The organism is Camelimonas lactis, from assembly GCF_004342915.1.
GTDB lineage: Bacteria > Pseudomonadota > Alphaproteobacteria > Rhizobiales > Beijerinckiaceae > Camelimonas > Camelimonas lactis.
The window spans coordinates 457687-515357 of sequence record NZ_SLWL01000001.1 but is presented as its reverse complement, the minus strand read 5'-3'; the positions used below and the strand labels follow the sequence as shown (position 1 = coordinate 515357).

50 protein-coding genes, 1 pseudogene and 1 riboswitch (2 of these 52 only partly in view) are annotated in these 57671 nt (G+C 67.2%); of the genes and pseudogenes, 30 read left to right on the top strand and 21 right to left on the bottom strand.

Annotation, left to right across the window (positions count from 1 at the left end; all coding sequences use genetic code 11):
• The 3 genes from EV666_RS02210 to EV666_RS02200 form a co-directional block, all read left to right on the top strand.
• A protein-coding gene (locus tag EV666_RS02210) for a hypothetical protein (RefSeq protein ID WP_132002281.1) crosses the window boundary here: on the top strand, positions 1-306 show its 3' portion. Its footprint begins 213 nt before the window's first position; only the last 306 of its 519 coding nucleotides appear in the window; the start codon falls outside the window, past its left edge; the stop codon is at positions 304-306.
• A gap of 405 nt (positions 307-711) precedes the next feature.
• Entirely contained in the window at positions 712-3384 is a 2673-nt protein-coding gene (ppdK, locus tag EV666_RS02205) for a pyruvate, phosphate dikinase (RefSeq protein ID WP_132002278.1), read from the top strand.
• A gap of 284 nt (positions 3385-3668) precedes the next feature.
• Entirely contained in the window at positions 3669-4982 is a 1314-nt protein-coding gene (locus EV666_RS02200; protein WP_245514155.1) for a cell wall hydrolase, read from the top strand.
• Between the two features lie 295 nt (positions 4983-5277).
• On the opposite strand, the gene EV666_RS02195 is transcribed toward EV666_RS02200, so the two are convergent.
• On the bottom strand, positions 5278-5739 hold the full coding sequence (locus tag EV666_RS02195) for a Ros/MucR family transcriptional regulator (protein ID WP_132002275.1): 462 nt from the start codon (positions 5737-5739) through the stop codon (positions 5278-5280).
• 645 nt (positions 5740-6384) lie between these two features.
• Between EV666_RS02195 and acuI the strand changes: the two genes are divergently transcribed.
• On the top strand, positions 6385-7389 hold the full coding sequence (gene acuI, locus EV666_RS02190; protein WP_132002272.1) for an acrylyl-CoA reductase (NADPH): 1005 nt from the start codon (positions 6385-6387) through the stop codon (positions 7387-7389).
• 149 nt (positions 7390-7538) lie between these two features.
• Here the strand turns inward: acuI and EV666_RS02185 are convergent, their stop codons facing one another.
• The gene (locus EV666_RS02185) at positions 7539-8507 is read right to left on the bottom strand and encodes a LysR family transcriptional regulator (RefSeq protein ID WP_132002269.1); all 969 of its coding nucleotides are present in this window, start codon (positions 8505-8507) and stop codon (positions 7539-7541) included.
• Positions 8508-8734: 227 nt separating this feature from the next.
• On the opposite strand from EV666_RS02185, the gene wrbA reads away from it, so the two are divergent.
• Positions 8735-9334 carry an NAD(P)H:quinone oxidoreductase gene (gene wrbA, locus EV666_RS02180; RefSeq protein ID WP_132002266.1) on the top strand — a complete coding sequence of 200 codons (600 nt, stop codon included), beginning with the start codon at positions 8735-8737 and terminating at the stop codon, positions 9332-9334.
• 98 nt (positions 9335-9432) lie between these two features.
• Here the strand turns inward: wrbA and EV666_RS02175 are convergent, their stop codons facing one another.
• Positions 9433-10413 carry an L-threonylcarbamoyladenylate synthase gene (locus tag EV666_RS02175; RefSeq protein WP_132002263.1) on the bottom strand — a complete coding sequence of 327 codons (981 nt, stop codon included), beginning with the start codon at positions 10411-10413 and terminating at the stop codon, positions 9433-9435.
• Positions 10414-10696: 283 nt separating this feature from the next.
• On the opposite strand from EV666_RS02175, the gene EV666_RS02170 reads away from it, so the two are divergent.
• From EV666_RS02170 to EV666_RS02155, 4 genes are all read left to right on the top strand, one after another.
• Entirely contained in the window at positions 10697-12493 is a 1797-nt protein-coding gene (locus EV666_RS02170) for an acyl-CoA dehydrogenase family protein (RefSeq protein ID WP_132002260.1), read from the top strand.
• A 153-nt stretch (positions 12494-12646) separates the two neighbouring features.
• Complete coding sequence (locus EV666_RS02165; protein ID WP_207906319.1) at positions 12647-13144, top strand: GNAT family N-acetyltransferase; 498 nt, start codon at positions 12647-12649, stop codon at positions 13142-13144.
• Positions 13145-13582: 438 nt separating this feature from the next.
• Positions 13583-14572: a magnesium transporter CorA family protein gene (locus tag EV666_RS02160; RefSeq protein ID WP_132002254.1), complete on the top strand. Its 990-nt coding sequence runs from the start codon at positions 13583-13585 to the stop codon at positions 14570-14572.
• A gap of 27 nt (positions 14573-14599) precedes the next feature.
• Positions 14600-15157: an AAA family ATPase gene (locus EV666_RS02155; RefSeq protein ID WP_132002252.1), complete on the top strand. Its 558-nt coding sequence runs from the start codon at positions 14600-14602 to the stop codon at positions 15155-15157.
• Between the two features lie 326 nt (positions 15158-15483).
• On the opposite strand, the gene glyS is transcribed toward EV666_RS02155, so the two are convergent.
• The 4 genes from glyS to EV666_RS02135 form a co-directional block, all read right to left on the bottom strand.
• A complete protein-coding gene (gene glyS, locus EV666_RS02150; RefSeq protein WP_132002249.1) occupies positions 15484-17676 on the bottom strand; it encodes a glycine--tRNA ligase subunit beta in 2193 nt (730 codons plus the stop codon).
• 71 nt (positions 17677-17747) lie between these two features.
• Positions 17748-18674 carry a glycine--tRNA ligase subunit alpha gene (locus EV666_RS02145; RefSeq protein WP_132002246.1) on the bottom strand — a complete coding sequence of 309 codons (927 nt, stop codon included), beginning with the start codon at positions 18672-18674 and terminating at the stop codon, positions 17748-17750.
• A gap of 122 nt (positions 18675-18796) precedes the next feature.
• The gene (locus EV666_RS02140; RefSeq protein WP_245514154.1) at positions 18797-19621 is read right to left on the bottom strand and encodes a tRNA1(Val) (adenine(37)-N6)-methyltransferase; all 825 of its coding nucleotides are present in this window, start codon (positions 19619-19621) and stop codon (positions 18797-18799) included.
• Between the two features lie 3 nt (positions 19622-19624).
• Positions 19625-19855: a putative signal transducing protein gene (locus EV666_RS02135; RefSeq protein WP_132002243.1), complete on the bottom strand. Its 231-nt coding sequence runs from the start codon at positions 19853-19855 to the stop codon at positions 19625-19627.
• A gap of 250 nt (positions 19856-20105) precedes the next feature.
• Here EV666_RS02135 and EV666_RS02130 point away from each other — a divergent pair, with 250 nt between their 5' ends.
• Complete coding sequence (locus EV666_RS02130) at positions 20106-21122, top strand: polyprenyl synthetase family protein (RefSeq protein WP_165909866.1); 1017 nt, start codon at positions 20106-20108, stop codon at positions 21120-21122.
• 179 nt (positions 21123-21301) lie between these two features.
• On the opposite strand, the gene EV666_RS02125 is transcribed toward EV666_RS02130, so the two are convergent.
• From EV666_RS02125 to EV666_RS02115, 3 genes are all read right to left on the bottom strand, one after another.
• Positions 21302-22243: a 4-(cytidine 5'-diphospho)-2-C-methyl-D-erythritol kinase gene (locus tag EV666_RS02125; RefSeq protein ID WP_132002240.1), complete on the bottom strand. Its 942-nt coding sequence runs from the start codon at positions 22241-22243 to the stop codon at positions 21302-21304.
• Between the two features lie 255 nt (positions 22244-22498).
• Positions 22499-24658: a tetratricopeptide repeat protein gene (locus tag EV666_RS02120; RefSeq protein WP_132002237.1), complete on the bottom strand. Its 2160-nt coding sequence runs from the start codon at positions 24656-24658 to the stop codon at positions 22499-22501.
• A gap of 376 nt (positions 24659-25034) precedes the next feature.
• Entirely contained in the window at positions 25035-26711 is a 1677-nt protein-coding gene (locus tag EV666_RS02115) for an electron transfer flavoprotein-ubiquinone oxidoreductase (protein ID WP_245514153.1), read from the bottom strand.
• A 474-nt stretch (positions 26712-27185) separates the two neighbouring features.
• Between EV666_RS02115 and EV666_RS02110 the strand changes: the two genes are divergently transcribed.
• The gene (locus EV666_RS02110) at positions 27186-28151 is read left to right on the top strand and encodes a uracil-DNA glycosylase (RefSeq protein ID WP_132002234.1); all 966 of its coding nucleotides are present in this window, start codon (positions 27186-27188) and stop codon (positions 28149-28151) included.
• A gap of 74 nt (positions 28152-28225) precedes the next feature.
• On the opposite strand, the gene ypfJ is transcribed toward EV666_RS02110, so the two are convergent.
• Positions 28226-29134 carry a KPN_02809 family neutral zinc metallopeptidase gene (ypfJ, locus tag EV666_RS02105; RefSeq protein ID WP_132002231.1) on the bottom strand — a complete coding sequence of 303 codons (909 nt, stop codon included), beginning with the start codon at positions 29132-29134 and terminating at the stop codon, positions 28226-28228.
• A 290-nt stretch (positions 29135-29424) separates the two neighbouring features.
• Between ypfJ and EV666_RS02100 the strand changes: the two are divergent.
• Together EV666_RS02100 and EV666_RS02095 are read left to right on the top strand one after the other, a co-directional pair.
• A pseudogene (locus EV666_RS02100) lies at positions 29425-30534 on the top strand (PA0069 family radical SAM protein); the annotation flags it as partial.
• A 185-nt stretch (positions 30535-30719) separates the two neighbouring features.
• Positions 30720-31427, top strand: a complete 708-nt coding sequence (locus tag EV666_RS02095; RefSeq protein WP_132002228.1) for a ribonuclease HII — start codon at positions 30720-30722, stop codon at positions 31425-31427.
• Between the two features lie 457 nt (positions 31428-31884).
• Here the strand turns inward: EV666_RS02095 and EV666_RS02090 are convergent, their stop codons facing one another.
• Positions 31885-32661 (bottom strand): hypothetical protein, encoded by a 777-nt coding sequence (locus tag EV666_RS02090; RefSeq protein ID WP_132002225.1) that lies wholly within the window; start codon positions 32659-32661, stop codon positions 31885-31887.
• A gap of 179 nt (positions 32662-32840) precedes the next feature.
• Between EV666_RS02090 and EV666_RS02085 the strand changes: the two genes are divergently transcribed.
• Complete coding sequence (locus tag EV666_RS02085; protein WP_132002222.1) at positions 32841-34052, top strand: site-specific DNA-methyltransferase; 1212 nt, start codon at positions 32841-32843, stop codon at positions 34050-34052.
• Positions 34053-34121: 69 nt separating this feature from the next.
• Here the strand turns inward: EV666_RS02085 and mutY are convergent, their stop codons facing one another.
• Positions 34122-35246 carry an A/G-specific adenine glycosylase gene (gene mutY / locus EV666_RS02080; RefSeq protein WP_245514152.1) on the bottom strand — a complete coding sequence of 375 codons (1125 nt, stop codon included), beginning with the start codon at positions 35244-35246 and terminating at the stop codon, positions 34122-34124.
• Positions 35247-35627: 381 nt separating this feature from the next.
• Here mutY and EV666_RS02075 point away from each other — a divergent pair, with 381 nt between their 5' ends.
• The 7 genes from EV666_RS02075 to EV666_RS02045 all read left to right on the top strand — a co-directional run bounded on the left by EV666_RS02075 (position 35628) and on the right by EV666_RS02045 (position 40548).
• A complete protein-coding gene (locus EV666_RS02075) occupies positions 35628-36128 on the top strand; it encodes a DUF721 domain-containing protein (protein ID WP_132002219.1) in 501 nt (166 codons plus the stop codon).
• Positions 36129-36424: 296 nt separating this feature from the next.
• Positions 36425-37066 (top strand): DsbA family protein, encoded by a 642-nt coding sequence (locus EV666_RS02070; RefSeq protein WP_132002216.1) that lies wholly within the window; start codon positions 36425-36427, stop codon positions 37064-37066.
• A gap of 483 nt (positions 37067-37549) precedes the next feature.
• Positions 37550-37939 carry an AtpZ/AtpI family protein gene (locus tag EV666_RS02065; RefSeq protein ID WP_132002213.1) on the top strand — a complete coding sequence of 130 codons (390 nt, stop codon included), beginning with the start codon at positions 37550-37552 and terminating at the stop codon, positions 37937-37939.
• Positions 37940-38084: 145 nt separating this feature from the next.
• Positions 38085-38834: a F0F1 ATP synthase subunit A gene (locus tag EV666_RS02060; protein ID WP_132002210.1), complete on the top strand. Its 750-nt coding sequence runs from the start codon at positions 38085-38087 to the stop codon at positions 38832-38834.
• A 38-nt stretch (positions 38835-38872) separates the two neighbouring features.
• Positions 38873-39100 carry a F0F1 ATP synthase subunit C gene (locus EV666_RS02055; protein WP_132002207.1) on the top strand — a complete coding sequence of 76 codons (228 nt, stop codon included), beginning with the start codon at positions 38873-38875 and terminating at the stop codon, positions 39098-39100.
• A 298-nt stretch (positions 39101-39398) separates the two neighbouring features.
• A complete protein-coding gene (locus tag EV666_RS02050; protein WP_132002204.1) occupies positions 39399-39944 on the top strand; it encodes a F0F1 ATP synthase subunit B family protein in 546 nt (181 codons plus the stop codon).
• Between the two features lie 115 nt (positions 39945-40059).
• The gene (locus tag EV666_RS02045; RefSeq protein WP_132002201.1) at positions 40060-40548 is read left to right on the top strand and encodes a F0F1 ATP synthase subunit B family protein; all 489 of its coding nucleotides are present in this window, start codon (positions 40060-40062) and stop codon (positions 40546-40548) included.
• 721 nt (positions 40549-41269) lie between these two features.
• Here the strand turns inward: EV666_RS02045 and EV666_RS02040 are convergent.
• Positions 41270-41560, bottom strand: a complete 291-nt coding sequence (locus EV666_RS02040; RefSeq protein WP_132002198.1) for a hypothetical protein — start codon at positions 41558-41560, stop codon at positions 41270-41272.
• A 409-nt stretch (positions 41561-41969) separates the two neighbouring features.
• Here EV666_RS02040 and EV666_RS02035 point away from each other — a divergent pair, with 409 nt between their 5' ends.
• Positions 41970-42407, top strand: a complete 438-nt coding sequence (locus EV666_RS02035) for a hypothetical protein (RefSeq protein WP_132002195.1) — start codon at positions 41970-41972, stop codon at positions 42405-42407.
• Between the two features lie 241 nt (positions 42408-42648).
• Here the strand turns inward: EV666_RS02035 and EV666_RS02030 are convergent, their stop codons facing one another.
• The 7 genes from EV666_RS02030 to EV666_RS02000 all read right to left on the bottom strand — a co-directional run bounded on the left by EV666_RS02030 (position 42649) and on the right by EV666_RS02000 (position 50972).
• Positions 42649-44214: a class I adenylate-forming enzyme family protein gene (locus tag EV666_RS02030; RefSeq protein ID WP_132002192.1), complete on the bottom strand. Its 1566-nt coding sequence runs from the start codon at positions 44212-44214 to the stop codon at positions 42649-42651.
• A 216-nt stretch (positions 44215-44430) separates the two neighbouring features.
• A complete protein-coding gene (gene gcvPB / locus EV666_RS02025; protein ID WP_132002189.1) occupies positions 44431-46008 on the bottom strand; it encodes an aminomethyl-transferring glycine dehydrogenase subunit GcvPB in 1578 nt (525 codons plus the stop codon).
• A complete protein-coding gene (gcvPA, locus tag EV666_RS02020) occupies positions 46002-47363 on the bottom strand; it encodes an aminomethyl-transferring glycine dehydrogenase subunit GcvPA (RefSeq protein WP_132002814.1) in 1362 nt (453 codons plus the stop codon). Before gcvPA ends, gcvPB begins: the two co-directional genes overlap by 7 nt.
• 54 nt (positions 47364-47417) lie before the next feature.
• The gene (gene gcvH, locus EV666_RS02015) at positions 47418-47795 is read right to left on the bottom strand and encodes a glycine cleavage system protein GcvH (protein WP_132002186.1); all 378 of its coding nucleotides are present in this window, start codon (positions 47793-47795) and stop codon (positions 47418-47420) included.
• Positions 47796-47995: 200 nt separating this feature from the next.
• On the bottom strand, positions 47996-49168 hold the full coding sequence (gene gcvT, locus EV666_RS02010; RefSeq protein WP_132002183.1) for a glycine cleavage system aminomethyltransferase GcvT: 1173 nt from the start codon (positions 49166-49168) through the stop codon (positions 47996-47998).
• Positions 49169-49395: 227 nt separating this feature from the next.
• Positions 49396-49520: riboswitch (glycine riboswitch) on the bottom strand.
• A gap of 238 nt (positions 49521-49758) precedes the next feature.
• A complete protein-coding gene (locus EV666_RS02005) occupies positions 49759-50391 on the bottom strand; it encodes a hypothetical protein (protein WP_132002180.1) in 633 nt (210 codons plus the stop codon).
• 8 nt (positions 50392-50399) lie between these two features.
• On the bottom strand, positions 50400-50972 hold the full coding sequence (locus EV666_RS02000; protein WP_376886005.1) for an invasion associated locus B family protein: 573 nt from the start codon (positions 50970-50972) through the stop codon (positions 50400-50402).
• 492 nt (positions 50973-51464) lie between these two features.
• Here EV666_RS02000 and coxB point away from each other — a divergent pair, with 492 nt between their 5' ends.
• From coxB to EV666_RS01965, 8 genes are all read left to right on the top strand, one after another.
• Complete coding sequence (coxB, locus tag EV666_RS01995; RefSeq protein WP_245514151.1) at positions 51465-52313, top strand: cytochrome c oxidase subunit II; 849 nt, start codon at positions 51465-51467, stop codon at positions 52311-52313.
• A gap of 114 nt (positions 52314-52427) precedes the next feature.
• A complete protein-coding gene (ctaD, locus tag EV666_RS01990; protein WP_132002174.1) occupies positions 52428-54047 on the top strand; it encodes a cytochrome c oxidase subunit I in 1620 nt (539 codons plus the stop codon).
• Positions 54048-54432: 385 nt separating this feature from the next.
• The gene (locus tag EV666_RS01985; protein WP_132002171.1) at positions 54433-55422 is read left to right on the top strand and encodes a heme o synthase; all 990 of its coding nucleotides are present in this window, start codon (positions 54433-54435) and stop codon (positions 55420-55422) included.
• 1 nt (position 55423) lies between these two features.
• On the top strand, positions 55424-55594 hold the full coding sequence (locus EV666_RS18145; RefSeq protein ID WP_165909865.1) for a hypothetical protein: 171 nt from the start codon (positions 55424-55426) through the stop codon (positions 55592-55594).
• A gap of 7 nt (positions 55595-55601) precedes the next feature.
• Positions 55602-56225, top strand: a complete 624-nt coding sequence (locus EV666_RS01980) for a cytochrome c oxidase assembly protein (RefSeq protein WP_245514149.1) — start codon at positions 55602-55604, stop codon at positions 56223-56225.
• A 39-nt stretch (positions 56226-56264) separates the two neighbouring features.
• The gene (locus EV666_RS01975) at positions 56265-57125 is read left to right on the top strand and encodes a cytochrome c oxidase subunit 3 (RefSeq protein ID WP_132002168.1); all 861 of its coding nucleotides are present in this window, start codon (positions 56265-56267) and stop codon (positions 57123-57125) included.
• A 113-nt stretch (positions 57126-57238) separates the two neighbouring features.
• On the top strand, positions 57239-57628 hold the full coding sequence (locus EV666_RS01970) for a DUF983 domain-containing protein (protein WP_132002165.1): 390 nt from the start codon (positions 57239-57241) through the stop codon (positions 57626-57628).
• Positions 57625-57671 carry the 5' end (the start) of an SURF1 family protein gene (locus tag EV666_RS01965; RefSeq protein WP_132002162.1) on the top strand. Its footprint extends 739 nt past the window's final position, so 47 of the gene's 786 nt are visible here — the first part of the coding sequence; its start codon is at positions 57625-57627; the stop codon falls past the right edge of the window. Before EV666_RS01970 ends, EV666_RS01965 begins: the two co-directional genes overlap by 4 nt.

Below are 57671 nucleotides of genomic sequence, written 5' to 3'. Positions count from 1 at the left end.
ATCGCCCTGATCTACGCTTTCGCCCGCCCGCGTCGCAAACCGGCGCCGCTTCCGGCGGTCAACGCAGCCACCCTCGGCGCGGCCGCCGTTGACGCCGCTGCCGGCGTGGGGGCGAAAGCCGCTGGCGCCGCAACGACCCAGGCCTTCGAGGCCGCCCGTTCCGCCGGTGAAAGAATCAGGTCGATCGGCGAGGCGCTCTCCGCCGATCTGACCGGCGAACGCAAACAGCCGGTGTCCCGCAAGACGATCATCAACGCCACGCTCACCGCCGTTCTCGTGGGGCTGCTGATCGGTCGCAAGATGTAAGGCCGCCGCGGCCAGCTCCGGCAAGTTCTTCCCGCAAGTGACCATCATGTCCGCGACTGTCGCGGGCATGATGCGATTTGACGCGAAAAGCGGCGAGGATGGGCAGCCCAGCCGCGTCCAGCGGCCCCATGACACAAAAAAGTGCCGCCAAAATACAGCCAGCGGCTGCAAATCTGGCTGTCCTGGGCTCAAGCAGCATTGCCTTTTGCGATTCTATCCGTACACCCTCCCCGAACCTGGCAGGCTGGCGCGCGAGGCGTCCATCCGGGACCTTCAGGGTTCCCGACAAATGGGCGGCTCACGCTCCGGCTCCATGAAAGGGACAGTCCGATGGTCCTTGGGGAAACGCCCTCGCGCTTCCTCAAGGAGACGGGCTGCCTCTAACTCAAGAGAGTGGCGCCAATCATGACGAAGTGGGTCTACACCTTTGGCGACGGACGCGCCGAAGGCGAAGCGGGCATGAAGAACCTCCTGGGCGGCAAGGGCGCGAACCTTGCCGAAATGGCCAATCTCGGCCTTCCCGTGCCCCCCGGTTTTACCGTGACCACCGAGGTCTGCACCTGGTATTACGCCAACGGCAAGACATATCCCGCCGACCTGGAGGCGCAGGTGAACGCCGCGCTGGACCACGTCGGCACCATCACCGGCAAGACCTTCGGCGACCGGGAAAACCCGCTGCTGGTTTCGGTGCGCTCCGGCGCCCGCGCCTCGATGCCGGGTATGATGGACACGGTTCTCAATCTCGGCCTCAATGACGAAACCGTCGAGACCATCGCCCGCCTGTCCGGCGACCCGCGTTTTGCCTGGGACAGCTACCGCCGCTTCATCACCATGTATTCCGACGTGGTGCTGGGCGTTGAGCACCACCATTTCGAGGACGCCCTTGACCAGGTGAAGAACCGCAAGGGTTATGGCCTCGACACCGACCTGTCGGCCGACGACTGGAAGGGTCTGGTTGGCGTCTACAAGGATATCGTCAGCCGCGAGCTCGGCCGCCCCTTCCCCCAGGACGCGAGGGAGCAGCTCTGGGGCGCCATGGGCGCCGTGTTCGGCTCGTGGATGAACGCACGCGCCAACAAATACCGTGAACTGCACGGCATTCCGGCCAGCTGGGGCACGGCGGTCAACATCCAGGCCATGGTGTTCGGCAATCGCGGCGCCACCTCCGCCACCGGCGTCGCCTTCACCCGTAATCCCTCCACGGGCGAGCAGGAGCTGTACGGCGAATACCTCATCAACGCCCAGGGCGAGGATGTGGTGGCCGGCATCCGCACGCCGCAGGACATCACCGAGAAAGCCCGCATCGCGGCCGGCTCCGACCGGCCCTCGCTCGAGCGGGAAATGCCGGCGGTCTACGCTGAACTCGTCCGCATCTATGGCCTGCTGGAAAAGCACTATCGCGACATGCAGGACATGGAGTTCACGGTCGAGGAAGGCAAGCTGTGGATGCTGCAGACCCGCAACGGCAAGCGCACGGCGCGCGCCGCCCTGCGCATCGCCGTTGATCTGGCCAGCGAAGGTCTGCTGACGAAGGAAGAAGCGGTGCTGCGCGTCGAGCCCCAGGCGCTCGACCAGCTGCTGCACCCGACGCTTGACCCCAGGGCCGCCCGCACCCTTGTCGCCAGCGGCCTGCCGGCCTCCCCCGGCGCCGCCTGCGGCGAGATCGTGTTCTCGTCCGATGAGGCCGAGGACGCACGCAAGGCCGGCCGCCGCGTCATCCTGGTGCGCATTGAAACCAGCCCGGAAGACATCCACGGCATGCACGCCGCCGAAGGCATCCTGACGACGCGCGGCGGCATGACCTCGCACGCCGCCGTGGTGGCCCGCGGCATGGGCAAACCCTGCGTCTCCGGCGCCGGCTCCATCCGCGTCGACTACAAGGCCCAGACCATGACGGTCGGCGGCCATGTCTTCAATCGCGGCGATGTCATCACCCTCGATGGCGGCACGGGCGAGGTGTTCGCCGGCGCGGTGCCGACGGTCGAGCCGGAACTGTCGGGCGAGTTCGCCACCCTGATGGGCTGGGCCGACGCCGGCCGCCGCCTCAAGGTGCGCGCCAACGCCGACACGCCGCGCGACGCCACCACCGCGCGCAATTTCGGCGCCGAAGGCATCGGCCTGTGCCGCACCGAGCACATGTTCTTCGACGCCGACCGCATCATGACCATGCGCGAGATGATTCTCGCCGAGGATGCGGATGGTCGCCGCGCCGCGCTGGCCCGCCTGCTGCCCATGCAGCGTTCGGACTTCGCCGAGCTGTTCACCCTGATGGCCGGCCTGCCGGTCACCATCCGCCTGCTCGACCCGCCGCTGCATGAGTTCCTGCCGCACACCGAGGCAGATATCGAAGAGGTGGCGAAAGCTATCGGCGCCTCGCCGGAGAAGGTGCGCCGGCGCGCCCAGGAGCTGCACGAGTTCAACCCGATGCTCGGCTTCCGTGGCTGCCGCCTGGCGGTCGCCTATCCGGAAATCGCCGAAATGCAGGCCCGGGCCATCTTCGAGGCCGCCGTTGAGGCGTCGAAGAAGACCGGCCAGCCGGTGATCCCGGAAGTGATGGCGCCGCTGGTCATGACCCGCGCCGAGCTGGACCTGGTCAAGGCCCGCATCGACGCCATGGCCGCCGCCGTGCAGCAGGAAACCGGCGCCAGCTTCACGTATCAGGTCGGCACCATGATCGAGCTGCCGCGCGCCGCCCTGCGCGCTGGCGAGATCGCCGAATCGGCGGAGTTCTTCTCCTTCGGCACCAACGACCTGACCCAGACCACCCTCGGCATCAGCCGCGACGACGCCGGCTCGTTCCTCGGAACCTACACGGCCGCCGGCCTGCTGCCGGCTGATCCGTTCGTCACCATTGATCAGGAAGGGGTGGGCGAACTGGTGCGCATCGGCGTCGAGCGCGGCCGCAAGACGCGCGCCGGCCTGAAGGTCGGCATCTGCGGCGAGCACGGCGGTGACCCGGCCTCGGTCGCCTTCTGCGAGGAAACCGGCCTCGATTACGTCTCCTGCTCGCCCTACCGCGTGCCGATCGCCCGCCTCGCCGCCGCCCAGGCCGCCATCCGCGCAAAGGGCGTGCGGTAAGGCGCGCCTTTCATACGGCAAATCCTCAGACAGGCCGGCGCCCGCGCCGGCCTGTTTCGTTTGCGCCGCGGCCGCGCCCTTTGTTCCACACCGGAACATCCAGGCCGCCGGCTTTACCGTTTCTAAACGCTGTTGCGTGATTCTTTCGTTGTCGCCGGATCAGATTCCCCGGCCCCGGCTCCCGGCCTCACGACCGGATATATGGCAGCGAAACCATGCGTTTGCGTCGCAACAGAATGAAATGGCTTTGCGCCACGACCGCGCCTTGGGCCCTCGGGGTCGGCATGCTCGTGTCATTCACGGCCAGCGCCGGGCAGGATCTCAGCGTCGGCGTCAGCACTGGCCCGGCTCCGGTAAAATATGCCATTCTCGATCAGGGCGATCTGGTGCCGCAGGCGCCGGGCCTTGTCGCGGCGACGCTTGGTCTTTCCGGCGCCAGCCTGGGCGCGCCGCGACAGGCGGCGGGGATCCATCTTGCCTCATACACAAACGACGCGGACCTGCGGCTGTTCCCCGGCCCTGACGAGGTTGGTCAGGCCCCGCGCGACGATCTGAAACAGCATGTGCGTCGCCTTTCCGACCCGCGTTTCCCGGAGGTGCAGCGCCAGCGCAAGGGCGACCCGCAGACGGCGCTGCGCTCCACCCTGAGCCGCACCGGACGCGACGCCGCCTGGATACGGCCCGCCACCCACGCCGGCCGGCTCCTGTTTGCCCGCGACGACCGGCTGTTGCCGCGCACCATCCTGATGGAAGGCCCGGTGGAAGTGCCGGCGCTCGAGGACGTATTGCGCTTCGAAGCCATGGATGACGAGAACGACGGCGCCACCGCGCAGCAGAGCGCCGAGTCGTCACCGGTCGCCCCCTCGGCCATCGCCACCGGCCCGACCGACGGGCCGGACGCATCCGGCCTCGCGGACGGCCCCACGCCGGAGGAGGCGCGCAAGCTGTTTGGCAGCGCCCGTCGCGCCGCCACCTTCTCCTGGCGCCGCCCCAGCGACGCCCGCGACGGCGGCACGCCGGCGACGCCGCGCGCCATGGCGCTCGCCTCCGCCACGCCGGCGCCGCCGGAAGCCACGCCCATGGAAATCGCCGCGGCTCCGGTCATCGTCGCGCCGGGCCAGGGGGCCTCGATCGTGGCCAGGCTCAATCCGGGCCGGCAAAGCTACGCCGGCCTCATCAGCCCCGACCACATGGCGCGCGAACAGCGCTGCCTCGCCGAGGCGGTTTATTTCGAGGCGCGGAGCGAGCCGGCCGCGGGCCAGGCCGCGGTGGCCCAGGTGGTGCTGAACCGGGTCAAGAGCGGCCTGTATCCCACCACCGTCTGCGGCGTGGTCTACCAGAACCGTCACCGCCACAACGCCTGTCAGTTCTCGTTCGCCTGCGAGGGCAAGCGCCTGGTCACCAACGAAACCGTCGCCTGGCGCCAGGCCGTGCAGATCGCCCGCGCGGTTTACGAAGGCCAGACCTATGTCGCAGAGGTCGGAGGCGCCACGCACTATCACGCTGATTATGTGCGGCCGCGCTGGGCGCGAAAGCTCAAGAAGAACGACGTCATCGGCCGCCATATCTTTTATCAGCTGCGTCCCGGCCAGACCTGAGCTTCGCGCGGCCTGGCCGCGCACGACGGGATTTCATGCGGGGAATCGCCTGCCCGATCCGCCCTGACGGACGGCAGGCGCCAGACAGGCGCGTTTTCCGGCGAAACGGCCGCGACGTCGCTGAACGCCTTGCGGAAAGCCCCCCGTGGGATCAGCGAAGTACAACCGCCTGTATTTTATCCCAGGGGCTCACTTTGCTTCAGATTTCCCGTTCCTGAAGCAAAAAACCTGACGGCGGGTCCCCGCCGTCAGGAAGCGTCAGGTCAACGCGGCCATGGGGAGCCACAGGCGGATCTCAGGAGCGCGCCTGCCGTCGCCCGCCAGCGCTGGCGCTGGCTGCCGTCCGCTCCCCGCCTTCTGGGGTGAATACGTCGTTGTACCCATATGGTCCACGCGTGCGCGGCGAAGCATAGTTCGGCGCAATCATGGGATAGGTTGGCGGCAGGTTCCACTTGGCCCGGTATTCGGCCGGCGTCATGCCGAAAGCCGCGCTCAGATGCCGCTTGAGGAACTTGAAGCGCTTACCATCTTCAAGACAGATAATGTATTCAGGCGTAACAGACCGCTTGATGGGCACGGCCGGCTTCAATTTGTTCGCCGACTCTGTTGCGGCGCCACTGAGCCGGGTCAGGGAATTGTGAACTGAATTGATCACATCTGACAGCTGCTCGCTGTCGATCTGGTTATTTTTTACATATGCCGAAACAATACTGGTCGTAAGATTGATAATATTCTCTTCGATGATGTCATCTGACACAGCCGCTCTCCTCTCAAGAAAGCTGACGAAATGTGGCAATTTTTACCGACGCAACAACAGATACAACCCCAATTCGCGGGCATATCCAGAACGCCAGGTCATGTCCATTCACCACGCATGAACCCTGGCGCAGACACACCTGCATCCGGTCAGGCGCCATCAGATCGCACAACAACCTGATGAACAAGAATTACAATAATATAATATTTTTGGCAACAACAAATATACAAAACTCATTACTTAAAATTCGATATAATCCCTGTAGATACTTTAAGGGTGAACGAACCATATCTTCCCGAAATGAAACATCCGCCTGGCGCGCCTGCTGCCAGCCGGCCTCGTCGACGCTGCAGGCGTGCGCCGCCCAGGCGGTCATGCGGTCATGAGGTCAGGCAAAACACGCCATATCGGGCCAAAGACGCCAGTTCCGTCGCATGTGTCCGCCAGCCCGCCTCATCCATGCGGGAACGCGATCCATGTGGGCGGACCGGACGCGGGGCGGCTGCGGCGCCAAAGCCCCTTGGGTTGAAGCTGCGGCCTGAAACATGGCTCCCCTGTTGCCCGGCGGCGCACAATCGGGTTGAACCAGATATCGGACACAATGGCGGCGCCGGGCCGTTCCCGGACCGCCGCAGGGAGAAACCCATGGCGACAGGCAGTTTCCGCGCGCTGGTGGCGCGCAAATCCGGCAATCCTGACGACAAGACCCAGCATGTCAGCCTTGAAACAGTCGATGATTCCATCCTCGGCGAGGGCGACGTTACGGTGCGGGTCACCCATTCCACCGTCAATTTCAAGGATGGCCTCGCCATCACCGGCCGGTCGCCGATCCTGCGCCGCTGGCCGATGATTCCCGGCATCGATTTCGCCGGCGTCGTCGAGCAGTCGGACAGCGCCGCCTTTCCCGTTGGCTCCGAAGTGGTTCTCAACGGCTGGGGCGTTGGCGAAAGCCATCCGGGCGGCTACGCCCAGCGCGCCCGTGTCAAAAGCGACTGGCTCGTGCCCCTGCCAGCTGGCCTGACGGCGGCCCAGGCCATGGCCATCGGCACCGCTGGCTATACGGCGATGCTGTGCCGCATGGCGCTGGAACGTCACGGGGCCACGCCAGACCAGGGGCCGGTGCTGGTCACCGGCGCCTCTGGCGGCGTCGGCTCGGTGGCGGTGGCGCTGATGGCGGCGGCTGGCTGGGAGGTCATCGCCTCCACCGGGCGCCCTGAGGAAGCCGCCTATCTCCAGGGTCTCGGCGCCACCACGATCATGAACCGCGCCGAGCTTTCCGCCCCCGGCAAGCCGCTGGGCAAGGAGCGCTGGGCGGCGGCCATCGATTCGGTCGGCTCCCACACCCTCGCCAATGTGCTGGCCTCGACGAAGTATCGCGGCGCCGTCGCCGCCTGTGGCCTGGCCCAGGGCATGGACCTTCCCGGCTCGGTGGCGCCGTTCATCCTGCGCAACGTGGCCCTGCTCGGCGTCGACAGCGTCATGTGCCCCGCCGCCGACCGCCGTGAGGCGTGGACGCGGCTGGCGAAGGAGCTGGACCTGCGCAAGCTTGGCGACATGACCTCGACCATCAGCCTCGACGATGTGCAGGGCGCCGCCCACGACATCCTCGCCGGCAAGGTGCGCGGCCGCCTGGTGGTGGAGATCGGCTGAAGCAGGCCCGGGCGATCTCGCCAGCGCCATCTCCCGCAAACGCGGCGTCCTTGGTCAGGTGGACGACGCCTTGCGGGAGAACGTGCGCCAGGGCGGCAAGGCTGGGAAAATCCGCCCGTATGAGCGGGTTTTCTCCAGGCTGCTCCGGTTCACTCCTGCGGCGTCCAGGGCGCCTCGCCCTCGATCAGCGGGCGGTGGCGGTTGAGTTCGCCGCCAACGAAATCCATGAAGGCGCGCACGCGCGGCGCGTGGCGCAGGTCCTGATGGGTCAGCAGCCACAGGCTGCTGGAAATGTCGTTGTGCGGTGGCGACAGCCGCACCAGCTCCCTGTTCATGTCCGCCGCCATGCACGGCAACGGGCCGACGCCGAGGCCGGCGATAACCGCGTCGGCCAGTGAGCGCACGGTGTTGACGCGAAACCCCACCTGGTCATGCCCGCCCGCCTGGTCGCGCACAAAGCGCGCGGCGCGAATCTCGCTCAGTTCGCCGCCAAGCCCCACCCAGCTTGCGCGGGCGCAAAGCTCGGGAGCATGCGCGCCGGTGCTGTCGGGAAAATCGGCCCGCCGGCCATAGATCGCCCAGGCGATGCGGCCGATGCGCCGCCCCACAAGGGTTTCGCCAGGCTTGTCCGTCGCCCGTATGGCAATGTCGGCGTCGCGCCGCGACAGGTTGAGCTGGGCGTTGTCCACCACCACGTCCAGGCGTATTTGCGGATGCCGGCGGCGGAATTTGCCAATGATCCGGGTCAGCAGCATGCCCATCAGCCCGTCATTGGTGGTGACGCGCAACTCGCCGGAGGGCGCCAGTTCCTTACCCTCGACCTTGCGCAGGAAACCGCTGGCCGCGTCTTCCATGGCGTCGGCCACGGCGACCATCTCCTCGCCGGCCGCGGTCAGCACATAGCCGCCGCGCCGCCGTTCAAACAACGTGCAGTCCAGCGTCGCCTCAAGCTGCGCCAGGCGGCGGAAAACCGTCGAATTGTTGACGCCGAGCGTCGCGGCAGCCCCGGCCAGGCCCCGCGCGGAAGCGATAGCCCGCACCAGGCGGAAATCATCCAGCGGCACGGCGGCGTTGGTGAGCCGCGTCCGGGCGCGGCTGGCGGCGGTTGCGTCAGTCATGACGACAAACATGGCTGCTGATTGCAATTTTGCAATAAAACAATTGCGTCATCAGCTCTGGTTCTGCGCGAAAAGAATGGGCAACTTGATGGGGCGGCAGGACGGCGCGCTGGCGGGACCAGCGCCGCCCATGCCTTGAGCGCCTGTTTCTGATCCCGGTTTTTTATCCGCGCCATACCGCTGCGAACCCATTCGCCGGGCTGGCGCGCAGGACGCGGAGAATGACAATGACCAAGGTTCTGGTTCTTTACTATTCCAGCTATGGCCACATCGAGAAGATGGCCGAAGCCGTTGCGGAAGGCGCGCGCAGCGCCGGCGCCGACGTGACGGTGAAGCGCGTGCCGGAGACGGTTCCGGAAGACGTGGCGCGCGGCGCCCATTTCAAGCTCGATCAGGCTGCCCCGGTGGCGACCGTCGCCGAGTTGCCGGAATATGACGCCATCATCTTCGGCGCGCCGACCCGCTTCGGCGTCTTCGCCTCGCAGATGCGCGCCTTCCTGGACCAGACCGGCGGCCTGTGGGCCCAGGGCAAGCTCGTTGGCAAGGTCGGCAGCGCCTTCACCTCCAGCGCCACCCAGCATGGCGGCCAGGAATCGACCATCCTCACCTTCCATCCAACGCTGCTGCACCATGGCATGGTGGTGGTCGGCCTGCCTTACGCCTACGCCGGCCAGATGGGCGTGGACGAGATCAAGGGCGGCTCGCCCTACGGCGCCAGCACCATCGCCGATGGCGACGGCAGCCGCCAGCCGTCCGAAGCCGACCTTGCCGGCGCCCGCTACCAGGGCGCGCATGTGGCGAAAATCGCCGCGAAGCTGGCCTCCTGACAGGCGCGCGACCTTCCGGCCCCTGGCGGGCGCTGCCCTTGCCTGAAAAGAACGCCAGGCGCCGGCGCAACTCCGCCCTCACATGAACCCGCCCCGCCCTATTTCGGCGCGGCGGCGCGGCGCAGGCGGTCGTTGATCGCCTCGCCCAGATCCCTGTCCGGCACCGGCGCCACGGCGATCGTCGCCGCGCCGGCGGCGTCGAGCCGGCGCAAGGCGCCAAACAGATTGGCGGCGGCCTCCGCGAGGTCGCCGCTTTCGCTCAGGTCCAGCGTCATGACGGCGCGCTCGCCGCCGGGCGGCCGGGCGCCGCCGAACGTCAGCAGCGCTTCCCCGTCCCCCACCGCATCCACATTCAGCCGCACCCGCGCGTTTGGCGCATAGTGCGAGGCCAGCATGCCTGGCGAGACCGGCCGCGCCGGATCGGCGGCGGCGTTTTCAGCCAGTCTGCCTCCCAGCACGGCCTCCAGGGCGTTGCGGGTGACGCCGCCCGGGCGCAGCAGCGTGGCGACGCCGTCGACCACCGCCACCACCGTCGATTCCACCCCCACCTCAGTCGGTCCACCGTCCACCACCGCGTCGATGCGGCCATCGAGATCAGCCAGCACATGCGCGGCCGTGGTCGGGCTGACATGGCCGGACACGTTGGCGGAAGGCGCCGTCACCGGCCGCCCCACCTGGCGCAGCAGGTCACGCGCCGTCTGCGTCGCCGGCACACGCAAGGCGATGGTTGGCAGCCCCGCCATCGCCAGCTCGCTGACGCCGGATCCGGCCACGGCCGGAACCACCAGGGTCAGCGGGCCAGGCCAGAACCGCTCCGCCAGTCGCAACGCCACCGCGTCGAACACGCCGAACTGGCGGGCCGCGGCGAGGTCCGGCACGTGCGAAATCAGCGGATTGAACGAGGGGCGCCCCTTGGCGGCGTAAATGCCGGCCACCGCCCGCCCGTTGGTCGCGTCGCCGCCCAGGCCGTAAACCGTCTCGGTGGGAAAAGCGACGAGACCGCCGTCGCGCAGCAGTTGCGCGGCGGCCGCGAGGCCATCCGCGCTGGCGTCGAGTCGCAAGGTGCGCCGCGTCATCATCCGTTCCTGTCTCCGGGCGTCCGGCGCCCGCGCCTGTGTATACGGTTTTTGTATCCCCTGTCGCTTTTGTCGTGCGGGCGGCGCCCTGCAAGGTCCGCGTGGCGACGCGGACAAAATGTCCCGCTGAAAGGCTCAGACGCAACAAGTTACGGAAGCTGTTCCATAAATTCGCCGCCGGAGCATAACTGGCCGCTGGCATATTGGCGGCGATGACATTAAACCTTCGTCTGATACGCGCCGGCGTTACGGTCGCCGGGCGATGCGCAGTCCGGAGATAGTAACCATGACCTACGCCGCTCCCGTCAACGACATGGTCGAGACCATCCGCTCGGCCGCCGGCTTCGAACAGGCTGTTGCGGACGGGATTTATGGCGACCTGTCGCTCGATCTGGTGACGTCGGTGCTGGAGGAAGCAGGGCGCTTCGCCAGTGAGCGCATCGCGCCGCTGAACCGCATCGGCGACGAGATCGGCTCCCGCTGGAGCGACGGCGCCGTCACCACCCCGCCTGGCTGGAAGGAAACCTACCGCGACTGGACAGCGGCCGGCTGGAACGCCTTGCCCGCGCCGGAGCAATGGGGCGGCCAGGGCCTGCCCGCAGTGGTACAGGCGGCCTGCGCCGAGATGTGGAACGCCTCGGCCATGTCCTTCGCGCTGGCGCCGCTGCTGAGCGCTGGCGCCGTGGAAGCGTTGATCGCCCACGGCTCCGAAGAGCTGAAACAGACCTATCTGGCGAAACTGGTGGCCGGTGAATGGACCGGCACCATGAACCTGACGGAACCGCAGGCGGGCTCCGACCTGGCGGCGCTGCGCACGAAGGCGGTTCCCAACGGCGACGGCAGCTATCGCATCACCGGCCAGAAAATCTTCATCACCTATGGCGAGCACGACATGACGGACAATATCGTGCATCTCGTGCTGGCCCGCCTGCCGGACGCGCCAGCCGGCACCCGCGGCATCTCGCTGTTTCTCGTGCCCAAGTTCATTCCCGACGCCAACGGCAATCCGGGGCGGCGCAACGATGTGCGCTGCGCCAGCATCGAGCACAAGCTTGGCATCCACGGCTCGCCCACCTGCGTCATGGTCTATGGCGATGAGGGCGGCGCCACGGGCTGGCTGATCGGCGAGGAGAATCGCGGCCTCAACTGCATGTTCACGATGATGAACGCCGCGCGCCTCGCCGTTGGCCTGCAGGGCGTCGCCATCGCCGACCGGGCCTGGCAGCAGGCGCTGGCCTACGCCCATGAGCGCCGCCAGGGCCGCGCCAGCGGCGCGCCCGCCGGCGAGATGAGCCCGATCATCCAGCACCCCAATATCCAGCGCAAACTGCTGACCATGAAGGCGCTGGCCGCCGCCGCCCGCGCCATCTGCTACCGCACCGCCGCCGCCCTCGATCGCGCCCATCTGGCCGCCGATCCGGCCGAGCGGGCGCGCGGCGCGGCGCACGCCTCGCTGCTGACCCCGGTGGCCAAGGCCTGGTCCACCGATATCGGCGTCGAGGCCGCCTCCATTGGCGTGCAGATTCACGGCGGCATGGGCTTCATCGAGGAGACCGGCGCGGCCCAGCACCTGCGCGACGCCCGGATCGCCCCGATCTATGAAGGCACCAACGGCATCCAGGCCATCGACCTGGTCACCCGCAAGCTGCCGATGAACGGCGGCGCGGTGGTGCAGGCCGCCATCGCCGCCATGCGCCAGACGGCGACGAAGGCCGCCAACGCCCAGGCCGACGCCCTTGGCGACGCCGCCGCCCGCCTGCGCGACGCGGCCGAATCGCTGGATCGCGCCACCGCCTTCCTGTTGCAGCAGCAGGCCGGCGCCACCCCCGACGTGGCGCTGGCCGTCGCCGCGCCTTATCTGCGTCTGTTCGGCATCGCCGAGGGTCTCGACGCCCTCGTGAATATCGCGCTCGCGGCCGTGAAGGCTGTCGAGGCCGGCGACGCCAACCCGGCGCACGCCAGCCGCATACACATCGCCCGCTTCTTCGCCGGCAACATTGCCCCGGAAGCCCCGGCGCTGGCGGACATCGTGCTGCGCGGCGCCGACGCCGTGCTCGACGCGCGCGACGCGCTGGTCGCCTGACGTCCAGGCGCCGCGGAGGGGGCTGCGGCGCCGTGGCCCTCCATGGCCGCCAGACCGCTGCGCCGGCAAAGCGGCGCGGCCGGCTGGATGACAAACCGCGCGCGCCCCGTCAGACCATGACTCCCGTCATGGCTTGTGGGACAACAGCGCATGTTGCTTGTCCGGCCTGAAACCCCCGCCGACGCCGCCGCCATCCGCCAGGTGACCGCCGCTGCTTTCGCCAGCGCGCCGCACAGCTCGGGAACGGAAGCGGCCATTGTCGATGCACTGCGCGCCGCTGGCGCGCTGGCCCTGTCCTGCGTTGCGGAAGAGGCCGGCGCCCTTGTCGGCCACGCGGCGTTCTCGCCCGTAACGACCAGCGACGGCGCGCCGGGGTGGTTCGGGCTCGGACCGGTGTCGGTGCGTCCCGACCGTCAGCGCGCCGGCGTCGGTCAGGCGCTGATCCGCGCCGGGCTGGCGACGTTGCGCGATCAGGGCGCCGCCGGATGCGTGGTCCTCGGCGATCCGCGCTATTATGCACGCTTCGGCTTCATCAGCGATCCGGCCCTGCGTTATGGCGATGTCCCTCCTGGATCTTTCCAGCGCATCGTGTTCCGCGGCGCGCCTCCCGCCGGCGAGGTCAATTATCACGCCAGCTTTGACATCGCCTGAAGCGCCGCCAGAACCCGGCGACGCATCGCTGGTTGTCAGCGCCAGCGAAAATCGCTAGAGCATCTACCCGCGGACGCGGTTTATTGCGCCTGTAGCCGCAACAATTCAGACAGACAAAACTCTATTGGCGCCCGCCTGGCCAGAGCCGGGACGGCGGCGCGGAAGCGGTGGACGCGGCCGCGCCTGCGCCCTGCGGCGCATCCCAACCATAACGGGGTTGTTCACGGCCCGGATTCAGGCGTAATCGTTCGGGATCATGCCTGGAGCGCGCGCTCCCGAACACACCGCATACCCATGGCCTGTGAGCGATCCGTCGCCGGCCTGGACCTTGCAGGAGGCCAGGGCCGTCCGCGTCGCCAGCAGCGCAACCGAACACGTCCAGCCGTCACGCCAGTGACATGATCCCGGTGGCAATGCTGCCCGGCGGGAGACCAGACCATGATCATTGTTCACCGGCCAGCGACAACGCCCGAGGGCGGTGCTTTTCTGGAACGGCGCATGCTCGTTCCGGGTGAGCTGTTTCCGGCCGACGCAATCTGGATCGATCTGATCGAGCCGTCGCGCGCCGAGGCGCGCCTGGCGGAGGCCCACTATGGCGTCAGCGTGCCGACGCGCGAGGACACCGACTACATCGAGCCGTCCGAACTGCTCTACACCGAGAACGGCGCCCGCTACATGACCACGCAGCTGCTGTTCAACGTCGCCCACGACGCCCAGCTCGCCAGCGTCAGCTTCATCCTGGCCCGTAACACGCTGATCACCGTGCGCTATGACGAGCCGAAGGCGTTCATCATGTTCGCCCACCGCGCCGGCCGGCCAGGCAGCGGCGGCCTCACCGCCGAGCAGGTGATGGCCGGCCTCATCGAAACCATCATCGACCGCGCCGCCGAGGTGCTCCAGAACATCGGCGAGGACATCAACACCCTCTCCCGCCAGGTGTTCGAAACCAAGCACGACCCCGGCAAGCGCAACGCCGAGTTCCAGGACATCGTCCAGACCCTGGGCCATCACGGCGACCTGATCTCCAAAAGCCGCGAAAGCCTGCTGTCGATCGAGCGGGTCATGCTGTTCCTCACCGTAGCCTACCGCACCGCCCGCGTGCCCATGGAGCTGCGCGAACAGGTGCGCACCAACCTGCGCGACCTGCAATCGCTGGAGGAGCACGCCACGTTCCAGAGCGGCAAGATCCAGTTCCTGCTCGACGCCACCCTCGGCCTCGTCAACATCGAGCAGAACAACATCATCAAGCTGTTTTCGGTTATGGCGGTGGTGTTCATGCCGCCGACCCTCATCGCCTCCATCTACGGCATGAACTTCCGGGCAATGCCGGAGCTGGACTGGAAACTTGGCTACCCGCTCGCCCTGCTCGGCATGATTGTCGCCGCCATCGCGCCCTATTTCTTCTTCCGCTGGAAGAAGTGGCTGTAACCTGCCCGCTCTCCCCGAAAGCAAGTCATGAACTGTTCTCCCCTGCGGATCGTCCTGACCGGCGGCCCCGGTTCGGGAAAGACCACCTTGCTCGAAGCGCTCGCCGGCCAAGGCCACACGACGGCGCCAGAAGCAGGAAGGGCCGTGATCCTGCAACAGCAGGCCAGCGGCGGCGACGCCCTGCCATGGCGCAACCCGGCGCGCTTCGCGGACGCCATGCTGACGCACGCCGTCGCGGCGTTCGATGCGGCGGATGACGCCCCGGGGCCGGTATTCTTCGACCGGGGTATTGGCGACGTGCTGGGCTATCTGGAGCTGGTTGGCCTTGCCCATGACGCGGCGGCGCAACGCTGCCGCGCGGCGGCGCAGGGGCGTCGTTACCATTCCCGGGTGTTCATCGCGCCGTTCTGGCCGGAAATCTATGTCAACGACGCCGAACGCAAGCAGGACCTCGCCGAGGCCGGAGCCACCTGCGCCGCCATGGCCAGGGTCTGGCCGGCGCTTGGCTATGACCTGGTCTGGCTGCCGAAGGCCCCCGTGGCGGAGCGGGTTGCGTTCATCATGGCGAACCTGACCGGACGATAGCCTCCCGCCCTTCCCCGCGCCGCCGTCAGGGCCGGATCTGCGCCGGCCATCCACGCGCTGCCGCGCCCACCGTTGCCGCAAGAAACGACGACGCAAGAGACGACGACGCAAGAGACGCCCCCCGCGGGAGACGACGAAGACGTGGATGCCCGCAACACGCGCAGGCATGGCGGGCGCCGGGGGATTGATGCGATCCCGCGGATAATGGCGGCGGCGACCGCGCCGGCGCTCTCGCCAGATCCGCTTCGAACTGACCATATCTGGACAAGAAAAACCCGGCGAGCGGCGCCAGCCGGGTCGTTTTCTGATCGGCCCCCGCGCCGGGCTCAGCCCTCGATGCGCGAGAAATCGGCGATGGCGCGCGTCGCCTCGCGAATGCCGGCGAGCAGGCGCAGCCGGTTGGCGCGCAGGGCCGCGTCGTCGGCGTTCACCGTCACCGCCTCGAAGAAGGCGTCAACCGGGCCGCGCAGCGCCGCCAGCGCCGTCATGGCGCCCTGATAATCCTCCCGCTTCACCGCCGCTTCCGCCGCCTCGCGAGCGGCGCCCAGCGCCGTGAACAGCGCCTTTTCCTCATCGGCCTGCAACAAAGAAGCGTCGGCGGCGGCGTCATATGACGCGCCGTCCTTCTTCTCCTCGATGCGCAGGATGTTGGCGGCGCGCTTCACGCCGGCCAGCAGCGACTTGCCGTCGGCCGTATCGAGAAACTGCTTCAGCGCCGCGACCCGACGCACCACCAGCAGCAGGTCGTCCTGATCGCCCAGCGACAGCACCGCGTCGATCAGATCGTGGCTGTAGCCCTGATCGCGCAGGAACACCTTGAGGCGGTCGTGGAAGAATTCCAGCAGCGACACCGCGTCCGACGACACGACGCGCCCGGCGAATTCTTCCGGCATGCGCGGCGCGGCGCGTTTCGCCCCTTCCGGCTCCGCCTCCTGGCAGATTTCCACCAGCGGCAGCCGCAGGTCGTTCTCCAGCACCAGACGGATGACGCCGAGCGCCGCCCGGCGCAGGGCGTAAGGATCCTTGGAGCCGGTCGGCTTCTCGTCGATCGCCCAGAAGCCGGCCAGGGTGTCCAGCTTGTCGGCCAGCGCCACGGTGACGGAAACCGGCGCCGTGGGCGTGCGGTCGGACGGGCCGAGCGGCTTGTAATGGTCCTCGAGCGCCGCCGCCACACGCGGATCCTCGCCCTCGGCCGCCGCATAATAGCGACCCATGAGGCCCTGCAATTCCGGGAATTCACCCACCATTTCGGTGGTGAGGTCGGCCTTGGCCAGGCGGGCGGCGCGGGTCGCCAGGCCGCCGTCTGCGCCGATCGCCAGCGCGATCTTGCCGGCCAGCTCCACCAGCCGCTCGACGCGCTCGCCCTGGGTTCCCAGCTTCTCGTGGAACACGGAGCGGGAATCGATCAGCTTCTGCAGGCGCTGCTCCAGCGGCTTCAGGTGCTTCGTGTCCGCGCGCTCGCGATAGTCCGGCATCGGCCGCTGGTCGGTCTGCCAGAAGTGGCGGGCGTCGGAGAGGCGGGCGCGGACCACGCGTTCATTGCCGGCGATGATGGCGGCGCCGCGATCCGGCGCGACAATGTTGGACACCAGGATGAACCTGTTGGCCAGCGCGCCGTCAGCCTTCTTCAGTACGAAGCATTTCTGGTTGGCGCGGATGGTGGCGCGGATCACCTCCGGCGGTATCGCCAGGAACTCCTCCTCGAAGGCGCCCATCAGCACCACCGGCCATTCCACCAGTCCGGCGACCTCCTCCAGCAGACCTTCGTCCTCCACCAGCTCCAGCCCCTGGGCGAAGGCGAGATTGCGCGCCTCGGCGAGGATGATGTCCTTGCGGCGGTCGGTGTCGAGGATCACCTTCGCCTTCTCCAGCACGGCGACGTAATCGTCGAAGCGCTTCACCTGGATCGGCCCAGGGAAACCGGCGCCCTTCGCCATGAAGCGGTGGCCGCGGGTTTCGTTGCCGGCCGTCACGCCGCCGACGCTGAACGGCACGACTTGCGGCTCCTCTGTCTCGGGCCCGAAGGTGGCGACGATGGAGTGCAGCGGCCGCACCCAGCGCATGGCGCCGGGCTGGGCGGAAGCGGCGCCCCAGCGCATCGACTTCGGCCACGGGAAATTCTGGATGATGCGCGGCAGCACCTCGGCCAGCACGTCCAGCGTCGGCTGGCCGGGCTTCTCGATCACCGCCACATAGAACTCGCCTTTTTTCGGATCGGATACGACCTGCGCCTGGTCGATGGAGCTCAGGCCGGCGCCCTTCAGGAAGCCCTGGATCGCCCCATCCGGCGCGCCGACGCGCGGCCCCTTGCGTTCCTCGCGCACGTCCTGGCCAACCGCCGGCAGACCGGCGATGTGCAGGGCGATGCGGCGTGGGGTTGCCCAGGCGCCGGCGCCTTCATACAGCAGGCCGCGCTCGACAAGGGCGTTGGTCACCAGGCTCTGCAGGTCCTGCGCCGCCTTGCGCTGCATGCGGGCGGGGATTTCTTCACTGAACAGTTCGAGCAGAAGGTCGGGCATCGGAGGTTCCATCGGCCCCGGCGGGCCTGAAAAGCGTCAAACGGGCGTGCGGCGAAACAGTTGCGGAAGCCTCAGGCGGCCGCGCCGCCGCCCTCGGTGCGCAGCCACGCGGCGCCGCAGGCCTTGGCCAGTTCACGCACGCGCAGGATATAACTCTGCCGCTCGGTGACCGAGATCACGCCGCGCGCGTCCAGCAGGTTGAAGGCGTGGCTGGCCTTGATGCACTGGTCATAGGCTGGCATGGCGAGGCCATGACGGCCATCGGCGCGCGCGCCGGCCTCCAGCAGGCGTTTGCACTCGTTCTCCGCGTCAGCGAAGTGGCGGAACAGGATGTCCGTGTCGGCGTATTCGAAATTGAAGGCGGAAAATTCCTGCTCGGCCTGCAGGAACACGTCGCCATAGGTCACCTTGTCGTCGCCTTCGCCGCCGTTGAAATTGAGGTCGTAGACGCGCTCCACCCCCTGCACATACATGGCGAGGCGCTCAAGGCCATAGGTCAGTTCGCCGGCCACCGGCGCGCATTCCACGCCCGCCACCTGCTGGAAATAGGTGAACTGCGACACTTCCATGCCGTCGCACCAGCATTCCCAGCCAAGACCCCAGGCGCCCAGGGTCGGGCTCTCCCAGTCGTCCTCGACAAAGCGCACGTCATGCAGCGCCAGATCGACGCCGATGGCCTCCAGCGACGCCAGATACAGCTCCTGCAGGTTCGGCGGGTTCGGCTTCAGGATCACCTGATACTGGTAATAATGCTGCAACCGGTTGGGGTTTTCGCCATAGCGCCCATCGGTGGGGCGGCGCGAGGGCTGCACGTAGGCGGCTTTCCACGGCTTCGGCCCCAGCGCCCTCAGGGTGGTGGCCGGGTGAAAGGTGCCGGCGCCCACCTCCATGTCATAGGGCTGGAGAATGACGCAGCCCTGCTTCGCCCAGAACTCATGGAGCGTCAGGATAAGCCCCTGAAAGGAGCGCTTCGGGCTGGACTGATCGGAGCCGGTCATGATCGCATTCTTCTGATATCGCGTGCTTCTGTCGCTGCGGCGGCGCGCCGACGCAGGTTCCTATACAACGAAAAACCAACGGACACAGTTGGAAATCGCCCGGGCGCAACCGTATCCGGCCGTCAATCGCCCCATGGCAGGCTCTCGCCGGCATGCGCGCGGGCCGCTTCGGCGGTGAAGGCCCCATCCGGCCCGTGCAATACGAGCGGCGCGTCCAGGGCGAATGGCCCGCGCCGGCCGCGCAGCCCGCCCACCATCACCCGGATCGCCGGCGCGCCCGCCCGCGCCGCCACCGGCCGCGCCCGCACGTCGCCGAAGCGCCGCGCCATGCCGGCGAGAATCTCCGGTAGCGCTTCCGCCCGGTGGATCACCAGCAGCGCCCCGCCCGGCCGCAGCAGCCGGCAGGCGCAACGCAACCAGGCCTGCAGGGCATCCTCCCGCACCGGCTCCCGCATTCCGTCCACGGGCGCATCGAACACGTGCGCCGCCCGCCGGCCAGCGCCTGGGGAGGCGCGCACCGCCTCCGGGGCGAACCAGGGCGGATTGGTCACCACCAGGTCCTGGCTTTCCGCCACAAGACCCGCCGCCGCCAGCGCCTCCGGCCGGTCCAGCAGATCGATGTTGACGACGCGGGCGCGGCCGTCCAGTCCGTTCAGGACGATATTGCCGGCGCACAATCCGGCAAGGTCGCCATCGCGTTCAGCCAGCGTCACCCGCGTTGCGGGCGCGGTCCGGGCCACCCCCAGGCCGATCAGCCCGCTGCCCGCCCCCATATCGAGCACGTCAACGGTCCGCCGCAACCGCCGCGCCAGCGCCGCCGCCAGCGTCGCGCCAGCCATGGCGGCGAGCACGCCGTCGGTGCCGCCGCGATGGTGGCCGCGCCGGAACTGCGCCAGTCGCAGCCCGCCGTTGAAGAAGGCGTCAAGGCTCTGCTCCGCCGCGGTCACGGATCAATCCGGCAATTCGGGCAGATATTCCCCCATGCCAGCGTCAGCCAGCAGCGCGCGCGCCGCCGCCAGCGCGTCGCCAGCCACCATCAGGCGGCGGGGAAAGGCGCCGATCGAGCCCTCGATGGCGCTGACCTGGTTGTCGGCCACCATGTTGAGAATGCCGGCCTGGTCCAGCAGGCCCGACATGTAGCCGAGGGCGACGACGTCATTGGTGCGCAGCAATTCTTCCATGCGTTCAGGAATAGCCTATTTGCCGGCGCTCAGGAATGGCGCAACCATGCGTATTGCCGGCGTATTCCCGTCCGCGCCCGCGACCGGGGCGAACGTCCCACAGGGGCAATCCGCCGCTGCTTTCCGCCAGAACGCGCGCGCGGTTTCATTTGCAAATCCGGCGGAAACATTGGACAAGTCGGGCCAGCGGGCGCTGGCTCCATGTGCAGCCAGGGCAGCGCGCCGGACCGTGGACCGGAAGGAGATCAGGTTGGGTATCGCCGTCGCACTGGACAGGGACAAGGGCAGGCAGGCCAGCATCGAAGGCCTGGTGAAGCTGGTCGCCGCCGACATGGAGCGGGTGAACCAGATGATCCTGTCGCGCACGGGGTCCGACGTTTTGATGATCCCTGAGGTCGCCAATCATCTGATCTCGTCCGGCGGCAAGCGTCTGCGGCCCATGCTCACCCTCTCGGCCGCCGCTCTGTGCGGCTATCAGGGCGAAGGTCACGTCAAGCTGGCGGCCAGCGTCGAGTTCATGCACACCGCCACCCTGCTCCACGACGACGTGGTCGACGAAAGCGACATGCGGCGCGGCAAGCCGGCGGCGCGCAAGGTGTGGGGCAACGAGGCCAGCGTGCTGGTCGGCGACTTCCTGCTCGGCCAGGCCTTCCGCATGATGGTCGAGGTCGGTTCGCTCGACGCGCTCGACGTGCTGTCCACCGCCGCCGCCGTCATCGCCGAGGGTGAGGTGATGCAGCTGTCGGTCGCGCGCAGCCTCGCAACCACCGAAGACGAATACCTCGCCGTCATTGAGGCCAAGACCGCCACCCTGTTCGCGGCGGCCTGTGAGGTCGGCCCGATTCTCGCCGGCAACAACCCGGACGACCGCGCCGCCTGCCGCGCCTATGGCATGAACCTCGGCGTCGCCTTCCAGCTCATTGACGATGCGCTCGATTACGGCGGAACCGCCGACGCCCTCGGCAAGAACATCGGCGACGATTTTCGCGAGGGCAAGCTGACCCTGCCGGTGGTGCTGTCGCTGCAACGCGGCGACGCCGCCGACCGGGAGTTCTGGCGCCAGGCGCTGGAGGAAGGCGCCACCGGCGACGACGCCCTCAAGCGCGCCGTCGCCATGATGCGCGGCAACGGCGCCTTGCGCGAAACCATCGCCCGCGCCGAAAGCTACGGCGACGCCGCCCGCGCGGCGCTTGACCGCTACCCGGCCGGCCCGCTGAAGACTGCCCTGCTCGACACGGTGGACTTCTGCATCTCGCGGGCGCACTGACCGACGTCAGAACGCCACGAGCCCAGGCTCATGGCGTTGGAGCCCGCGCGGCGCAAGGCATGCCCCGCAGAATATACGTCAACCGATTTGAGCCTTGCAGGTTGCGGTGGCGTCCGCATCTTTTGCGACCTGGCGTGAAAATCACGCATGGCCCAGGCGGGCGACGGCTCCTCCAGCGCTCAGCCCAGCATGGTCGGGCGCGCCCACCAGGCCGGCCTGGTCGCGTGTATGCGCCCCGCCGCTACCCGGGCTTGCGCCTCATCGTCGAACAGCCCGAAAACCGTCGCGCCAGAACCGGACATGCGCGCCAGCCAGCAACCGGGCATCTGCTGCACCAGCGCCAGCGCCTCGCTGATCTGGGGGCAGAGGCTTCGCGCCGGCGCTTCCAGATCGTTCCGGCCCGCCAGCAGGTAACGCCGCAAGCCCCCCACGGTGGCGACGTCGGGCGTCAGCCTGGCGGGCGGGGAGCCCGCTTGCAGCGGCGATGCGGCCAACGCCTGGAACACCGCCGGCGTCGGAACCGCGACGCGCGGATTGACCAGCAGCGCCGGCAACGCCGGCAGGGACAGTTGCGGCCCGAGAATCTCTCCCAACCCCGCCATCACCCGCGCCCGGGCGCCAAGGCAGACCGGCGCGTCGGCGCCCGTTGTCGCCGCCGCCTGATGCAGGCGCGGGTCGTCGGCAGCCAGATGATTGAGCCGCGCCAGCAGGCGAAGCGCGGCGGCGGCGTCCGATGACCCGCCGCCCAGCCCGGCGGCGACCGGAAGGCGCTTGTCGAGGATAAACCGCCCCATTCGCAATCCGGGGCACAGGTCCGCCAGGCGACGCGCCGCGCGCAACACCAGATTGTCGTCGTCAGGCCCCGCTTCGGCCGCCGTGTCGCCAGCCACGGCCAGGGAGAGGCCGTCGCCCGGCTCCAGCGACAACACGTCAGCGACGCCGGATTCAGCGCAGGACCCTGTAACGGACCCTGCCGCCACGCCGGCGAAAACTGTCAGGCTGTCGAGTTCATGATAGCCGTCTGGCCGCCGGCCAACGACCCGCAGGGTCAGATTGACCTTGGCCGGCGCGCGCGTTGTCAGGGGCAGGCGCGATGTCAGGGGCAGGTTGGCCGGGTCCATCCGCTATCCGTCACAGCTTTTCCAGTCACAGCGTTCAATGGGGCGGCGGCTGGCGCGATGCAAAACGGAAAGCCGTCGCGACCCTGGCGCGCCTCATGGCGGGAAGCCTGGTTGTTTCCGGGGCCAGGGAACGGACGGAGCCCGCCTGGCGGATCAGGCGCCAGCGACGCCCCGATGGCGGGCTTCGCACGGCGCCGGCCGGAACGCGGGCGCGCCTGAGGGCCAGCGACGGCGCCCCGCCGGGCGCCGGGCGCCTCAGTTCGCCTTCTGCCCAGCCGGCTGCGACGCAGGGGACGGCTGCTGCGACGGCGTCTGGCTGCCAGAGCCGTTATGCGCCTCGCCGGAAACCGCGCCGCTGGCGCCGCCGCCATCCGCCGGCGCCTCGCCCCGGTCATCCGGCGTCAGGCCCTTGCCGGGCGCTGGCGATGGGCCAGGGTCAGGGGCCGGCTGCCCTGGCTTGTGCTGTTCAGGCGTGGCGGGCGCATCTTTCCCGCCTTCCCCCGGCGCGTCCTTTGGCGCCGATGGCGCGCCATCTTTCCCGCCTGGGGGCGTGGAAACGCCAGGCTGCGGCTTGCCGGCGGGCTGGTCGCCTGCTGGCGGCTTGTCGGCTGGCGACTTGTGAGCCGGCCCGGGGGCGGCTTCGCCCTTCTGGTCCGCCGGCCTGTCCGCCGCGTTCCTGTCAGCGTTCCTGTCTTCGGCGCTTTTGCCGTCCGCGGGTTTGCCGTCCGCGGTCATGCCATTGGCGATCTTGGCGAGGATCTTTGGCAGGTCATCCGGCTCCGGCTCCAGATCACGAGCGTGATTCCACTGGAAGCGCGCCTCAAGCTTGCGGCCGGTTTTCCAGTAGGCGTCGCCGAGGTGATCATTGATCGTCGGGTCGGAGGGCTTCAGGGCAATAGCCCGCTCCAGTTCGCGCACCGCGTCATCGTAGCGGCCAAGGCGATAATAGGCCCAGCCCAGGCTATCGACGATGTAACCGTCGCGCGGGCGCAGGGCCACGGCCTTGTGCAGCATGTCGAAGGCTTCCTTCAGGTTGATCCCCTGATCCACCCAGGAATAGCCGAGGTAGTTGAGCACCACGGCCCGCTCGCGCCCGTCGCCGTCCGGCGCCAGCTCCAGCGCCTGCTTCAGGTCGGCTTCCGCCTTCGCCCATTGCCTGGCGCGCTCGTAAGACATGCCGCGGAAATAATATAGCGACCAGAAACGCGGCTCAGGCTTTCCGGCCCGGGCAATGGCGGTGGTGTAGGCGTCCGCCGCCTTCAGCCATTCCTTCTTGCTGCGATACAGGGCGCCGAGGGCCGAGGCGGCGTCCACGTCATCCGGGCGTTCCTTCACCAGCTTTTCGAGATGCGCGATCGCCTCATCGCCGCGCCCCAGCCCTTCCAGGCCAACGCCAATCTGGATGTCGGCGGACGCGCGCATGGGCGACGTCGCCGGAATGGCCCGGTAGACGGCGATGGCGTCCTGCGGCTTGCGCAGACGCTCGTAGATATCGGCCAGCGTGATCAGGGCCATCTCGTTCTTTGGCTCCAGATAGAGCGAAAGCTGGAGATAGATCATGGCGGCCAGTTCATCGCCCTGCTGGTTGCCGGCGGCGCCGAGGCCATACAGCACTTCCGCCGCGCCCTGCTGGGCGGTGGCGACCAGCGGCGGCAGGGTCTTGCCGGCCTTGAGTTCATTGAGCGATGTCGCGGCGATCGGCTGGCGCGGGGCCAGCTTCAGAAAGGCGTCGTAAGCGGCGGTCGCGGCGTCGCGATCGCCCACGCCGGACAGATAGCGGCCGTAGGCGTCAACCACGCGTAGCGTCGTGCGTTCCATGGCGTAGGCGGCATTCATCCGCCGGTCGGCCTCGGTGCGGAATTTGGGGCCGCCCAGCGCCGCGATCAGGCCGCCATGATATTCGCGGAACAGGGTGAAGGCGTTCACCCCGCGCAGCTTGTCGGCCGTTTCCAGCGCCTTTCTGGTGTTGCCGGAGCCGGCCCAGCTCCACGCCGTGAGCAGGGTGGCGGTGACGTCGCTGGCGGCCGCGCCGCCGCCGCGCTGGAACTGGGCGCGCGCCTTCGCGTATTGCCCCGCCTTCAGGTCCCGCACGCCGAGGGCCAGCCGCGCCAGGGCGTTGCCGGAATCCCGGGCCAGAATCTTCTGGGCGGCGGGGAAGGCCGCCTTCATGTCGCCGCTGGCGAGGAAAGCGATGAAGGCGCGCTCCTGCAGATCCCGGTTACGCGGGTCGCTGCGCAGGGCCTCGCCAAAGTAACGCGCCGCCGCGCTGGCGTCCCGCGATGCCCCGGCGACAACCGCCGCCAGATAATTTCCTTCGAGACTCGCGGCGACGGAAGGCTCATCGGCTCCGGCTTGCCCCGCGTCGCGGCTGGCCAGCGCCGGGCCCGTCCAGCCCAGCGCGACGGCCAAGGCCATCACGCCCACAGAACGCGCGATTCCCGATGGTTGCCGAAACAGACGTATCACTGGCTTCTCGCTGATATCTGGCCATGGAAGGGCGCCCGGTCACACTGAACCACCGGGCGCATCCGGCGCCGGAGCCGGCATTCACGATCGCGGAAAACCGCTGGCGCGATTCACCACGTCGCAACCGACTCTGGCGGGAGGCAGGTTATGGCTCCAGACAATGGCCGTTTTGGGCCATCGCGGCAAGCGGCCGCCGGTCAGTCCGTTACGGAAGGGGACGCCCTTGGCCCGCCCGGCCGCATCCGCGCCAGCTTGCGCCGCGCCGCCAACCGCCGCGACGCACCCCCCAAAAGCAGGACGGCGGCCCAGGGGCCGCCGCGCTGTCTTACATGTTGGGATAATTCGGGCCGCCGCCGCCTTCCGGCGTGGTCCAGTTGATGTTCTGGGCCGGGTCCTTGATGTCGCAAGTCTTGCAGTGCACGCAGTTCTGCGCGTTGATCACGAAGCGCGGATTGGTTTTCGCCGCCTCGTCGTCATACATCACCTCGTACACGCCCGCCGGGCAGTACAGCCGCGCCGGCTCGCCGTACTTCGGCAGGTTCTCCTTCACAGGGATCGACGGATCCTTCAGCTTCAGGTGGACCGGCTGGTCCTCCTCGTGATTGGTGTTGGAGAGGAACACCGACGACAGCTTGTCGAAGGAGATGACGCCATCCGGCTTCGGATAGGTCAGCTGCTTCACCTGGTCGATCGGCTTCAGCGTGGCGTAATCAGGCTTGCCATGCTTCAGCGTGCCGAAGAACGAGAAGCCGAACAGTTCGTTGGTCCACATGTCGAGACCGCCGAGCACCACGCCGATGCGCGTGCCGAAGCGCGACCACAGCGGCTTGACGTTGCGCACCTTTTTCAGGTCCTGACCAACGTCGGACGAACGCCACGCCTGCTCGTACTCGATCAGTTCGTCGTGTTCGCGGCCAGCGGCCAGCGCCCTGGCGAGCTTTTCAGCCGCCAGCATGCCGGACAGCATGGCGTTGTGCGAGCCCTTGATGCGCGGCACGTTGACGAAGCCGGCCGCGCAGCCGATCAGCGCGCCGCCGGGGAAGCAAAGCTTCGGCACCGACTGCCAGCCGCCCTCGGTGATGGCGCGGGCGCCATAGCTCAGACGCTTGCCGCCTTCCAGCGTCTCACGGATGAACGGATGCTGCTTCATCCGCTGGAACTCGTCGAACGGCGACAGGGTCGGGTTCTGGTAGTTCAGGTGCACCACGAAGCCGACGGCGACCAGATTGTCCTCGAAGTGGTAGAGGAACGAGCCGCCGCCCGTGGTGTTGTCCAGCGGCCAGCCAAACGAGTGCTGCACCAGGCCCGGCTTGTGCTTGGCCGGATCGATCTGCCACAGCTCCTTCAGGCCAATACCGTACTTGTCGAAGTCGGACTTGTCGCGCAGGTTGAATTTCTTCGCGATTTCCTTGGTCAGGCTGCCGCGCGCGCCCTCGGCGAACAGGGTGTACTTGCCGCGCAACTCCATGCCGCGGGTGTAGTCGCCCTTGGGCTCGCCGTCACGGCCGACGCCCATGTCGCCCGTGGCGATGCCGATCACGGCGCCAGCGTCGTTGTAGAGCACCTCGGCGGCCGGGAAGCCCGGATAGATCTCCACCCCGAGCGCCTCGGCCTGAGCGGCCAGATAGCGCGTCACATTGCCAAGGGAGCCGATGAAATTACCGTGGTTGTTCATCAGCTTCGGCATGCCGAAGTTGGGAAGGCGAATGCCGCCCGCCGGACCAAGGTAGTAGAAGCGGTCGTCCGTCACCTGCGTCTTCAGCGGGCGCTCCGGATCATCGCGCCATTCGGGCAGCAGGCGGTCAAGGCCAATCGGGTCGATCACGGCGCCGGAGAGGATGTGGGCGCCGACCTCGGAGCCCTTCTCCACCAGCACGACGGAGATGTCCGTTCCGGCCTCGTTCGCGAGCTGTTTCAGGCGGATCGCTGCCGACAGGCCGGCGGGTCCGCCGCCGACGATCACGACATCGTAGTCCATACCCTCGCGTTCAGGCAGTTCCATCCCCTTGCTCCTCCAGACATCGTCCCTGTTGCGTTTCACCACGGTGCGGGGCCGGGGGGCGCGTCCGCGTGGCGAAACCCAAAAAGCCTGCTACATATGCCGCGCCCGGCCAGCCTTTGCCGGCCTGGCGACGCGCGCTCCGGCCGCCGCTGGGGCGGAGCCGGGCAAATGACGTAAACGGCGTTTCGCCACGGCCACGAGCCGGATGGGCGGCGACCATGGGGCGAGCGGCCAGAAACCGTTCACTTTTGAACCATTCGAGGCAGTCTCACAAGAACTGATATGGATCAACGTCCCCTTTCCACGCCTGCCTGCGTCAATTCCGCCGACCTGCCGCATGCGCCCCGTCCTGGAGACAACGCCGTGTCCCGTGGCGCGACCCGTCGCGACCGCCATTCCGGGGACCTCCACCTTTCTCATGCCCCCGCCGTCGCGCCTGTCGCGCCGCGCCGCGCGCTGTCGTAAGGTCGCGGCATGAACGGCGATACGGCGAACGGGCCGCCTCCTGATCCTGCGGATTACAGCCTTGCTGACCTCGAAACGCTGCTGGCGTTTCACATGGAGGCCGGGGCCGACTGGGTGCTGGACGAGACGCCGCATGACCGGTTCGCTGAAGTCAACGCGCCGCCCCCCCGTTTTGCTCCCGCCTGGGCGCAGAACACCGCCCAGGTGAGCGCCGCCTCTGGCGCCGCGCCGGCGGAGCGTCGGCGGACTTCGGCCCCGGCCCCCGTCACGCCGCCTGCCCCATCCCGCGCTCCTTCAACGCCGGCCGCGACGCCGCCGGCAAATTTCGCCAGCGCGGCGGATGAGGTGGCGCTCCAGGCCGGCGAGATCGCCCGCGCCGCCACGAGCCTTGAGGCCCTGCAGCAGGCCATGGCCGCCTTCGACGGCTGTTCGCTGAAACGCACGGCGCGCCAGCTGGTGTTCGGCGACGGGGCCCCCGACGCCCGGGTCATGTTCGTTGGCGAGGCGCCTGGAGCGGAAGAGGACCGTATCGGCAGGCCGTTCGTGGGTCGCTCCGGCCAGTTGCTGGACCGCATGCTGGCGGCCATCGGCCTTGACCGCAGCAAGGTCTACATCGCCAACACGGTGCCATGGCGGCCGCCGGGCAACCGCACGCCGACGCCGCAGGAATCAGCCATCTGCCGTCCGTTCATCGAACGGCAGATCGCCCTCGTGGGGCCCGATGTGCTGGTTTGCCTGGGCGGCCCCTCGGCCCAGGCCCTGCTTGGCGTCCGCGAAGGCATCCTGCGCCTGCGCGGCCGCTGGTCCGCTTACGAGGCGGGCGACATCCGCATCCGGGCGCTGCCGACCCTGCATCCGGCCTATCTGCTCCGCTCACCGCTCCAGAAACGCCTTGCCTGGCGCGATTTTCGCGCCATTCGCGCAGCGCTGGATGAAGGCGCGGGAACCACGGCGACAACCGGCGGCAACGCCTGACCGGGACAACTGACCGGGACGGCTAACCTGGCGGCTCCCCCGCCTGCGCGTCCATCATCACGGCTGCGCACCCGTTAAAGCTGCGCGTCCTGGCTAAGCGTGTTGCATGACTGGACCTTGCCCGATTTCAGCCCTGTCATGAACCAGCGGGTGCGCTGGGCCGACGTGCCATGGGTGAAGCTGTCCGGGACGGCGAAGCCCTGGGACTGCTTCTGCAGCCGGTCGTCGCCGATGGCGGCGGCGGCGTTCATCGCCTGCTCCACGTCGCCCTCCTCCAGCGAGTTGTATTTCTGGTTGCTGTTGTTGGCCCAGACGCCGGCCAGGCAATCGGCCATCAGCTCCACCCTGACGGACAGGGCGTTGCGCCCGGCGGTCGACATGGAGCGTTTGGCCCCCTCCACCTTGTCCAGGACGCCGAGCAGGTTCTGCACGTGGTGCCCCACCTCGTGGGCCAGCACATAGGCGTAAGCAAAATCACCGCCAGCCCGGAACCGCTGCTTCATCTCCTGGAAGAACGCCAGGTCGATGTACACCGTGCGGTCCAGCGGACAATAGAACGGCCCCATGGCCGCCTGCGCGGCGCCGCAGGCGGAGCGGGTGGCGCCGGAGAACAGCACCATGCGCGGCTCCTGGTAACGCACATTGAGCTGTTGCGGCAGCACCACCTTCCAGACGTCCTCCGTATTGCCCAGCACGGCCGCCGCGAAGCGCCCTGTCTGGTCCTGCGGCGGCGCCGACGGCTTGCCCTGTTGCGGACGCGGCGCCTGCTGTTCGTAGGCGGGACCACCGCCGCCAGACAGGATTTCGGCGCCAGAAATCAGCAGGCGCGGATCAATGCCCAGCGCCCAGCCGACCAGCCCGAGCACCACGATCGTGCCGAGCCCGAGGCCGCCGCGACCTCCCGGCAGCATGCCGCCGCCCGAGGGGCCGTCGCCGCGCCGGTCGTCGACATTCTCCGAGGTCCGGAAATCTTCCCACCGCATGCCGTGTCCCCTGCTCAACAAGCCCCTGCATACAACGCAGCTGGAGCCACATTGTTTATGCAAAACGCCGGGAATGTGAATTGCCGTCCTCGCGACTGACCGGATGCCGCCCGCCCGCGCCCTTGCCAATGTTCTGCATTTGTTCTTATGATATCCACAGGTCCGGCGAGTCGGGGGGCGAGTCGGGCCAGTGGCTCGCACAAGGAGGCGCGGACATGAGGGAAGCATCCCGCAATCCCCTGGAGAATCAATCCCCCGTCGCCCGGGATGACGCGGACACGCGGCCCGCCATGGCCCACGGCGGCGGCGAGCCCTGGCGCGCGCGCCAGCTCATCGCGCCGGAGCGGCGGCGCGGCCGCGGCGTGCTCATCAATCCCGCCGGCCGCTTCGAGAAGCATGCGCGCGAGGATATCGACGACGGCTGGAACTCGCTGGACGACCTGCCGCCGTTCCGCACGGAAGTGACTGTCGAGAAGCCGAAAACCATCATCACCCGCAACGCCTCGCCCGACATCTCGTTCGATCGCTCCATCAATCCCTACCGGGGCTGCGAGCACGGCTGCGTCTACTGCTTCGCCCGCCCCAGCCACGCCTATATGGGCCTGTCGCCGGGGCTCGACTTCGAAACGAAGCTGTTCGCCAAGCCGGACGCGGCGCGGCTGCTGGAGAAGGAACTGTCAGCCCGGGGCTATGAGCCGCGCGTCATCGCCATGGGAACCAACACCGACCCGTATCAACCCATCGAGCAGCGCTACCGCATCACCCGTGAGATTCTTGAGGTTCTGGAGCGCTTCAATCATCCCGTCGGCATCGTCACCAAATCGGCGCTGATCACCCGCGACATCGACATCCTGTCGCGCATGGCGGCGAAGAACCTCGCCAAGGTCGCCCTTTCGATCACCACCCTTGATCCAAAGCTGGCGCGCTCCATGGAGCCGCGCGCCGCCACCCCCTCGCGCCGCCTCGACGCCATCCGCAAGCTGGCTGACGCGGGCGTGCCGGCCTCGGTGATGGTCGCGCCGGTGATCCCCGCCGTGAACGACGACGAGATCGAACGCATTCTTGAGGCGGCGCACGCCCACGGCGCCCGCGAGGCCGGCTATGTGATGCTGCGCCTGCCCCATGAGGTGCGCGACGCCATGTGGACCTGGCTGGAGAATGAATGGCCGGACAAGGCCCGTCGCGCCCGCGCCCTGATGCGCCAGTCGCGTGGCGGCAAGGATTACGACGCGACCTGGGGCGACCGCATGGTCGGCTCCGGCCCCTATGCCTGGATGACCGGGCGCCGCTTCCAGCTCGCCTGCGCCCGCATCGGCTTCAACAAGGAGCGGCGGCGGCTCGACGTCAGCCAGTTCCGCGCCCCCAACAGCGCCGTGACGGCGGGGCAGCTGTCCCTGTTCGGGCTCGACGACGCCCCCGCCGCCCGGCCGGCCCGGCGCCCCATCGACCCCGTGCGCCCTATCCGCACGCGGGCGGACGCCAATGGCCTCGCCTTCCTCGACAACGCCGCCCACGCGTAGAACGCCAGCGCGACGCCCTGGCCCCGGGGGTTGATTCCCGGCCGCGTCCGGTTCACCTGGAAGCCATGGCGCGCAAACCGACGGCTGAAGCCCTGACTGATTCGCTGATCCTGTTCCCGGAAGGCCCGGTGTTCGACCGGGAGGAGCGACTGCGGGCGCGCGGCGTCTGGCCGGTGGCCGGGATCGATGAGGTCGGGCGCGGCCCCCTCGCCGGCCCGGTGGTGGCGGCGGCGGTGGTGCTCGACCCTGCTGACGTGCCCGACGGTCTGAACGACAGCAAAAAGCTGACCAGGGCGGCGCGCGATCGGCTGCACGATGAAATCATGGCCCGCGCCCTGCATGTCAGCGTCGCCAGCGCCTCGGTGTGGGAGATCGACGCCACCGACATCCGCAAGGCGTCGCTCACCGCCATGAGCCGCGCCGTCGCCGCCCTGCCCGCCGCGCCGGCCCATGTGCTGGTAGACGGCCGCGACCGCCCCGCCGTGCCCTGCGACGCCGACGCCATCATTGGCGGCGACGCGCTGGTCGCCTCCATCGCCGCCGCCTCCATCGTCGCCAAGGTGGCGCGCGACCGGATGATGGCGCGGCTCGACGCCATCTGCCCGCAGTACGGCTTCGGCAAACACATGGGCTACGGCAGCGCCGCCCACCGCGCCGCCATCGAAACCCATGGCGCCTCCCCCTGGCACCGCCTCAGCTTCGCGCCCTTCCGCCTGATGCCGGAGCACGCCGGAGAACTGGCGCGCCGCCGGCAGTCGACCTGGTCACCGTAAGTCCGGCCCGGCGCGCCGGCACAACGGCGCCCGCCGCCTGTTCGCCGCGATCCGGGCATAACGGCCCATCGCTCAGGACGGAGTTGAAGACTTGGGAGCCGGGCCGCGCCCCGGGCGACCAACCTCATCGCGACCAGACGCCATCGCCATCGGGCCTCGCTGCAGGAGCAACCGGGGGGACGCGGAGGCGACTTCCGACGCCTGTACAACCGGTGACGTCTCTACAACCAGTGATGTTTTCATAACCTGCCAGGAACACCAGCGACCATACCCCGGCGGCGCGTTCGCGCGCCCGGCCAGGCCTGGCGCTCCATCAGGGCTGGTGTTCCACCAAAGATTATTTTGGCAAAGTGTATTTCGCCAACGACATCCAGTTCCCGGCAAATGGCCGCCGGGCGCGAGAACCCCACGGGAAAACGCCCGACATTTCAGTCAGGTTCCTGAAAGGAAAGCAAAGTCAGGAAAAGATCCCAAGGTCCCTCAACCACTTGTCCAGCGCCTCCTCGCCCACATGCTCCGCGCCAGCATCCAACCCGCCGACCCGCGCCCCTGACGCGTGGGGCGCGCCGCTGGGCATGGACAATGTCCCCGCCCGCGCGCTTCTGGCCCGCGCCTCCGCAACCCGCACGTGATACGGCTGGAATTCCCGGGCATCTGACGAAGCGCCTCTCAGCGGAACCCCGTTTCTGTAGCGGATGATGCTGGGGTTCGACGCCTCAAGCTCCCCCAGGCCAGATACGTCGCCATCGTACAGTGCGCGAGCCAAAGCATCTGGAAAAGCGTCCACTCTCCTCCGCGAATAACCAATGACAGTAACGTTCGGCAAATCCAATGACATCCGCTCGACATACGACGGTACAGTTTCGTAACGCGCGTCCTTCAGCTTCTCCCCCGACCGCGCAAAACAAACCTCAACCATATTAAGCCCCGCGTCGCCCTCCCTTATATCCCTGGAATAAAATTCAGGAGGTCGCGGAACCCCACCCTCAAGCGGCCACTTCTCGAACAAACAGCGTCCACCACTGTAGGTATTATCAATTCCGTTACGCTTAGTTTTGGCGCGCAACGTATAATTTTTCTGACCACCATAAGACCATACAAACATAGCACTATCTCTACTATGTACTATTTCAGTAATAATTGGCTCCGGCATATTTATCTCCGGCGGATTAATTTGCATAATCAGAAATTTTACAACATCTGCATTTATTTTAATTATAATGAAATAACTCAAAAGATCTATAAAATAACTTGCAGGTCCACGTGGTTAGCCAACGGTTAAGCGCGCGGCGCTGATCCACGGCGCCTGTCCCATCTGTGCCGGATCGGGACAGGCCCCCGAAACCGGAAACGTCGCCTTTACCCCGTCTGTTCACCATGCCGTCCTGTGAGTTGCGTAACCGGCAGGGCGATATGGAAGTTTCACGAGCCAGGATCGCTGGCGTCAATTCCCGGATCAAGGTTGTGCGTACCGGGCTGACCGCGTCAGCCGCCCTGCCGGGCTCACCCCCAGGCGAGTCTCTTTCAGGCAGGCATGCCGCCAGCGCGTTGCCGCTGGACCGGATCATTCCCGGCGACTGCCTCGCCGAACTGCAGCGGCTGCCGTCGCAGAGCGTCGATCTGGTTTTCGCCGATCCGCCCTACAATCTGCAGCTGGAAGGCGCCCTGACCCGCCCCGACCACTCCCAGGTGGATGCGGTGGACGACGACTGGGACAAGTTCGACAGCTTCGCCGAATACGACGCCTTCACCCGCGCCTGGCTGGCCGAGTGCCGCCGCGTGCTGAAACCGGACGGCGCCCTGTGGGTCATCGGCTCCTACCATAACGTGTTCCGTGTCGGCGCGATCCTTCAGGATCTCGGCTACTGGATCCTCAACGACATCGTCTGGCGCAAGGCCAACCCGATGCCGAACTTCCGTGGCCGCCGTTTCACCAACGCCCACGAAACCCTGATCTGGGCGACGCCCACCCGCTCGAAGCGCTATACCTTCCACTATGAGGCGCTGAAAGGCGGCAATGACGACCTGCAGATGCGCTCGGACTGGTTCATTCCCCTGTGCACCGGCGACGAGCGCCTGAAGGACGCCGACGGGCGCAAGGTGCACCCGACCCAGAAGCCCGAGGCGCTGCTGGCCCGCGTGCTGCTGTCATCCTCCAATCCGGGCGACGTGGTGCTTGATCCCTTCCTTGGCTCCGGCACCAGCGCGGCGGTGGCCAAAAAGCTCGGCCGCCGCTTCATCGGCATCGAGCGCGATCCGGTTTACGCCAAAGCGGCGCAACAGCGCGTGGACGCGGTGACCCCGATCGATCCGCAGGCGTTCGCCGCCGCGCCGGCGAAGCGCTCCGAGCCGCGCGTCGCCTTCCTGTCGCTGATCGAGGCCGGCCTGATCGCCCCTGGCGAAATGCTGGAAGACGAGCGCCGCCGCCACAAGGCGCTGGTGCGGGCCGACGGAACCTTGCAACTTGGCCCGGCGGTTGGCTCCATTCACAAGATCGGCGCCCTGTCCCAGGGCCTGCCGTCCTGCAACGGCTGGACCTACTGGATGATCGAGCGCGACGGCCAGCGCCTGCCCATCGACGCCTTGCGCGGCGAATACCGCCAGACCCACCGCGCCGCCGCCTGAACGGCGGCGACGGACGATTTACCGCCGAAAATTATCGCAAAAACAAAGCCGGCCGCGCGCCGGCTTTTCTCATGCCGCGCCAGGCTCCGCGCCGCCGGCAAACGCCAGCCCGTGCGCCACGGCCTTGCGCATGACATTGGGCAGGGCCGAGCCCGCCAGATCGGCCCGCCGGACCCAGCGTATGCCGGCCGGCGCGGCGAAATCCGGCGCGACGATGGCCACGAACACGGCAAGCTCCAGCCGGAAATGCGTGAACACATGGCGCACCCCGCCCGGCGCCAGCCGCCAGGGGGCGTCAAACGGCGCTTCCTGCAGCAACTCCACCGTTGCCGGCATCGCGTCGCTTTCCCGCCAGGCGCCGCCGGGCGGTTCGTCCATGCCGCCGAGCAGCCCCTCGGGCGGCCGGGTCCGCAACAGCACCGCCCCATCTGCGCGCACGCAGACAAACGCCGCCCCAAAGCGGGACGGAACCGCCTTTTTCGGCGCCTTGCGCGGAAAGCTCTCCGCATCGCCCGCCGCCCGCGCCGCGCACGGCCCCATCCACGGGCAAACGCCGCAGGCCGGCCGGCGCGGCGTGCAGATCATCGCGCCCAGATCCATCATCGCCTGGGCGAAGTCGCCGGGGCGCCGGGCCGGAACCAGCGCCTGGGTCAGGGCGCGGATGCGCGGCTTGGCGCCCGGCAGCGGTTCCTCCACCCGGTAAATACGGCTGATTACCCGCTCCACATTGCCATCCACCGCCGCCGCCGGCAGGTCGAAGGCAATGGCCCCGACCGCCGCCGCCGTATAGGGGCCAACGCCTGGCAGGGCCAGCAATCCCTCCAGCGTGGCGGGAAACCTGCCGCCGTGCTCCGCTACCACGGTGCGGGCGCAGGCGTGCAGATTGCGCGCCCGGGAATAATAGCCAAGCCCGGCCCAGGCCTGCATCACCGCCTCCGCCGGGGCCGACGCCAGGCTGTTCACATCGGGAAAGCGCGCCAGAAACCGCGCATAATAAGGCTGCACCGCCGTCACGGTGGTCTGCTGCAGCATGATTTCGGAAAGCCACACCCGGTACGGATCAGCCTGCGCGCCAGACGCCGCCCGCCATGGCAGGGTGCGCCGGTGAGCGTCGTACCACCCGAGCAACGCCGCCGGCTCAGGCCGGCTCTGCGGGCGCAGCGCGGCAAGTTCAGGGCCGCCTGATTTCCGCACGGCCACGCCGTCCCGCGCCTTGCGCTGGGCCGCCGGCGGCTCCGGTGGCGCCTCCGCTTCTGCTGGCGTTGCCCTGGCGCCCCCGCGTCGCCGGGCCGCAAACGCCCGCGCGCCGGCGGCGCCGCGCCCCGGGAAAGATGAACCAGGCGTACGCCTCACTGACAACCCGCCGTCATGAAAATATCCGATGCCCTCTTCCGATGCCCCTTGCCGTCCGCGCCAACCGGAGGCGCCGCGACCGCCTTGCCAGACCGCCGCCGCCCTGTCTGGCCCAATCGCGCCGGCGACGCTATCCGGCGCGCCGTCGCAGGCCTATATACATATATACTGTAGCGCGCGGCCGGCTCGCCCTGTCCGCGACAACGCCCAGAGCATCACGTCATGAAGCCTCCCGCCCGCCCTTCCCGTCCGGTCCCCCTCGCCGATCTGCTCGACCGCTGTCTGGACAAGGCCCTGGCGTCCCAGGGGTTCGCCGCCAGCGACATCCTGCTGGCGTGGGAGGATATCGTCGGCCCGCGCCTGGCCCAGTACGCGCGTCCGCTGCGCATCAACTGGCCGCGCCAGCCCCGCCATGGCGACGCGCCCAAAACCCCGGCGACGCTGGAAGTCCTGGCCAGCAGCGCCTTCGCCCTGGAGTTGCAGCACACGGCGCCGGTGATCATTGACCGCATCAACGCCCATTTCGGCTGGCGCTGCATTGGCAAAATTCTCATCCGCCAGGGGTCGCCGCCGCGCCCGGCCGCGCCGACGCCCGTTCCGGCCATTGATCCACAGGCGCGGCGGCAGGCCGAATCGCTCACCGCCCGCGTCGAAGACGAGCGCCTGCGCGGCGCCCTCACCCGTCTTGGCGCCGCCGTGCTGAGCCGACCCGCCGCCGGCTGAGCCGGCCCCGGGTAGCGCGGCCGGCCCCGCCTGCCGCCAATCCCGGCGGTCAACGGAGCGCGATGCCCTCAAGGTTCCGCGCGGTCCGCTGCCTGCCAGCCCGGCCGGCAATTGATCCTGGACGGCGCTTCAGACATGCTTCCGCCCGAATTCCGGGGGGAATTACATCACCCGGGACCATGCCCACGGTTCACAGGGCGCATGGTCGCCATCTGGACGGAACACGGCGGGAACCTGACCGCCACCGTCCCCCGTTGATATATTTTGAAGCCGGCTGCCCCGGCCAGGAGCATGAGATGATCACACGTCGCCGCCTGCTGGAAACCATGGCCATTGGTGCAGCCCTCACCGTAGCCGGCGGCCTGGGCCTCGCGCCCGCGATGGCGCAAACCGTCAGCGCCCAGGAGCTCGGCGAGGCCGGCCCCCTCGGCGACGTGACGCTGGGCGACAAGGGCGCGAAGGTCCATGTCATCGAGTACGCCTCGCTGACGTGCTCCCATTGCGCCGATTTCCACAACACCACCTTCCCGGAGTTCAGGAAGAAGTACATCGACACCGGCAAGGTGCGCTTCACCCTGCGTGAATTCCCGCTCGACCCCCTCGCCGCCGCCGGTTTCATGCTCGCCCGCTGCGAAGGCAACGACAAATATTATCCGGTGACCGATCTGCTGTTTTCCCGGCAGAACGACTGGGCGTTCACCCAAAAGCCGCTGGAAGGCCTGACCAACCTGCTGAAGCAGGCCGGCTTCACCCAGGAGAAGGTGGAAAACTGCCTTAAGGACCAGAAGATTCTGGACGCGGTGAACGCCGTGCGTGATCGCGGCGCGAAGCTTGGCGTGAACTCGACGCCGACTTTCTTCATCAATGGCAAGACCTACCGCGGCGCCCTCTCCATGGAAGATCTCGACAAGGCCCTGAAGCCCCTCCTCGGCGAGTGAGCCCGGATGATTCTGATTCTGTCGCGCGCGCCAGCGCGCGACGACATGGCCGGCGCCTTCGGGGGCCGGCCTTTCTTTTTTGCGGACGACTCTACATCCACAAAGCGCATTTGCCGCGCCAAACCAGGAGATTCGGGGCTTTGTTGGGGAAACGGCGGGCGACAGCCGCCTGGTCATCGCTCCATTGCGACAGGGAGGTTAAAACACCCTTCAGATCAACCGGATGCAGCGAAAACCCGAATCTGTTTCACCACATGTCCGCCCATCCACCGCTACGCCCGACATTACGCCTCGGCGCAAAGAGTCGCAGCAAAGTCGCTGGGCGCCGCGCCGCCGCAATTCACAAACTAAATTTATTAATTCATTTACAATAACTTACGCGACTTTCCCGAGCCTTGACACCCGAAAGTGCAAAAATTATGGTGCCGCCGGCTTTTGGGGAAATTCTGCTCTCAGGCCTTGCGGACAGAGGGCGGGTTCTCCATGAGCAAAGACGGAACGGACAGGCGGAATGAAGGCGCAGGCGAACAGCCCGCGACGGAAGCCGATCTTGCCGGCCGCATGAAGCGCCTCAGCGCGAAGCTCGACGCCGTTCATGAGGCGGAGGCGCGTAAAACGGCTGCGGAAACGGCGAGACAGGCGGCGAGCGGCGCCTCGTCCATGGGGCGGGCGTTTCGTCTCTCCGCCGAGTTCATCGCCGGCGTCGCCGCCGGCGGGCTCATTGGCTGGTCGATAGACCGCGTCTTGGGCGCGTCCCCATGGGGGCTGATTGTATTTCTGATGCTGGGCTTCTTGACCGGCGTCTACAACGTTATGCGCGCAACCGGGCAACTGCAGGTTCCGTCAGATAAAAAAGACGGCGCCGGGCAATAAAAACCGATTGTGTGAACCGCACGGTCTGGCGCTTGTGACCTGGATAGGCTAACGAGCGCTGACCGATTGACAATGTGAACGGACCGTGGGGCGTTTTTGGCCTGACGGGGCGTTGCGAGGCGACAGGAAGGGGACCTGACGGGCCATGGCTGATCCGATCCATCAGTTCCAGATCAAGAATATCGTGACGCTTGGCCACGCCGGCGCCCATGAGATCGCTGTGACCAATTCGGCGATTTACATGTGGGTCGCCGTCGCTCTGACCGCTATCCTGATGATCGGCGGCATCGGTCGCGCCGCCGTCGTGCCCGGCCGCATGCAGTCTATCGTCGAAAGTCTGTACGAATTTGTGGCGACAACGGTGCGAAATAGCGCCGGAACGGAAGGGATGAAATTTTTCCCCTTCGTGTTCTCGCTGTTCATGTTCGTGCTGGTTCTCAACATGCTCGGCATGCTGCCGTACGGCTTCACCGTCACCAGCCACATCATCGTCACCTTCTGCCTTGCGGCTCTGGTGATCGGCACCGTCATCATTTACGGCTTCTACCGTCACGGTTTTGGCTTCCTCAGGCTGTTCGTGCCGTCGGGCGTGCCGGGCTGGCTGCTGCCGCTGCTGGTGGCTGTTGAGATTGTCTCGTTCGTGTCGCGCCCGATCAGCCTGTCCGTGCGTCTTTTCGCCAACATGCTGGCCGGCCACATCGCCCTGAAGATCTTCGCCGGTTTCGTGGTGACCCTGCTGACGGCCGGCGCGTGGGCGGTGCTGTCGCCGCTGCCGCTGGCGCTGGCCATCGCGCTGACCGCCCTCGAGTTCCTTGTCGCGGCGCTGCAAGCCTATGTGTTCGCCACCCTGACAACGATCTACCTCAACGATGCGCTCCATCCGGGCCATCATTGATCCCAGCCTCTCCAACTTTTTCGACCAGGAGTTTTCAAATGGATCCCGTTGCAGCCAAGTACATCGGCGCTGGTCTCGCTTGCTTCGGCATGGCAGGCGCTGCTCTCGCCCTCGGTAACCTGTTCGGCCAGTTCCTGTCGGGCGCGCTGCGCAATCCGTCGGCCGCCGCCGGCCAGCAGGGCACCCTGCTCCTCGGCTTCGCTCTGACGGAAGCTCTGGGCATCTTTTCGCTGCTGATCGCGCTGCTGCTGCTGTTCGCGGTCTGATTGACGCATCGGGAATGGTCGTCCGGCGTCCATTCCCGGGCCAGTCTACCTGGCGCGTTGGAGCCAATGCGCCGTCCGGAGCCACCGGGCGGCGACGGCGCCAGGCGTTGGACAGGCTGGAGGTTCCCATGCGGGCGGCGACGCCCGGCGCGGAGGCTCTGGCCAATATACGGACAGGATTTCGGCCAAGACGCCCTGGCGAACAGGACGCCCTGGCGACAAGGCGATCCTGAGCCGACGAAGCAATCCCGCCTGTGCGGGCAGCGAACCAGCCGGTTCCGCCTGAGGATTAGGTCGCATGGCTAGCCCTACCCATTCCGCCTCGACGGCAGTGGCCAATGAGGTCCACGGCGCGATCGCATTTCCGCCCTTCGAAAGCGCGACGTTCGCGTCGCAGATTTTCTGGGTGCTGATCTCCTTCGCCGTGCTCTACTTCCTGATGTCCCGCATCGCCTTGCCGCGCATTGCCAGGGTGCTTGACGAGCGTCACAACAAGATTACCGGTGATCTGGCCGAAGCGCAGAGGCTGCGCGCCGAATCAGAGGAAGCCGTTACGGCTTATGAAAAGGCCCTCGCCGACGCCCGCGCCAACGCGCAGGCCATCGCCCATCAGGCCCGCGAGGAAATGGCCGCGGAGTTCGAAGCCCGCCGCAAGGCGCTTGAAGCCGATCTGAACCAGAAGATTGCTTCCGCCGAAGAGACCATTCGCGTCAACGCCGCCGCCGCCATGGCCAATGTGCGCGACATCGCTGCGGAAGCCGCCGCGACCATCGTCGAGCGTCTGACCGGCGCCGCTCCGGCTCGCGCGGAAGTCGACGCCGCCCTGGACCGCGCGGCGGTCTGACCCCCGATGGCCGAAGGGCGCCATCGCCCTTCGCCTGAAGCGGGTTTCAACATTTACCGGAATTCGGGCGCTCGCAGCCGATCAGCTGGGCGGGCGCTTTTCAGGAGTAAAAGCGATGTGGAATACGCCCGAATTCTGGGTCGCCGTCGCGTTCTTCGTCCTCCTCGGCATTGCGGCGTGGATGGGTGGCTTCAAGACCATCGGCAACCTGCTCGACAAGCGCGGCCAGCGGATCGCCACCGAGCTTGAGGAAGCCCGTCGCCTGTCGGCCGAAGCCCGCGCCCTGCGCGACGAATACGTCGCCAAGCGTCAGGCCGCCGAGAAGGAAGCCGAAGCGATCGTCGCCGCGGCCCGTGAGGAAGCCACGCGCGTCGCCCAGGAGGCGCACAACCGCCTCGCCGAGTTCGTGGCCGGCCGCACCGCCGCCGCCGAGGCCAAGATTTCCCAGGCCGAGGCCCAGGCGACCGCCGAGGTTCGCGCCGCCGCCGCCAACGCCGGCCTGCAAGCCGCCGAGGTTATCCTGCGTGACCGCACGCAGGGCGAGGCAGCCGACGCGCTGGTTCGCAACGGCGTCAACCAGATTCGCGGCGCTTTCACGCACTGACGCGCTGGCGTTATCGCGGACGGCGCCCACTTTACCTGAGCAGAAAGCATCAGGTTAAGGAGACCCGGCCGTTAACGGCAAGCCGCCCCCCGGGGCGGCTTTTCTTGTTTCGGGGACCAGTTTCGGGAAGGCAGTCAGTTTCGGCGGCAGGTCGCGGGAATCCATGAAATGAATGCCAGCCGGCAAGCGCCGCTGGCGGCTTTCCCACAGGAGCGGGCTCAACCTGGAGAGGCTCTGGACACGAATGGGCTTTGACGAGCGGAAGCGCGCGCCAACCGAAACCAGCGCCCGGAGCCCCTCCGCACAATCTTCCCAACCATGATATGCGCCACCTATCAGGCGACGACGCCCCGTCCCTGTTCAGGCCGCTGCGAATTGGCCGCCGCCCCTGCGGCAGCGTCGGCCCCGGGCGCAATGAAGTCCGTCAGCGACAACACCTCCGCTAACAACGGAAGCAGCAGCCAGTCTGGCAAGGACCGATGGTGGCGGGGGATCAAACAATGCGTGACGATTACAGGAGCCGTCGACAGGACAGGCGCGGCATGGCCCCAACGCGCGAAGCCTGTTCAGCCCGCCAAATTGCAGCGCCTGCCAGCCTTTTGTACCTGCGCGAAATGTCACAGAAAAACATGCGCCAACGCCAAGGCGCACCCCATGCATCAGACACATGGGGCATCGGCAAAAAAGGACAGTGTCCCTGTCGCAATTCACTTGCGAGGAATCAGAAAAACCCATATAGAGACTTTGCAGCAGCGATGCTGCAGCCCTCCTTGGGCGTTTCCTCCCTAGACTTTATGGCCGCGTCCCTGACGCGGCCTTTTTTTTGGCTTTTTTGCGCCAGGCGCAAACCAGATGGCGTAGCTTCAAAACCAGAAGACCATTCCATCGGGATACTGCGTCGTACCTGATTCATACGATCACGTTCCGACGCGCGCAACATGTTATTTTTGGCGCCAGATGTTTTTTGGACGTTTTTCGATGCCCGCTTTGCGACATTGGGAAAACTGTCCATTGCCTGACCTGGCAGCCTGTCAACGGGCTCGCCATCGTCCGCCCGGCCGGCTTCATCCCTTTGACGGTGTCCCCTTCACACCTTTGCCGGACCTTGCATCTTCGGACCGTCCCCCCACGACGTCCTGTTTGAGCGCGGGCGCCGGCAGGGCTATGCTGACGCCGTCCAGGGATGGGCAGGACGCCCTGTTTTCTGGAAGCTGATCGGAATGGCAGGTCAACCGGGTATCGAAAAACAGATGACGATCCTCAACATCTCTCTGGCCACGGCTGTCCTGCGGTGTCTGGCCCGCAAACCTGCCGCCACGACCCTGGCAGCCTGCGCCCTTTCCGCCGCCGCCCTGTCCCCAGCGCACGCCACCCCTCCTGAACCACCCAGTTTTTTCAGCTTCTCCCGACAGGCTGGGGTCATGCCTGAACCCCGTCTTGGCGCCGCGCCGGATGTGGTGAAGGCTTTCGGCCTTGACCGTTCGCCGGATCTCTTCCGCCAGCGACCGCCGACGCCCGACCTGCCGCGCCTCACCAGCTATGACGCCCCTGGCGCGTTTCCGCGCAGGCCCTACATTCCGGATTTGTGGGGCGCCGAGCCCTGCCCGGAGCGCGGCCCCGGCTTTTACCGCGTCAAGGGAACCGCCGCCTGCATTCATGTGGGCGGGCGCGTTGGCGCCGGCGTGCAGATCGGCGGCAAGGGCCAGTCAGGCGCCTTTACCTATGGCCGCATTCAGGCGGACGTGGTGACGCCCACCGAAATCGGCGACCTCACGGTTTCCATGGGCGTGCAGGGCGTGATGTCGACGCAAAACGTCGGCCCGGTCTATGTGGGGCCACGCACCCGCATCATTCCCTAAAACGAGGCCGCCAGGGCCGCCGCCCCCGCCGCCCCGGAGAGATAACCCCGGAGTGGAAGGCCATTGTCGACGCCGTGAAGAGGGCCGTCGCCTCCTGTTTGGGCGCCGGAGCGTTTTCGTATGGACCGGCTCAGGAACGCCAGGGCAACGAAAAACCGCCGTCCGGCGTCCGGGCGGCGGTTTTTCGGGAATCATGGCGGCTGCGCCAGCCATGGGCCGGCGCCCCGGAGAGCGGGCCGGCTCAGGCGGCCGGCTGTTGCGCCACCCAGCCGTCGCGCAGCTCGCGCTTCAGGATCTTGCCAATGGCGCTGCGCGGCAGGGCGTCCGTCACCACCACGTCGGCGATGCGCTGCACCTTGCCCAGCCGCTCGTTGGCCCAGGCGCGGATGTCGGCGCCCTGCACACTTTTGCCCGGCGCGGCCACCACGAAGGCCACCGGCGTCTCGCCCCAGGCGTCCGACGGCACGCCGACCACGGCCACGTCGTTCAGGTCCGGGTGGGTATGCAGCAGCGCCTCGATATCACTGGGATAGACGTTGAAACCGCCAGTGATGATCATGTCCTTCTTGCGGTCCATCAGCGTCAGGAAGCCGTCTTCGTCGAACCGGCCCACGTCGCCGGTGCGGATGAAGCGGCGGCCGTCCGGGTGGATCCACTCGGTTTCGCGCGTCTTGCCCGGCTGGTTGTGATATTCATTCATCACCGCTGTGGGCGAATGGCCGACGATCTCGCCGATCTCGCCCGGCGCCACTTCATTGCCGTTCTCATCAAGCAGCAGAATGGTGTGTCCCTCGTTGGGGCGACCAACCGTGTGCAGCTTGTCCGGGAACAGGTGCGCGGCCAGCGAGCAGCCGCCGCCGCCTTCGGTCATGCCGTAGAATTCAACCAGACCGCCGGGCCAGCGCTTCAGCACATCGGCCTTGATGTCGGCGTGGAACGGCGCGCTGGTGCAGAACTTCATCACGAACGACGACAGGTCGAAGCTGTCGAAATCAGGCAGCGCCATGATGCGCTTGTACTGCACCGGCACCAGCATGGCGTGGGTGACGCGCTCGCGCTGCGCCAGCTCCAGCAGGCCGTGCGCGTCGAATTTCTCCATCAGCACCACGGTTCCGCCCAGCGTCAGGGTCGGCAGGAAGCTTACCAGCGTGGTGTTGGAATAGAGCGGCGTGGAGACGATGGTGATGGCGTCCGGGCCATAACCGAAAATGGCGCCGCGCTGCACATGGGCCCAGCGCATGCGGTGCGACTGGACGATGCCCTTGGGCAGGCCGGTGGTGCCGGACGAATAGATGATGTTGAACGGAGCCGATGGCGGAATGTCCACCGGCGCCGGCCGCGCCCCTTCCGGCGCCAGCCACGACGACCAGGGCTGGCCTGGAGCCGCGTCGTCCAGCGCGACCAGCTGGCCGCCGAACCAGTCGAACGGACCGAGCTGTTCGGTGATCGGCGTGTCGACGAAGAAGATTTTGGCGCCTGAGTCGGCGACCATGCCCTGCAGCTGCTCGCGGGTGGAGGACGGCGCCAGCGGCGTCACCACCACGCCGGCGCGCAGGGCGCCAAGGAATGTCACCGCATAGGGAATCGACGACATGGCGCAGACGGCGATGCGGTCACCCACCGTCAGGCCGGCCTGTTGCAGGGTGGCGGCGACGCGATCGATCTCGGCGTCGAACTGCGCGTAGGTCAGGCTGCGGTCCTTGTGAACCACCGCCCGGGCTTCCGGACGTTCCTGCGCATGCGCCCTGACCAGATCGGTAATCAGGCTGAAATCGCGCGCCAGCAATTCGGCTGACTGGCCTGTCATCGGTTTCTCTCCCTTTCAGGGCAATGCCGGTGCGCTCACCGGGATTGCGCCGGAATTTTCGTCGCGACGGCTGTTACCGTCGCCGGCCACCGGAATGGCGGCCAGCCCCACTGGCGCGCCCATGGCGGCGCCAATGTGGCGCAATACGCCGCGTCATGAAAGCGCCGCACGGGCAAAACCCCGCGTATCACCGCTGCTTACCGACAGGGCGCGCCGTCAGGCAACCGGCTGTGGCCGCGTCCAGCGCAGGACAGGCTGGCGCGCGGCGCGGGTCTCGTCCAGCCGCCGCAGCGGCGCATGGCGCGGCGCGCCGGTGAAACGCCCGGCGTCGCCCCGCTTCGCCGCCATCGCCAGATCGCGCATCGCCGCGATGAACAGGTCGAGCGAAACCTTCGATTCCGATTCCGTCGGCTCGATCAGCATCGCCCCGTGCACGACAAGCGGGAAATACACTGTCATCGGGTGGAAACCCTCATCGATCAGCGCCTTGGCGATGTCCAGGGTCGTCAGTCCCGTGTCCTTCAGCCAGGCGTCATCGAACAGCGCCTCGTGCATGCACGGCCGGTCACCGAAGGGCGCCGTCAGCAGATCGGCCAGCGAAGCGCGTACATAATTGGCGCTGAGCACCGCGTCCTCCGACGCCTGGCGCAGCCCATCGCCGCCATGCGACAGCATGAACGACAGCGCCCGCACATACATGCCCATCTGGCCATGGAATGCGGTCAGGCGGCCAAACGCCTGCGCCGCCTCCCCCTCTCCCGCCTGCTCCACCAACGAAAGCTGGCCATCAGCGCCCTTGCGAACAAACGGAACCGGCGCGAATGGAGCCAGCCGCTCCGACAGCACCACCGGCCCCGCTCCGGGTCCGCCGCCGCCGTGGGGCGTGGAGAAGGTCTTGTGCAGATTGATGTGCATGGCGTCGACGCCCAGATCGCCGGGTCGCACCTTGCCGACGATGGCGTTGAAATTGGCGCCGTCGCAATAAAAGTAGCCGCCCGCCGCGTGCAGCGCCGCCGCGATCTCAACAATCTGCGGCTCGAACAGGCCGCAGGTATTGGGGTTGGTCAGCATGATGGCGGCGACGTCCGGCCCCAACAGGCCGACGACATCATCCAGATGCACGGCGCCGTCGTCGCGCGCCGGCACGGACTTCACCCTGAACCCCAGCAGCGCGGCGGTGGCCGGATTGGTGCCATGGGCGGATTCGGGAACCAGCACCACATTGCGCGTTTCCCCCTCGCCCCGCGCCGCGATGGCGGCCTTGATCGCCATCAGCCCGAGCAGTTCGCCATGGGCGCCCGCCTTGGGCGACAGCGCCACCGCCGGCATGCCGGTCAGCGTCAGCAGCCAGTGCGCCAGCTGGTCCATCACCGCCAGCGCGCCCTGCACCGTGGCGACCGGTTGCAACGGATGCACGTCGGCGAAGCCGGGCAGCCGCGCCATCCGCTCATTGAGGCGCGGATTGTGTTTCATGGTGCACGAGCCCAGCGGGAACATGCCGGTGTCGATGCCGTAGTTCTTCTGCGACAGGCGTACGAAATGGCGCATGGTCTCCGGCTCGGACAGCGCCGGCAAATCGACCGGCGCGGCCGCCTCCAGTGCGCCGAGCCGCGCGGTGAAGGGCGCCGGCTCATCCAGATCGACGCCGCAGCGTTCGGTCGAGCCGATCTCGAACAGCAGCGGCTCGATCTGTTGCAGGGCGCGATTGCCGGTAAATGTGCGATGCTCCGCCGCGCTGGCGGCGACCGGCGCGGCGTCGCCCGTAATGGTGGGACGTCCCTGACGGTTCAGCATGCGGCAATCTCCCCAAGGACGGCGGCAAGCGCATCGACGAAGGCAGTGCGGTCTTCGTCCGTGTTCACTTCCGTGCTGGCGACCAGCAGCAGGTCGTCAAGTCCTGCGCCTGGCAGCAGGCGCGAAACCGGGACGCCGCCAAGCACGCCGCGCGCCGCAAGCCGCTCCACCACGTCCGCCGCGTCGCGCCCCGCCAGCCTCACTGTGAATTCGTTGAAGAAGCTGTGGTTCAGCACCGTCACGCCTGGCAGCGCCGCCAGCCTGTCGGCCAGCGCCACGGCGTTGGCGTGATTGATGCGGGCGAGCTGGCGCAGGCCATGGCCGCCAAGCAGCGTCATGTGAATGGTAAAGGCCAGGCAACACAGTCCTGAATTGGTGCAGATGTTCGAGGTCGCCTTGTCGCGGCGGATATGCTGCTCGCGCGCCGACAGGGTCAGCACGAAACCACGCCGGCCGTCCGCGTCCACCGTCTCGCCGCACAGGCGCCCCGGCATCTGGCGCACGAACTTCGACCGGGCGGCGAACAGGCCCACATAGGGTCCGCCGAAGTTCAGCGCATTGCCGATCGACTGACCCTCGGCGACGACGATATCGGCGCCCTGCGCGCCCGGCGACGTCAGCAGGCCGAACGACACCGCCTCGGTGACGACGGCGACCAGCAGCGCCCCCGCCCGGCGCGCCGCTTCGGCGATCGGCGCCAGGTCGCGCAGGTTGCCGAACACGTCCGGGCTCTGCACCACCACGCACGACGTGTCCGGGCCAATCTGGCTGATGATGTCCTCGCTGGCGGCGACGTCCGGCGGCAGGCTGCTGATGCTGTCGCCCGCAAAACCGCAGACGGTGCGCGTGACCTCCGCATAATGCGGATGCAGGCCGCCCGAAAGCACCGCCCGCTTGCGCCGGGTGATGCGCTGCGCCATCAGCACCGCCTCGGCGCAGGCGGTGGAGCCGTCATACATGGAGGCATTGGCCACCTCCATGCCGGTCAGCGCCGCTGCCTGGGTCTGGAACTCGAACAGATATTGCAGTGTGCCCTGGGCGATTTCCGGCTGGTAGGGCGTGTAGCTGGTCAGGAACTCCGATCGCTGGATCAGGTGATCAACGGTCGCCGGCACATGATGGCGATACGCCCCGGCGCCGAGAAAAAATGGAACCGAACCGGCGCTGACGTTACGCGCGGCGAGCCGGCCGAGCTCACGCTCCACCGCCATCTCGCCCTTGCGGCGCGGCAAATCTGGCGCCTGATCGCGCAGACATTCCGGCGGCGCGTCGGCGAACAGCGCGTCAACCGCGCTGACGCCGATGCGCTCCAGCATGATCGCCCGATCCGCCCCGGATAACGGCAGATATCGCATCATCAGTCCTTTCCGGCCCGACCCATGACCCTGTTCCGGTTCGCGTCCTGGCTGTCAGCCCAGGGTCGCCACATATTGCCGGTAGGCGCCTTCATCCATCAGATCGCCGAGCTCGGCGGCGTCGGCGACGCGCAACTTCAGGAACCAGCCGCGGCCGGTCGGATCTTCATTCACCACCGCCGGTTCGCCTTCGATGGCGGCGTTGACCTCGATCACCTCGCCGCCCACCGGCGCGTAGATTTCGCTGGCGGCCTTGACGCTTTCCACAACCGCCGCCTCGTCACCCTTGCCGAAACTGCGCCCAACCTCGGGCAATTCGACAAATACGATGTCGCCAAGCTGCTGCTGGGCGTAATCGGTAATGCCGACGACGCCGATATCGCCCGTGACCTGGATATATTCGTGATCCTTCGTGTAGCGCGTGTCCGCCATGCTGCTGCTCCCTCAGGCATTGTTCCCCGCCAGCATTTCCCCAAGGCCGTCCGCGCCCGGAAATGCTGGCGTCCGATGTAGCGCCAGACCGGGGCGGCTCAGGCCCCGCCCCCGAAAATCATGTCCTGTCGTGTTCAGGCCAAACTGACGCAGCCTCGCGTCAGGAGAATGAAGCTGCGGGGCGCGTGGCGGCGCCCCCATCACCGCCGGTAACGGTGCGGGGTGAATGGCATCGGCGTCACCGCCGCCGGCACGCGCCGCCCGCGCAGCGCCACCTGCACCCGCGCGCCGGGCTTCGCGAACTCGCTCACCACATAGCCCATGGCCACCGGCGCCCCGACGCTGGGGCCGAAACCGCCAGAAGTCACCTCGCCGACCAGCTCGCCCGCTTCGTCAAAAATCTGCGCGCCCTCGCGCACCGGCGCCCGCCCCTCCGGCAGCAGCCCCACGCGCCTGCGCAGCGGACCACCGGCGATCTCCTCCGTGATGCGGATGGCGCCGGGAAAATCCATGTCGATGCGGCGGCGCTTGGCGATCGACCAGGTCAGCGCCGCCTCGACTGGCGAGGTTTCCTGATTGATATCGTGGCCGTAAAGGCAAAGCCCCGCCTCCAGGCGCAGCGAATCGCGCGCGCCCAGCCCGGCGGGCTTCACCTGCGGCGCCGTCAGCAGCAGGTCCCACAGGGCGCCGGCGTCATCATTGGCGACGGAAATCTCGAAACCGTCCTCACCAGTGTAACCGGAGCGGCTGACGCGGACGTCGATGCCGGCGACCTGCGTCGCCGTCACGTCCATGAAGCGCAGCTCCACGGCGTCTGGCGCGAAACGGGCCATGACTTCCGCCGCCAGCGGCCCCTGCAGGGCCAGCAGCGCCCGCTCCTCTGTCTCCAGGGTCACGTCGCCGGGCATGGCGCTGGCGATATGCAGCCAGTCCTGTTCCTTGCAGGCGGCGTTGACCACGAGGAACAGCCTGCCGGCCGCCATGGGATCGGCGGGCCGCGCCACCATCAGGTCGTCGCGAATGCCGCCCTGGGCGTTGAGCAGCAACGCATAACGCTGCTGGCCAGGCGCCAGGCCGAGAATGTCGGCGGGAACCAGCGCCTCCAGGGCGCGCGCCGTGGTTTCGTGGTCCGGCCCCGCCAGCCATGCCTGCCCCATGTGCGAGACGTCGAACAGGCCGGCCGCGGCGCGCACGTGCAGGTGCTCGGCGATGATGCCGTCGGGATACTGGATTGGCAGGGCGTAGCCGGCGAACGGCGCCATGCGCGCGCCCAGCGCCTGGTGGCGCAGATGCAATGGCGTGCGCCGCAGCGGCGCCGCGCCTGTGGAAAGCGGCTGTGTGGATTCCGGATTTTCGGGTGACGCCGACGTCATGTGTATCAGGCTCCTTGCGGACAACAGGGCGCGGCTCCGCCAGCGACGGACCCATTGCGCCCCCTCTGTCCCCGAACCTGAGAGATTTCCCCCCGCCGGACGCCGCGTGGCTTGACGCCGCGTGGCTTGCCGACGATCTGCGCCGGCGGCCGCGTTCTTGCGACGCGTGGACCGGCGCGGGTTACGCCCTTCGGTGGGATGGCGAACCATCCGCTTTCCAGATCGCCAGCTCCCGCGCGGTCCTTTTGCCTGAGCGTTTCCGGGGCGGTTGCGCCTTCGGCGTCGGGCCAGAACCGGATCTGCGGCGCGAAACCAGCGATCCCGTCCCTCCGATCTCTCCCGCGGGGATCATCGGCTGCCAGAAGGGTGCGACGCCAGCTGGCCGCCTGTCAATCGCCTGCGGGCGCCCCCCTGCCCAAAGCGTGATCGCGGGGGCCAAAAAAAAGTCGCTCCAACCGGTTGGCCAGAGCGACTTTCATGGTGAAGCGCGGCTTTCGGATCGCGGCCCAGGCCGGCAAACCTGCGCCAGCCTGAACAGCGCTGCATTACGCCGGGCGCGCCTTCGCGGTTACCGCCTGCGCTTGCCGTGGTTACCGCCTGCGCTTGCGCGCCTTCGGGGCGGCGCCGCCGAAACCAACCTCGATCAGCACATTGTTGGTGTTCTCGGGCAACTGGATGCCCTGCTCCACCAGCGTCCCCATGGCGTTGGCCTCGCCCGCCGGAATGGCGATCGACACCTGGCGGGTCACGCGCGACAGCACAGCGTCGCCCTGGCGCACCTGTATGGTCACCGGCGATGAAAAGCGGCCGGGCCGGCCAGCGGGGCCAAGCAGGGCCCGAACGTCCACGCCGACATTGACCGAGAGGCGGCCATCCTGGGCGCGCTGGCACTCCCGCGCCAGATTGGCGATCGTGAGCTGATACGACAGCCCCGCGCCTTCGCCGCGCCGCACCGTGGCGCCGTCCTCCAGCACGTCGACGCGCGGACAGAAAATCGGCTCACCCGAGTCGTCCACAAATACGCCAGGGCGCAGACCATCCCGCGATGATTCGCTGGCAAACGGATTGACGCCCAGAAGATCCTTGACCATATCCGCCCGCGCGGGCGAAGCGCCAGCAACAGCGGCCAGGCCGATCGTCGCCGCCAGGGCGCCCAACCAGCGCCGGCGCGCTGGCGCGCCAGCGACCGTGGTTCCCGCTGCTTTATCCCCCGCAGTAGTCATGCCACCCCTCATTTCAGGGCTTCCAGCCCCTTGTCCAGACCACCCAGCGTCACCGGAACGCCAATCCCCTCTTCCGGCGTCTGGAAGACGACGAACGTGCCGATCTTGCCCGCCTTGAGGCGGTTGACAAGATTGTCGTCCATCACGACCTCCGCCACGCAACCGGTGGGCAGGCAGCGCACAAAGCCCGCGCGCCCTACGTCGCTCTGGTCGATCTTGAGGCCGAGCCCCGCCGGCAGCAGCACCCCCAAGGGCGCCAGCACGCGCAGCAGCCGGCCCTTGCCGTCAGCCGTGTTGAGGACGATCACCAGCAACGTCACATTAGGCCGGTCGGATGCGGCCACGTTCTGCACCAGGGCGCACTGGTCGGCGCTGGCGCCCGCCGGCTTCTCACAGCGCAACTGCCAGTCGCCAAAACTCTGCTTGACCACGCCCTGGGCCTGAACCGGCCCGGTCCCGGCGGCCAGCGCCGCCACGGTCGCGATCACCATGGCCGCGCGGGTGAAAAGCGCCCGTCCGGCCCGGCCAGGAGTCGCGCGCAGCAGGCCCATGTTTCTTCTGCCGACGAAGGCGTCCGTCATGTTCAACCTCTCGTTCCGCCGCCAGTATGGTTTACGGATCTGGAATTGCTGGCGGAAGCATCGCACACCTGCGACGCATCGGCATGCAGCAATTTCAGATCCGCAAACCACGCCAGCCCCGATAACTTGCTGGTGTGGTTCAGTTTCCGGCGCACGCGCCGCCGCCAGGGCGACCATCAGGCGGCTTCCGGCAACGGCTGCTGGCGTTTGGGCCACGCCCGCAAGGCCCTGTCAAGAAAAAGCCGGGAAGAAGCCGGGACGGGACGTTGCCGCCCCTTCCAGGTGACGCCCGCGCAGTCTGGAACTATTCTTGTGCACAAATGCCGCACAGGGGGCAGGGGTCCGAACGTTGCGCCCTCCGCCACATTGTGGTCTTTCACAGGCAACGTGGCAGGCTTGTGGCCGGGTTTTGGCGTAAGTCAGGCCTGAAGCGAAGGGCTGCGCCGCAATAATACGCCTAGCGAGTACGGGAGCTCCGATTCTCTGATGCTAATGAAAACGTTGCCCCTCAGGCTTGTGGCGGCAAGCGGCGTTCTGGCCGCCGCGACAGGCAATGTGATGGCCGGCACAGGCCAGCCTTCCCCGTGGCAGATGACGCTGCAAACGCCCGTGACGCCCATCGCCGACCGGATGCACGCCTTCCATGACATGCTGTTGTGGATCATCACGGCCATCGTCATCCTGGTTCTGGCGCTGATTCTCTGGGTCGTCTTCCGCTTCAGCGAGCGCCGCAATCCCACGCCGTCAAAGACCACGCACAATTCCCTGCTCGAGGTGGCCTGGACACTGGTGCCGGTGCTGATTCTCGTGGTCATCGCCGTGCCGTCCTTCCGCCTCATCAAGGACCAGCTGACGCTGCCCAAGGCCGACATCGTCATCAAGGCGACCGCGCACCAGTGGTACTGGTCCTACGAATATCCGAAGGACCAGGGCGGCTTCTCGTTCGACAGCAACCTGGCCCAGGACAAGGAGCCGCGCCTGCTGGCCGTGGATAACGAAGTCGTCCTGCCGGTGGACACCACCATCCGCGTTCAGGTGACGGCGTCCGACGTGATTCACGCCTTCGCCATGCCGTCTTTCGGCCTGAAGATCGACGCCATTCCCGGCCGCCTGAACGAGACCTGGTTCCACGCGGAGAAAGAAGGCGTCTTCTATGGTCAGTGCTCGCTGATTTGCGGCCAGAACCACGCTTACATGCCGATCGCGATCCGCATCGTCAGCAAGGACGCCTACAAGACCTGGCTGGAGCAGGCGAAGAAGAAGTTCGCCGCCAATGGCGCCGGCCAGCATTACGCCGCCAATGACAATGGCCAGCTGGCGACCGAGGCCGCCGTTCGCTGACCCAGCGCCGCATGGCGGGCGCCCCCGCGCCCGTCGCGGCATCGTCATTTCCTGCCGGACCTGGCCCGCATCCCGGATGCGGCCTGGCCGGCGAACAGTATCGGGAGCTGAGTCATGGCTTCATCATCAACGGCGGCCCACGCTGATCACGCGGATCACCCCACGGGTCTGCGTCGCTGGCTGTTTTCCACCAACCACAAAGACATCGGCACGATGTACCTGTTCTCGGCCCTCATGGCGGGCCTGATAGGCGGCTTCCTGTCGATTCTCATGCGCATCGAGCTGCAGGAGCCGGGGCTCCAGCTGTTCTCCAACGGCCAGATGTTTAACGTGATCGTCACCGGTCACGGCCTGATCATGGTGTTCTTCGTCGTCATGCCGGCGTTGATCGGCGGCTTCGGCAACTGGTTCGTGCCGCTGATGATCGGCGCGCCGGACATGGCGTTTCCGCGCCTTAACAACATCTCGCTGTGGCTGACCATCTGCGCCTTCCTGTTGCTGGTCGTTTCGCTGTTCGTCGGCGGCGCTCCCGGCTCAACCGGTTTTGGCGGCGGCTGGACGGTGTACCCGCCGCTCTCCACCTCCGGTCACCCCGGGCCGGCGCTTGACTTTGGCATCCTGGCCCTGCACGCGGCCGGCGCCTCGTCGATCCTTGGCGCGATCAACTTCATCACCACCATCCTGAACATGCGCGCGCCGGGCATGACCCTGCACAAGATGCCGCTGTTCGCATGGGGCATGCTGGTCACCGCCTTCCTGCTGCTGATCTCGCTCCCGGTCCTCGCCGGCGCGATCACCATGCTGCTGACCGACCGCAACTTCGGCACGACCTTCTTCGACCCCGCCGGCGGCGGCGATCCGGTGCTCTACCAGCACCTGTTCTGGTTCTTCGGTCACCCCGAAGTGTACATCATGATCCTGCCGGCCTTCGGCATCATCAGCCACATCATCTCGACCTTCTCGCGCAAGCCGATCTTCGGCTACCTGGGCATGGCCTACGCCATGGTCGCGATCGGCGCCGTCGGCTTCATCGTGTGGGCCCACCACATGTACACCGTCGGCCTGTCGCTCGACACGCAGCGCTACTTCGTGTTCGCCACGATGGTCATCGCCGTGCCGACGGGCATCAAGATCTTCTCGTGGATCGCCACCATGTGGGGCGGCTCCATCCGCATGACCGCGCCGATGCTGTGGGCCGTGGGCTTCGTGTTCCTGTTCACGGTGGGCGGCGTCACCGGCGTCGTGCTGGCCAACGCCGGCATCGACCGTGAGCTGCACAACACCTATTACGTGATCGCCCACTTCCACTACGTGCTGTCGCTGGGCGCCGTATTCGGCATCTTCGCCGGCTGGTACTACTGGTTCCCGAAGATGTTCGGCTACATCGTGCCGGACTGGATCGGCAAGCTGCACTTCTGGCTGGCCTTCATCGGCGCCAACGTGCTGTTCTTCCCGATGCACTTCCTCGGCCTCGCCGGCATGCCGCGCCACTATGTGGATTACCCCAACGCCTTCGCCGGCTGGCACCGCATCGCCTCGTACGGTTCGTACATCTTCGCGTTCAGCCTGCTGGTGTTCTTCTACGGCGTTTACGTCGCATGGCGCCGCAAGGAGCGCGCCGCCAACGACCCGTGGGGCATGGGTTCGCCGACCCTCGAATGGACGCTGAGCTCGCCTCCGCCGTTCCACCAGTTCGAGAAGCTGCCGCGCATCACCGGCTCCGCCGATCACTGATCTGGCCTGGCGAAACGGTCCGCCGTTCCGCCGCGCGGATCACGCCTGAAATCAGCCGCCGGCCCATGGGCCGGCGGTTTTGTTTTGACGGCGACCGCCTCTCCGCCACGTTGTTGACGACAATGCGCCACATGCGGCGCTGGCGGCGTCCTATTGAGTTTACGCGGTGAGGCGCTAGAAGAACGGCAGGCAGTTCTGAATCGTTTCAGACTGGCCCAAGTCCGTCCGCAGCCGTCTGGCGACGGAGCCTCACGCAGCGCATCCTGCGGGCAGGGACGGCGAAAGTTCAGCAAACCGGCGGCGTCGCCAGGCAAGAACGTCTGGGGCGAGCATCTGGGGTCTTCACGTCCGTAAGGCCCGCAGGCAGGTGAAAGACAGAAGTCCGATGTCCATGATCAGCGACCACATGTCAGGACAGCCAGACGCCTCCCCGTCCGGCGATGACGCGCGCGTGTACAGCGGTTCGGTCCGCGATTACCTTGAGCTGTTCAAGCCGCGCGTCATGTCGCTGGTGATTTTCACGGCCCTGGTGGGAATGGTTGTCGCCAAAGGCCATCTGCATCCGGTGATCGCCGCCGTGTCGCTGGGATTGATCGCCGTTGGCGCCGGCGCCTCCGGCGCGCTCAACATGTGGTGGGACCAGGACATTGACGCGCGCATGTCGCGCACCGCGAAGCGGCCGATCCCGACCGGTCAGGTGACCGGCAGCGAGGCGCTGTCGCTGGGACTCTCCCTCTCCGTCGCTTCGGTGGTGTTCCTCGGCCTCATCGCCAACTGGTTCGCCGCCGGCTTCCTGGCTTTCACCATTTTCTTTTACGCCGTCGTCTACTCGATGTGGCTGAAGCGCTGGACGGCCCAGAACATCGTCATCGGCGGCGCCGCGGGGGCGTTCCCGCCCATGGTGGCGGAGGCCGTGGTCACCGGCTCGGTCAGCTGGGACAGCTTCATCCTGTTTCTCATCATCTTCATGTGGACGCCGCCGCACTTCTGGGCCCTGGCCCTGAGCAAGTCGGGCGACTACGAGAAGGCCGGCGTGCCGATGATGCCGAATGTGGCGGGCCCTGATTCCACCCGCACGCAGATTCTCGTCTACACCCTCCTGCTGGCGCCGCTCGGCGTTGTCCCCTTCTTCATGGGACTGGGGGGCTGGACCTACGCCGTCGTCTCGGTGATTTCCGGCCTGCTGATGATCGCCCTCGCCGTGCAGGTCTACCGCCGCCGGGAGGGCGCGGCCGCCACGAAGGCCGAACAGGCGCTGTTCGGCTTTTCCATCCTCTACCTGTTCCTGCTGTTCGCCACGCTGCTCGCCGAGCATGCCTTTGGCCTCGGCAGCGGCTTTGACGTGGGACCCCGCCTTGTTTCGGGAATTATCTGACATGCTAGACGACAAGAACGCCGACGGCGGGGTTGAACTGACGCCGGAGCAGAAAAAAATGCGGCGCACGCGCAATATCGCCATCGCGGTTGCGCTGGCGGCTTTCGTCGCCATCATCTATGCGGTCACCGTCGCCAAGCTTGGCGTCAACGTCCTGAAGCGCCCGATCTGAGGGAGGCATGATGTCCGGGAACGGCCCCAATCACGCACCTGCTCCGCCCCCCGCGCCGCGCCGCAAATCCGGCGCCGGCGTGGCGATCGCCTGCGTGGCGGTGGTGGCGCTGATGGTTGGCGCCTCGTTCGCGGCCGTGCCGCTGTATCGCCTGTTCTGCCAGACCACGGGCTTTGGCGGCACGCCGCTCGTCGGCCAGGAGGCGAACGCCCACGTGGTCGATCACGTCATCGACGTGCGCTTTGACGCCAATGTCGCGCCGGGCGTCACCTGGAAGTTCGAGCCCGAGCAGCCGCGCGTCAGCGTCAGGCTCGGCGAAACCAGAACGGTGTTTTACAAGATCACCAACGTTGGCGATGCGCCGGCGACCGGCGTGGCCACATTCAATGTCCAGCCGGACCTGGCCGGCCAGTTCTTCGTCAAGATCCAGTGCTTCTGCTTTGAGGAGCAGACCCTCAAGCCTGGCGAGACGATCCACGCCCCGGTCGTTTTTTATGTGGACCCGGACCTGCTGAAGCAGCCGGAAACGAAAGACCTGTCGAGCATCACCTTGTCGTACACGGTTTTTCGGTCAAAGAATGGCAGCCCTGTGGCAGCAACCGCAGTGAATGCGGACAAGAACAACCTGTGACGTTATAAGACTCACGCCCCGAGGCAGGAGACTGGATCAATGGCCGACGCGCACGCGAAGCCCGAGCACGACTATCACCTTCTGGAGCCAAGCCCGTGGCCGCTTGTCGCTTCGGTCTCCTTCTTTGTCCTGGCGGTTGGCCTGGTCATGTCCATGAAGGGGCTGAGCTGGGGCGGCATGAAGGTCGGTCCCTACCTGCTGGGCGCCGGCATCATCGGCATTATCTATGTGATGATCTCCTGGTGGGCGGACGTGATCCGCGAAGCTGAACACGAGGGACATCACACCCGCGTCGTCCAGCTGCACCATCGCTACGGCATGCTGCTGTTCATCGCCTCCGAGGTGATGTTCTTCGTCGCCTGGTTCTGGGCGTACTTCGACGCGGCGCTGTTCCCCGCCGAGGCCATCCAGTACACCCGCACGGAGTTTACCGGTGGTCAGTGGCCGCCGAAGGGCATCGAAACGCTTGATCCGTGGCACCTGCCGCTGCTCAACACCCTGATCCTGCTGACCTCGGGCACCACGCTGACCTGGGCGCACCACGCCATGCTGCACAACGACCGCGAAGGCGTGAAGCAGGGCCTGTGGCTCACCATCATCCTGGGCGCGCTGTTCAGCTTTGTGCAGGCTTACGAATACACCCACGCCCATTTTGCCTTCAGCGGCAACATCTACGGCTCGACCTTCGTCATGGCCACGGGCTTCCACGGCTTCCACGTGCTGGTCGGCACCATCTTCCTCGCCGTGGTTCTGCTGCGCGTGTATCGCAACCACTTCACGCCCCAGCAGCACCTCGGCTTCGAGTTCTCCGCCTGGTACTGGCACTTCGTTGACGTGGTGTGGCTGTTCCTGTTCGTCGCCATCTATGTCTGGGGTTCGAACGTCCGCTACTTCCACTGACCCGGAAGTCGCAGTGATCGGGGGCGGCCTTCTGGCCGCCCTCTTTTTTTGTAACCGGAAGACCGCCAGGCAGGCCCGCATGGTTCAGCGGCCTTACGGCGACAGGAGGCGTCATGAGCCAGAACGATGACCAGCAGGGTTACTGGCCGCCGCTGTCGCCCGCCGCCACGGGCCTGGGTTGCCGGTGCCCGCGTTGCGGCGAGGGCAAGCTGTTCAGCGGCTTCCTGAAGGTGGCGCCGCGCTGTGAGAACTGCGGGCTCGACTACAGCTTCGCCGACTCCGCCGACGGGCCAGCCGTCTTCATCATGCTGATCAGCGGCTTCGCCGTCGTCGGTTTCGCCCTGTGGCTCGAACTGACGTTCGAGCCGGCGCTGTTCCTGCACTTGGTGACCACCCTGCCCCTCGCCATCCTGCTGTGCGTGGCGCCGCTGCGGCCGCTCAAGGGGCTGATGATCGCCCTGCAATACGCCAACAAGGCCGAGGAAGGCCGGATTTCGTCATGACGCCGTCCACGCCACAACATCCGCGGGGCGCGCCGCAGGCAGC

Coding starts and splice junctions, on each gene's coding strand:
- EV666_RS02110 (WP_132002234.1), top strand. CDS start 27,186: ATGAACGGCGATACGGCGAACGGGCCGCCTCCTGATCCTGCGGATTAC.
- coxB (WP_245514151.1), top strand. CDS start 51,465: ATGAAAACGTTGCCCCTCAGGCTTGTGGCGGCAAGCGGCGTTCTGGCC.
- ctaD (WP_132002174.1), top strand. CDS start 52,428: ATGGCTTCATCATCAACGGCGGCCCACGCTGATCACGCGGATCACCCC.
- EV666_RS02145 (WP_132002246.1), bottom strand. CDS start 18,674: ATGACCGGCTCCGATCAGTCCAGCCCGAAGCGCTCCTTTCAGGGGCTT.
- EV666_RS02160 (WP_132002254.1), top strand. CDS start 13,583: ATGATCATTGTTCACCGGCCAGCGACAACGCCCGAGGGCGGTGCTTTT.
- EV666_RS02115 (WP_245514153.1), bottom strand. CDS start 26,711: ATGGAACTGCCTGAACGCGAGGGTATGGACTACGATGTCGTGATCGTC.
- EV666_RS01985 (WP_132002171.1), top strand. CDS start 54,433: ATGTCCATGATCAGCGACCACATGTCAGGACAGCCAGACGCCTCCCCG.
- EV666_RS02005 (WP_132002180.1), bottom strand. CDS start 50,391: ATGACTACTGCGGGGGATAAAGCAGCGGGAACCACGGTCGCTGGCGCG.
- EV666_RS01970 (WP_132002165.1), top strand. CDS start 57,239: ATGAGCCAGAACGATGACCAGCAGGGTTACTGGCCGCCGCTGTCGCCC.
- ypfJ (WP_132002231.1), bottom strand. CDS start 29,134: ATGCGGTGGGAAGATTTCCGGACCTCGGAGAATGTCGACGACCGGCGC.
- EV666_RS02120 (WP_132002237.1), bottom strand. CDS start 24,658: ATGGCCTTGGCCGTCGCGCTGGGCTGGACGGGCCCGGCGCTGGCCAGC.
- EV666_RS02170 (WP_132002260.1), top strand. CDS start 10,697: ATGACCTACGCCGCTCCCGTCAACGACATGGTCGAGACCATCCGCTCG.
- EV666_RS02055 (WP_132002207.1), top strand. CDS start 38,873: ATGGATCCCGTTGCAGCCAAGTACATCGGCGCTGGTCTCGCTTGCTTC.
- EV666_RS02075 (WP_132002219.1), top strand. CDS start 35,628: ATGAAGCCTCCCGCCCGCCCTTCCCGTCCGGTCCCCCTCGCCGATCTG.
- EV666_RS02185 (WP_132002269.1), bottom strand. CDS start 8,507: ATGACTGACGCAACCGCCGCCAGCCGCGCCCGGACGCGGCTCACCAAC.
- acuI (WP_132002272.1), top strand. CDS start 6,385: ATGGCGACAGGCAGTTTCCGCGCGCTGGTGGCGCGCAAATCCGGCAAT.
- EV666_RS02155 (WP_132002252.1), top strand. CDS start 14,600: ATGAACTGTTCTCCCCTGCGGATCGTCCTGACCGGCGGCCCCGGTTCG.
- ppdK (WP_132002278.1), top strand. CDS start 712: ATGACGAAGTGGGTCTACACCTTTGGCGACGGACGCGCCGAAGGCGAA.
- EV666_RS02135 (WP_132002243.1), bottom strand. CDS start 19,855: ATGGAAGAATTGCTGCGCACCAATGACGTCGTCGCCCTCGGCTACATG.
- EV666_RS02125 (WP_132002240.1), bottom strand. CDS start 22,243: ATGGACCCGGCCAACCTGCCCCTGACATCGCGCCTGCCCCTGACAACG.
- gcvH (WP_132002186.1), bottom strand. CDS start 47,795: ATGGCGGACACGCGCTACACGAAGGATCACGAATATATCCAGGTCACG.
- wrbA (WP_132002266.1), top strand. CDS start 8,735: ATGACCAAGGTTCTGGTTCTTTACTATTCCAGCTATGGCCACATCGAG.
- EV666_RS02200 (WP_245514155.1), top strand. CDS start 3,669: ATGCTCGTGTCATTCACGGCCAGCGCCGGGCAGGATCTCAGCGTCGGC.
- EV666_RS02060 (WP_132002210.1), top strand. CDS start 38,085: ATGGCTGATCCGATCCATCAGTTCCAGATCAAGAATATCGTGACGCTT.
- EV666_RS02070 (WP_132002216.1), top strand. CDS start 36,425: ATGATCACACGTCGCCGCCTGCTGGAAACCATGGCCATTGGTGCAGCC.
- EV666_RS02040 (WP_132002198.1), bottom strand. CDS start 41,560: ATGGACAGTTTTCCCAATGTCGCAAAGCGGGCATCGAAAAACGTCCAA.
- EV666_RS02030 (WP_132002192.1), bottom strand. CDS start 44,214: ATGACAGGCCAGTCAGCCGAATTGCTGGCGCGCGATTTCAGCCTGATT.
- EV666_RS02045 (WP_132002201.1), top strand. CDS start 40,060: ATGTGGAATACGCCCGAATTCTGGGTCGCCGTCGCGTTCTTCGTCCTC.
- EV666_RS01980 (WP_245514149.1), top strand. CDS start 55,602: ATGATGTCCGGGAACGGCCCCAATCACGCACCTGCTCCGCCCCCCGCG.
- gcvPB (WP_132002189.1), bottom strand. CDS start 46,008: ATGCTGAACCGTCAGGGACGTCCCACCATTACGGGCGACGCCGCGCCG.
- gcvPA (WP_132002814.1), bottom strand. CDS start 47,363: ATGCGATATCTGCCGTTATCCGGGGCGGATCGGGCGATCATGCTGGAG.
- EV666_RS02035 (WP_132002195.1), top strand. CDS start 41,970: ATGCCTGAACCCCGTCTTGGCGCCGCGCCGGATGTGGTGAAGGCTTTC.
- EV666_RS02050 (WP_132002204.1), top strand. CDS start 39,399: ATGGCTAGCCCTACCCATTCCGCCTCGACGGCAGTGGCCAATGAGGTC.
- EV666_RS02065 (WP_132002213.1), top strand. CDS start 37,550: ATGAGCAAAGACGGAACGGACAGGCGGAATGAAGGCGCAGGCGAACAG.
- EV666_RS01975 (WP_132002168.1), top strand. CDS start 56,265: ATGGCCGACGCGCACGCGAAGCCCGAGCACGACTATCACCTTCTGGAG.
- EV666_RS02175 (WP_132002263.1), bottom strand. CDS start 10,413: ATGATGACGCGGCGCACCTTGCGACTCGACGCCAGCGCGGATGGCCTC.
- EV666_RS02085 (WP_132002222.1), top strand. CDS start 32,841: ATGGAAGTTTCACGAGCCAGGATCGCTGGCGTCAATTCCCGGATCAAG.
- EV666_RS18145 (WP_165909865.1), top strand. CDS start 55,424: ATGCTAGACGACAAGAACGCCGACGGCGGGGTTGAACTGACGCCGGAG.
- glyS (WP_132002249.1), bottom strand. CDS start 17,676: ATGCCCGACCTTCTGCTCGAACTGTTCAGTGAAGAAATCCCCGCCCGC.
- gcvT (WP_132002183.1), bottom strand. CDS start 49,168: ATGACGTCGGCGTCACCCGAAAATCCGGAATCCACACAGCCGCTTTCC.
- EV666_RS02000 (WP_376886005.1), bottom strand. CDS start 50,972: ATGACGGACGCCTTCGTCGGCAGAAGAAACATGGGCCTGCTGCGCGCG.
- EV666_RS02095 (WP_132002228.1), top strand. CDS start 30,720: ATGGCGCGCAAACCGACGGCTGAAGCCCTGACTGATTCGCTGATCCTG.